This window comes from Streptomyces sp. NPDC107581 (assembly GCF_055657175.1).
In genome coordinates, this window is the sequence record NZ_JBVKBH010000014.1 from 113775 (window position 1) to 169528 (window position 55754).

At 72.4% G+C, this 55754-nt stretch carries 52 protein-coding genes and 1 tRNA gene (2 of these 53 cut by a window edge); 26 read left to right on the forward strand and 27 right to left on the reverse strand.

Translation table 11 applies throughout. The annotated features are described in order from the left end of the window. The 3 genes from ACZ7P3_RS30930 to ACZ7P3_RS30940 form a co-directional block, all read right to left on the reverse strand. A protein-coding gene (locus tag ACZ7P3_RS30930) for an SCO1664 family protein (protein ID WP_472086658.1) crosses the window boundary here: on the reverse strand, positions 1 to 103 show its beginning. It extends 743 nt beyond the left edge of the window; the window shows 103 of its 846 coding nt (coding positions 1–103); the start codon lies at positions 101 to 103; its stop codon lies beyond the left edge, outside the window. Next, positions 67 to 657: a DUF3090 domain-containing protein gene (locus ACZ7P3_RS30935; protein ID WP_472086660.1), complete on the reverse strand. Its 591-nt coding sequence runs from the start codon at positions 655 to 657 to the stop codon at positions 67 to 69. Before ACZ7P3_RS30935 ends, ACZ7P3_RS30930 begins: the two co-directional genes overlap by 37 nt. 91 nt (positions 658 to 748) lie before the next feature. Continuing rightward, positions 749 to 1435: a histidine phosphatase family protein gene (locus tag ACZ7P3_RS30940; RefSeq protein WP_472086662.1), complete on the reverse strand. Its 687-nt coding sequence runs from the start codon at positions 1433 to 1435 to the stop codon at positions 749 to 751. A gap of 62 nt (positions 1436 to 1497) precedes the next feature. On the opposite strand from ACZ7P3_RS30940, the gene corA reads away from it, so the two are divergent. Next, positions 1498 to 2493: a magnesium/cobalt transporter CorA gene (gene corA, locus ACZ7P3_RS30945; RefSeq protein WP_472086663.1), complete on the forward strand. Its 996-nt coding sequence runs from the start codon at positions 1498 to 1500 to the stop codon at positions 2491 to 2493. 29 nt (positions 2494 to 2522) lie between these two features. On the opposite strand, the gene ACZ7P3_RS30950 is transcribed toward corA, so the two are convergent. Together ACZ7P3_RS30950 and ACZ7P3_RS30955 are read right to left on the reverse strand one after the other, a co-directional pair. Next, positions 2523 to 3308 (reverse strand): ferritin-like domain-containing protein, encoded by a 786-nt coding sequence (locus ACZ7P3_RS30950; protein WP_472086665.1) that lies wholly within the window; start codon positions 3306 to 3308, stop codon positions 2523 to 2525. Positions 3309 to 3537: 229 nt separating this feature from the next. After that, positions 3538 to 4593: an LLM class F420-dependent oxidoreductase gene (locus ACZ7P3_RS30955; protein ID WP_472086666.1), complete on the reverse strand. Its 1056-nt coding sequence runs from the start codon at positions 4591 to 4593 to the stop codon at positions 3538 to 3540. 173 nt (positions 4594 to 4766) lie between these two features. Between ACZ7P3_RS30955 and ACZ7P3_RS30960 the strand changes: the two genes are divergently transcribed. Both ACZ7P3_RS30960 and ACZ7P3_RS30965 read left to right on the forward strand, forming a co-directional pair. Then, positions 4767 to 5750 carry an aldo/keto reductase gene (locus ACZ7P3_RS30960; protein ID WP_472086667.1) on the forward strand — a complete coding sequence of 328 codons (984 nt, stop codon included), beginning with the start codon at positions 4767 to 4769 and terminating at the stop codon, positions 5748 to 5750. Then, entirely contained in the window at positions 5747 to 8179 is a 2433-nt protein-coding gene (locus ACZ7P3_RS30965) for a helix-hairpin-helix domain-containing protein (RefSeq protein WP_472086668.1), read from the forward strand. The genes ACZ7P3_RS30960 and ACZ7P3_RS30965 overlap by 4 nt, the downstream gene beginning before the upstream one ends. 88 nt (positions 8180 to 8267) lie before the next feature. Here ACZ7P3_RS30965 and ACZ7P3_RS30970 read toward each other — a convergent pair whose 3' ends face one another. Beyond that, on the reverse strand, positions 8268 to 8984 hold the full coding sequence (locus ACZ7P3_RS30970; protein ID WP_472086670.1) for a hypothetical protein: 717 nt from the start codon (positions 8982 to 8984) through the stop codon (positions 8268 to 8270). 47 nt (positions 8985 to 9031) lie between these two features. Between ACZ7P3_RS30970 and ACZ7P3_RS30975 the strand changes: the two genes are divergently transcribed. Next, entirely contained in the window at positions 9032 to 9220 is a 189-nt protein-coding gene (locus tag ACZ7P3_RS30975) for a DUF5703 family protein (RefSeq protein WP_014671721.1), read from the forward strand. 72 nt (positions 9221 to 9292) lie between these two features. On the opposite strand, the gene ACZ7P3_RS30980 is transcribed toward ACZ7P3_RS30975, so the two are convergent. The 3 genes from ACZ7P3_RS30980 to ACZ7P3_RS30990 form a co-directional block, all read right to left on the reverse strand. After that, positions 9293 to 10165: a chaplin gene (locus ACZ7P3_RS30980; RefSeq protein WP_472086672.1), complete on the reverse strand. Its 873-nt coding sequence runs from the start codon at positions 10163 to 10165 to the stop codon at positions 9293 to 9295. 141 nt (positions 10166 to 10306) lie between these two features. Continuing rightward, positions 10307 to 10540 carry a chaplin ChpH gene (gene chpH, locus ACZ7P3_RS30985; RefSeq protein WP_472086673.1) on the reverse strand — a complete coding sequence of 78 codons (234 nt, stop codon included), beginning with the start codon at positions 10538 to 10540 and terminating at the stop codon, positions 10307 to 10309. Positions 10541 to 10685: 145 nt separating this feature from the next. After that, positions 10686 to 12011 (reverse strand): M20/M25/M40 family metallo-hydrolase, encoded by a 1326-nt coding sequence (locus ACZ7P3_RS30990; protein WP_472086675.1) that lies wholly within the window; start codon positions 12009 to 12011, stop codon positions 10686 to 10688. A 199-nt stretch (positions 12012 to 12210) separates the two neighbouring features. On the opposite strand from ACZ7P3_RS30990, the gene ACZ7P3_RS30995 reads away from it, so the two are divergent. From ACZ7P3_RS30995 to ACZ7P3_RS31005, 3 genes are all read left to right on the forward strand, one after another. Continuing rightward, positions 12211 to 12298 (forward strand) — tRNA-Leu (locus ACZ7P3_RS30995). 447 nt (positions 12299 to 12745) lie between these two features. Further along, the gene (locus tag ACZ7P3_RS31000; protein ID WP_472086677.1) at positions 12746 to 16714 is read left to right on the forward strand and encodes a Pls/PosA family non-ribosomal peptide synthetase; all 3969 of its coding nucleotides are present in this window, start codon (positions 12746 to 12748) and stop codon (positions 16712 to 16714) included. A 74-nt stretch (positions 16715 to 16788) separates the two neighbouring features. Continuing rightward, positions 16789 to 18126: a M1 family metallopeptidase gene (locus tag ACZ7P3_RS31005; protein ID WP_472086678.1), complete on the forward strand. Its 1338-nt coding sequence runs from the start codon at positions 16789 to 16791 to the stop codon at positions 18124 to 18126. A gap of 405 nt (positions 18127 to 18531) precedes the next feature. Here ACZ7P3_RS31005 and ACZ7P3_RS31010 read toward each other — a convergent pair whose 3' ends face one another. Then, positions 18532 to 19929, reverse strand: coding sequence for a GntT/GntP/DsdX family permease (locus ACZ7P3_RS31010; RefSeq protein WP_472086679.1), 1398 nt, complete (start codon positions 19927 to 19929; stop codon positions 18532 to 18534). A 24-nt stretch (positions 19930 to 19953) separates the two neighbouring features. Then, positions 19954 to 20487: a gluconokinase gene (locus tag ACZ7P3_RS31015; protein ID WP_472086681.1), complete on the reverse strand. Its 534-nt coding sequence runs from the start codon at positions 20485 to 20487 to the stop codon at positions 19954 to 19956. 143 nt (positions 20488 to 20630) lie between these two features. On the opposite strand from ACZ7P3_RS31015, the gene ACZ7P3_RS31020 reads away from it, so the two are divergent. Continuing rightward, positions 20631 to 21332: a FadR/GntR family transcriptional regulator gene (locus ACZ7P3_RS31020; protein WP_472086683.1), complete on the forward strand. Its 702-nt coding sequence runs from the start codon at positions 20631 to 20633 to the stop codon at positions 21330 to 21332. A 15-nt stretch (positions 21333 to 21347) separates the two neighbouring features. On the opposite strand, the gene ACZ7P3_RS31025 is transcribed toward ACZ7P3_RS31020, so the two are convergent. Continuing rightward, positions 21348 to 21719, reverse strand: coding sequence for a YchJ family protein (locus ACZ7P3_RS31025; protein ID WP_472086684.1), 372 nt, complete (start codon positions 21717 to 21719; stop codon positions 21348 to 21350). 114 nt (positions 21720 to 21833) lie between these two features. Between ACZ7P3_RS31025 and ACZ7P3_RS31030 the strand changes: the two genes are divergently transcribed. The 3 genes from ACZ7P3_RS31030 to ACZ7P3_RS31040 are packed head-to-tail and all read left to right on the forward strand — an operon-like array spanning position 21834 to position 24599. After that, on the forward strand, positions 21834 to 22145 hold the full coding sequence (locus ACZ7P3_RS31030) for a dsRBD fold-containing protein (protein WP_472086686.1): 312 nt from the start codon (positions 21834 to 21836) through the stop codon (positions 22143 to 22145). 12 nt (positions 22146 to 22157) lie between these two features. Further along, positions 22158 to 23459 (forward strand): phosphoribosyltransferase family protein, encoded by a 1302-nt coding sequence (locus tag ACZ7P3_RS31035; RefSeq protein ID WP_472086687.1) that lies wholly within the window; start codon positions 22158 to 22160, stop codon positions 23457 to 23459. A gap of 9 nt (positions 23460 to 23468) precedes the next feature. Further along, on the forward strand, positions 23469 to 24599 hold the full coding sequence (locus ACZ7P3_RS31040; RefSeq protein ID WP_472086688.1) for a CapA family protein: 1131 nt from the start codon (positions 23469 to 23471) through the stop codon (positions 24597 to 24599). A gap of 10 nt (positions 24600 to 24609) precedes the next feature. Here the strand turns inward: ACZ7P3_RS31040 and polX are convergent, their stop codons facing one another. From polX to ACZ7P3_RS31060, 4 genes are all read right to left on the reverse strand, one after another. Next, the gene (gene polX, locus ACZ7P3_RS31045; RefSeq protein WP_472086689.1) at positions 24610 to 26337 is read right to left on the reverse strand and encodes a DNA polymerase/3'-5' exonuclease PolX; all 1728 of its coding nucleotides are present in this window, start codon (positions 26335 to 26337) and stop codon (positions 24610 to 24612) included. 9 nt (positions 26338 to 26346) lie between these two features. Next, entirely contained in the window at positions 26347 to 26973 is a 627-nt protein-coding gene (locus tag ACZ7P3_RS31050; RefSeq protein WP_472086690.1) for a cytochrome b/b6 domain-containing protein, read from the reverse strand. Then, a complete protein-coding gene (locus ACZ7P3_RS31055; RefSeq protein ID WP_472086691.1) occupies positions 26957 to 27691 on the reverse strand; it encodes a molybdopterin-dependent oxidoreductase in 735 nt (244 codons plus the stop codon). Before ACZ7P3_RS31055 ends, ACZ7P3_RS31050 begins: the two co-directional genes overlap by 17 nt. 391 nt (positions 27692 to 28082) lie before the next feature. Next, on the reverse strand, positions 28083 to 29093 hold the full coding sequence (locus ACZ7P3_RS31060; RefSeq protein ID WP_472086866.1) for a hypothetical protein: 1011 nt from the start codon (positions 29091 to 29093) through the stop codon (positions 28083 to 28085). Between the two features lie 478 nt (positions 29094 to 29571). Here ACZ7P3_RS31060 and ACZ7P3_RS31065 point away from each other — a divergent pair, with 478 nt between their 5' ends. The 7 genes from ACZ7P3_RS31065 to ACZ7P3_RS31095 all read left to right on the forward strand — a co-directional run bounded on the left by ACZ7P3_RS31065 (position 29572) and on the right by ACZ7P3_RS31095 (position 34801). Next, positions 29572 to 30483 carry a DMT family transporter gene (locus ACZ7P3_RS31065; RefSeq protein WP_472086693.1) on the forward strand — a complete coding sequence of 304 codons (912 nt, stop codon included), beginning with the start codon at positions 29572 to 29574 and terminating at the stop codon, positions 30481 to 30483. 73 nt (positions 30484 to 30556) lie between these two features. Next, positions 30557 to 31072: an NUDIX domain-containing protein gene (locus ACZ7P3_RS31070; RefSeq protein WP_472086694.1), complete on the forward strand. Its 516-nt coding sequence runs from the start codon at positions 30557 to 30559 to the stop codon at positions 31070 to 31072. Positions 31073 to 31093: 21 nt separating this feature from the next. Then, positions 31094 to 31486, forward strand: a complete 393-nt coding sequence (locus ACZ7P3_RS31075) for a YidH family protein (protein ID WP_472086695.1) — start codon at positions 31094 to 31096, stop codon at positions 31484 to 31486. Next, the gene (locus ACZ7P3_RS31080) at positions 31483 to 31797 is read left to right on the forward strand and encodes a DUF202 domain-containing protein (protein ID WP_472086696.1); all 315 of its coding nucleotides are present in this window, start codon (positions 31483 to 31485) and stop codon (positions 31795 to 31797) included. Before ACZ7P3_RS31075 ends, ACZ7P3_RS31080 begins: the two co-directional genes overlap by 4 nt. Positions 31798 to 32071: 274 nt before the next feature. Then, complete coding sequence (locus ACZ7P3_RS31085; protein WP_472086697.1) at positions 32072 to 32371, forward strand: hypothetical protein; 300 nt, start codon at positions 32072 to 32074, stop codon at positions 32369 to 32371. A gap of 177 nt (positions 32372 to 32548) precedes the next feature. Further along, a complete protein-coding gene (locus ACZ7P3_RS31090; RefSeq protein WP_472086699.1) occupies positions 32549 to 33580 on the forward strand; it encodes a phosphotransferase family protein in 1032 nt (343 codons plus the stop codon). A gap of 6 nt (positions 33581 to 33586) precedes the next feature. Beyond that, a complete protein-coding gene (locus ACZ7P3_RS31095) occupies positions 33587 to 34801 on the forward strand; it encodes an acyl-CoA dehydrogenase family protein (protein WP_472086701.1) in 1215 nt (404 codons plus the stop codon). Positions 34802 to 34967: 166 nt separating this feature from the next. Here the strand turns inward: ACZ7P3_RS31095 and ACZ7P3_RS31100 are convergent, their stop codons facing one another. The 3 genes from ACZ7P3_RS31100 to ACZ7P3_RS31110 are packed head-to-tail and all read right to left on the reverse strand — an operon-like array spanning position 34968 to position 38036. Then, entirely contained in the window at positions 34968 to 35561 is a 594-nt protein-coding gene (locus ACZ7P3_RS31100) for a TetR/AcrR family transcriptional regulator (RefSeq protein WP_472086702.1), read from the reverse strand. 25 nt (positions 35562 to 35586) lie between these two features. Further along, a complete protein-coding gene (locus ACZ7P3_RS31105; protein ID WP_472086704.1) occupies positions 35587 to 37266 on the reverse strand; it encodes a class I adenylate-forming enzyme family protein in 1680 nt (559 codons plus the stop codon). Beyond that, positions 37263 to 38036, reverse strand: coding sequence for an SDR family oxidoreductase (locus tag ACZ7P3_RS31110; RefSeq protein ID WP_472086705.1), 774 nt, complete (start codon positions 38034 to 38036; stop codon positions 37263 to 37265). Before ACZ7P3_RS31110 ends, ACZ7P3_RS31105 begins: the two co-directional genes overlap by 4 nt. A gap of 183 nt (positions 38037 to 38219) precedes the next feature. Here ACZ7P3_RS31110 and ACZ7P3_RS31115 point away from each other — a divergent pair, with 183 nt between their 5' ends. Both ACZ7P3_RS31115 and ACZ7P3_RS31120 read left to right on the forward strand, forming a co-directional pair. Then, positions 38220 to 39449, forward strand: a complete 1230-nt coding sequence (locus tag ACZ7P3_RS31115; RefSeq protein WP_472086706.1) for an exo-beta-N-acetylmuramidase NamZ family protein — start codon at positions 38220 to 38222, stop codon at positions 39447 to 39449. An 82-nt stretch (positions 39450 to 39531) separates the two neighbouring features. Then, positions 39532 to 40824: a serine-threonine protein kinase gene (locus ACZ7P3_RS31120; protein WP_472086707.1), complete on the forward strand. Its 1293-nt coding sequence runs from the start codon at positions 39532 to 39534 to the stop codon at positions 40822 to 40824. 154 nt (positions 40825 to 40978) lie between these two features. Here the strand turns inward: ACZ7P3_RS31120 and ACZ7P3_RS31125 are convergent, their stop codons facing one another. Next, on the reverse strand, positions 40979 to 43768 hold the full coding sequence (locus ACZ7P3_RS31125) for a penicillin acylase family protein (protein WP_472086709.1): 2790 nt from the start codon (positions 43766 to 43768) through the stop codon (positions 40979 to 40981). A 256-nt stretch (positions 43769 to 44024) separates the two neighbouring features. Here ACZ7P3_RS31125 and ACZ7P3_RS31130 point away from each other — a divergent pair, with 256 nt between their 5' ends. Together ACZ7P3_RS31130 and ACZ7P3_RS31135 are read left to right on the forward strand one after the other, a co-directional pair. Continuing rightward, positions 44025 to 44627, forward strand: coding sequence for a hypothetical protein (locus ACZ7P3_RS31130; RefSeq protein WP_472086710.1), 603 nt, complete (start codon positions 44025 to 44027; stop codon positions 44625 to 44627). 486 nt (positions 44628 to 45113) lie between these two features. Further along, positions 45114 to 46181 (forward strand): RNA ligase (ATP), encoded by a 1068-nt coding sequence (locus tag ACZ7P3_RS31135; protein WP_472086712.1) that lies wholly within the window; start codon positions 45114 to 45116, stop codon positions 46179 to 46181. A 148-nt stretch (positions 46182 to 46329) separates the two neighbouring features. On the opposite strand, the gene soxR is transcribed toward ACZ7P3_RS31135, so the two are convergent. Further along, a complete protein-coding gene (gene soxR, locus ACZ7P3_RS31140) occupies positions 46330 to 46788 on the reverse strand; it encodes a redox-sensitive transcriptional activator SoxR (protein WP_472086714.1) in 459 nt (152 codons plus the stop codon). A gap of 105 nt (positions 46789 to 46893) precedes the next feature. On the opposite strand from soxR, the gene ACZ7P3_RS31145 reads away from it, so the two are divergent. Beyond that, positions 46894 to 47355, forward strand: a complete 462-nt coding sequence (locus ACZ7P3_RS31145; RefSeq protein ID WP_472086715.1) for a MaoC family dehydratase — start codon at positions 46894 to 46896, stop codon at positions 47353 to 47355. Here the strand turns inward: ACZ7P3_RS31145 and ACZ7P3_RS31150 are convergent. The 3 genes from ACZ7P3_RS31150 to ACZ7P3_RS31160 all read right to left on the reverse strand — a co-directional run bounded on the left by ACZ7P3_RS31150 (position 47346) and on the right by ACZ7P3_RS31160 (position 49751). Further along, positions 47346 to 47996: a TetR/AcrR family transcriptional regulator gene (locus tag ACZ7P3_RS31150; protein WP_472086716.1), complete on the reverse strand. Its 651-nt coding sequence runs from the start codon at positions 47994 to 47996 to the stop codon at positions 47346 to 47348. The two genes, ACZ7P3_RS31145 and ACZ7P3_RS31150, sit on opposite strands and share 10 nt — an antisense overlap. 255 nt (positions 47997 to 48251) lie before the next feature. Next, positions 48252 to 48539 carry a YiaA/YiaB family inner membrane protein gene (locus ACZ7P3_RS31155; RefSeq protein WP_472086718.1) on the reverse strand — a complete coding sequence of 96 codons (288 nt, stop codon included), beginning with the start codon at positions 48537 to 48539 and terminating at the stop codon, positions 48252 to 48254. 60 nt (positions 48540 to 48599) lie between these two features. Further along, entirely contained in the window at positions 48600 to 49751 is a 1152-nt protein-coding gene (locus ACZ7P3_RS31160) for an acyl-CoA dehydrogenase family protein (RefSeq protein ID WP_472086868.1), read from the reverse strand. A gap of 90 nt (positions 49752 to 49841) precedes the next feature. On the opposite strand from ACZ7P3_RS31160, the gene ACZ7P3_RS31165 reads away from it, so the two are divergent. From ACZ7P3_RS31165 to ACZ7P3_RS31175, 3 genes are all read left to right on the forward strand, one after another. Then, complete coding sequence (locus tag ACZ7P3_RS31165) at positions 49842 to 50483, forward strand: TetR/AcrR family transcriptional regulator (protein ID WP_472086720.1); 642 nt, start codon at positions 49842 to 49844, stop codon at positions 50481 to 50483. A gap of 46 nt (positions 50484 to 50529) precedes the next feature. Continuing rightward, positions 50530 to 51348, forward strand: a complete 819-nt coding sequence (locus tag ACZ7P3_RS31170) for an ArsR/SmtB family transcription factor (RefSeq protein ID WP_472086722.1) — start codon at positions 50530 to 50532, stop codon at positions 51346 to 51348. Between the two features lie 540 nt (positions 51349 to 51888). Further along, positions 51889 to 52821, forward strand: coding sequence for a DMT family transporter (locus tag ACZ7P3_RS31175; RefSeq protein WP_472086723.1), 933 nt, complete (start codon positions 51889 to 51891; stop codon positions 52819 to 52821). Positions 52822 to 52824: 3 nt separating this feature from the next. Here ACZ7P3_RS31175 and ACZ7P3_RS31180 read toward each other — a convergent pair whose 3' ends face one another. The 3 genes from ACZ7P3_RS31180 to ACZ7P3_RS31190 form a co-directional block, all read right to left on the reverse strand. Continuing rightward, complete coding sequence (locus tag ACZ7P3_RS31180) at positions 52825 to 53907, reverse strand: Zn-dependent alcohol dehydrogenase (protein ID WP_472086724.1); 1083 nt, start codon at positions 53905 to 53907, stop codon at positions 52825 to 52827. A 15-nt stretch (positions 53908 to 53922) separates the two neighbouring features. Beyond that, positions 53923 to 55311, reverse strand: coding sequence for an aldehyde dehydrogenase family protein (locus ACZ7P3_RS31185; RefSeq protein WP_472086725.1), 1389 nt, complete (start codon positions 55309 to 55311; stop codon positions 53923 to 53925). Positions 55312 to 55406: 95 nt separating this feature from the next. Beyond that, positions 55407 to 55754 carry the 3' portion of a DUF3574 domain-containing protein gene (locus ACZ7P3_RS31190; protein ID WP_472086726.1) on the reverse strand. It continues 105 nt past the right edge of the window, so the window shows 348 of its 453 coding nt (coding positions 106–453); its start codon lies off the right edge, out of view; its stop codon occupies positions 55407 to 55409.

A 55754-nucleotide genomic window follows, 5' to 3' on the forward strand; every position in this document is an offset into this window, starting at 1 on the left:
GCACGGCCAGCTCACCGTGCGCGAGCAGTTCCACGGCGGCGGGACCGGCCGCCGCCTCGGCGGCCGTCACGCTCCGCGGCGGTATCCGTTCTGGCGCGGACATACGTGTCCTTCCGGATCGAGCGGGAGGCTGCACAGCGGGCACGGCGGCCGCCCGGCGTTGACGACGTCCAGGGCACGCTTGGCGAAGGCCCTGGCCTGCGCGCCGGTCAGCCGGACCCGCAGCATCGGCGGTCCGTTCTCCTCGTCCTGGAGCAGCCGCTCCTCGGCCTCGGCGAGGTCCTCGTCGGTGTCGGCCTCCAGCTCCACGAGGGCCTGGGCCTCCACGATCATGCGCTGTTCCTCGCCGTCCCAGGCCAGGGCCATGGTGCCGACCCGGAACTCCTCCTCGACAGGGGTGTCCAGCGGGGCCGTGTCGGAGATCTCGGAAGGGGCCACGGCGGGGACGGCCGCGCTGCCGCCACTGCGCCGTACGACCTCGTCCAGCAGTTCGTCCATGCGCTCGGCCAATGCGGCGACCTGGGTCTTCTCCAGAGCCACGCTGGTCACCCGGGCGCCGGCGATGGCCTGGAGGAAGAACGTACGGCGTCCGGGCAGCCCGACCGTGCCGGCCACGAAGCGGTCCGGCGGGTCGTAGAGGAACACCTGACGGGACACGTCCTGTCTCCATTGGATTCGAGAGTTACTGCGGTGCGGGCCGTGCGGGAAGGCGAGCGTGCGGATCGCTTCACCCTACTGCGCCCGACGATCACGGTGCGCCCGCACCGCCCCCGACCGGTGCGTCTTCCCCCGGAGGCTCCTCGCGCGGGGCAAGGGAGGCGAAATCGCCGGTGTCGCCGAGGCGAACGAGGAACGGCCTGAGACGGGTGTAGCGGATCACGGTGACGGAACACGGTTCCACGGAGATCCGCTGGAAGAGGTCGAGATGGAGTCCGAGGGCGTCCGCGACGAGCGACTTGATGATGTCGCCGTGCGAGCACATGAGGTAGACGGCGTCGGCGCCGTGGTCGCGCTCCACGCGCGCGTTCCACTCGCGTACGGCCTCGGCGGCGCGGGTCTGCATGGCCCGCATGGACTCGCCGCCCGGGAAGGCGGCGGCCGACGGGTGCGCCTGGACGACCTCCATCAGCGGCTCGTCCTTCAGCTCGGCGAGCTTGCGGCCGGACCAGTCGCCGTAGTGGCACTCCCCGATCCGTTCCTCGGTGTGGACGCTCAGCCCCGGCCGGGCGTCGAGCAGCGGCCGTACCGTCTCCTGACAGCGCTGCAGCGGGCTGACGACGACCTCGGAGAGGGGCAGCCCCTGGAGCCGTCCGGGCAGCGCGGCGGCCTGCGCGGCCCCGCGTTCGTCCAGGGCGACGCCTGGGGTCCATCCGGCGAGCACACCCGAGGTGTTGGCGGTCGACCGTCCGTGCCTGAGGAGGATCAGCGTGGGCATGCCGCCCAGGGTAAGGGCATCGCGACATGCACAGGCGGCCGGGCGAGGGGAGAATGCGCTCCGTGATCGTGGACTGCGCCATCTACACCCACGGGCAGCGCAGCGAGGGCCCGGAGGACCTGTCCGACGCGCTGGACGAGGCGCGGGCGGCGGGCGGTTTCGTGTGGATCGGGCTGTACGAGCCGTCGGAGCGGGAGTTCGACCTGGTCACCGAGGAGTTCCGGCTGCATCCGCTGGCGGTCGAGGACGCCCTCAAGGCTCATCAGCGGCCCAAGCTGGACGTGTACGACGACTCGCTGTTCATGGTCCTCAAGCCGGTGGTGTACGAGCCCCGGAGCGACGCCGTCACGGCGGGCGAGGTCATGGTCTTCATCGGCGACGGCTTCGTGGTGACGGTCCGGCACGGTGAGGGCTCGCCGCTCGCCGTCGTCCGGCACCGTCTGGAGGAGGACCCGGAGATGCTGGCCAAGGGTCCCACCTCGGTGCTGTACGCGATCTCCGACGCCGTCGTCGACCACTACCTGGACGTGGCGACCGAGCTGCAGACGGACCTGGAGGAGCTGGAGGCGGCGGTGTTCGAGCCGGGTGCCGGCGGCTCGCGTCACACGGCGTCCCGGATCTACAACTTCAAGCGGCAGATCCTGGAGTTCCGCCGGGCCACCGTGCCCCTGGCGGTGCCGCTGACCCGGCTGGCCGGTACCGGCGCGCTCGGCGTCGGGGTGCCGTTCGTGCACGAGAAGGCGCGGCCCTTCTTCCGGGACGTGAACGACCACCTCTCGCGCGTGAACGAGTCCGTGGAGGGCCTGGACCGGCTGGTGTCGGACATCCTGTCGGCGCATCTGGCGCAGATGAGCGTGCGGCAGAACGACGACATGCGGAAGATCTCGGCGTGGGCGGCGATGGCCGCGGTACCCACCATGATCGCGGGCGTCTACGGCATGAACTTCGACCACATGCCCGAGCTGCACTGGCTGTGGTCCTATCCGACGGTGATCGTGCTGATGGCCGCCCTGGAGGTGCTGCTGTACCGCACGTTCAAGCGGCGCGGCTGGCTGTAGCGCGTGCCGCGGCCCGCCGTGAGCGCCGCTCAGGCGAACTCGGGGGCGGGGGCGGGCCCGCCGAGGGGGTTGCGGCGCTCGGGCATGCGCAGGGTCACCATGCGGCGCCAGCCGCCGAGGCGCTCGTAGGCGTACACGGCGTGGATGCCGGCCGCGAGTGCGGCGGACTTCGCCCTGGGCCAGCCGAGGATGCGGCCCATGCGGGCCATGACGGCGAGGCTGACGTCCCGGTGGACGCGGATCTCGGCGAGGGCGCAGGTGCGCAGGGTGTGCTGGATCAGCCGGCCGTGCCCGGCGGCGGCGAAGCGCAGCAGCTCCTCGTGGGTGTAGGCGAGGTGGTTGTCCTCGTCGTGGGAGATCATGCGGACGGCCTTGCCGACCTCGGCGTGGCCGGCGAAGTACGCGCGGAGCATCGCCATCTGGTCGGCGGCGCGCTGTTCGGTGACCCGGCTGTGCGAGAGGTAGACGATGATGTCGCGCACGGTGAGCGGCTCGTTCCGCCTGAGCGTGTCGTGGGCGAGACCGATGCCGCGGCGTTCCAGGAGCATCGTGTAGTCGGTCTCGGGCGGAACGGGTACGGGTGCGAGGCCGCGCTTCTTCATGAGGGCGTCGAAGATGCGCCCGTGCTTGTCCTCGTCGGCACCGTGGCGGGCGATCTTGGGGGCGAGCGCGCGTTCGCTCTGCGGTACGAGCGCGGCGATCCGCCCGTTCTCCCACCCGCCCTGGGACTCCCCGCCGGCGGCGATGGAGCAGAACAGCCGGAAGGACTCGTCGTCCTCGAGGATCTCCTGGAACAGACTCCTGGCCGACAGCATGGAAGACCCCTCTCTGCATATTCCGCAGGGTTCCGCAAAGAACGAGTCAAATGCGGACAGAGGGGAGTCGCAACAGCAGTGCGGATCGGCTCGGCCGACAGGAGGACACCGCGGTCGTAACCGAGCGGCGCCCGGCGCGTTGTTCCCCGTGACGGCCGTGGCGGGGAAGACCCCCGAGCCCCCACCACGGCCGCTGAAAAGTCCCGGTGCCGGCGTGCGCCTGACGGCCCTAGGCGAGCCCGGCGCGCTCCATGGCCTCGCTGCCCGCCCGCAGGGAGGCGAGCCGCTCGTCCAGGGTGAAGCCGGCCGGGGCCAGGCTGAGGGTGGTGACGCCGGCGGCGGCGTAGGCCTTCATCCGGTCGGCGATGCGCTCCACCGAGCCGAGCAGCGTGGTCTTGTCGATGAGGTCCTGCGGGACGGCGGCCGCGGCGCCCTGCTTGTCCCCGGAGAGGTACTTCTCCTGGATCTCGGCGGCCTCCTTCTCGTATCCCATGCGCCGGGCGAGCTGGTTGTAGAAGTTCTGCTTGAAGCTGCCCATGCCGCCCACGTACAGCGCGGTGTAGGGGCGGAAGGTGTCCGCGAGCCGGGACACGTCCTTGTCGTCGCCGACGGCGAGCGGCAGGGTCGGGCAGATGTCGAACCCGTCGAGGGTCTTGCCGGCCTTCTCCCGCCCGGCACGCAGAGGGGCGACGGTGGTCTCCTCGAGGTGCTCGGCGGACGGGAAGATCACCAGCGCCCCGTCGGCGATCTCACCGGTCTGCTCCAGGTTCTTCGGCCCGATGGCGGCGATGTAGAGCGGAATGTGCTCGCGCTGCGGGTGCACGGTCAGCTTGATCGGCTTGCCCGGGCCGCCGGGCAGCGGCAGCGTCCAGTGCTCGCCCTCGTACGACAGCCGCTCGCGCGTCATCGCCCTGCGCACGATCTCCACGTACTCGCGCGTGCGCGCCAGCGGCTTGTCGAACTTGACGCCGTACCAGCCCTCGGAGACCTGCGGGCCGGAGACGCCGAGCCCGAGCCGGAAACGGCCCTTGGACAGCGAGTCCAGCGTCGCCGCGGTCATCGCCGTCATCGCCGGCTGCCGGGCGGGGATCTGGAAGATGGCCGAGCCGACGTCGATCCGCTCGGTCTGCGCGGCGACCCAGCTCAGCACCGTGGCCGCGTCGGAGCCGTACGCCTCGGCGGCCCAGCACACGGAGTAGCCCAGCCGCTCGGCCTCCTGTGCCACGGCCAGATTGTCCGCGTCCATCCCGGCGCCCCAGTAGCCGAGGTTGATCCCGAGCTGCATGGCCGATCCCCTTACTCATGAGTAACGTCCCTTGGGCGGAGACCTTAGCGCGGCGTCGGGTCCCGCGGGCAGTGCGCGCCCGGGATCAGGGGCCGTTCGACGGGCCGATCACCGCGAACGGAGTTATCCACAGGCAACCCACGGCACCAGTTCTGGCCAGTAATCTCGCGCACATGGAGCAGAGGCATCTCGGCCGCACAGGCCTGCGCGTGTCCCGGATCGGACTCGGCACCCTCACCTGGGGCCGGGACACCGACGAGCACGACGCCGCGGACATGCTGAAGGCGTTCTGGGAGGCCGGCGGGAACCTCGTCGACACCGCGGACGTGTACGGCGACGGAGAAGCGGAGTACCTGCTCGGACAGCTCATGGAGGGCCTGGTGCCGCGCCGGGATCTGGTCATCTCCACCAAGGCGGGCAGCGTCCCCGACCCCGACCGCCGTTTCGACGGCTCGCGCGGCCATCTGCTCGCCGCCCTCGACGCCTCCCTGGCCCGCCTCGGCACGGACCACGTCGACGTGTGGCACATCCACGCCTTCGACCCCGACACCCCGCTGGAGGAGACGCTCCAGGCCCTGGACCTGGCCGTGAGCAGCGGGCGCGCACGCTACGCCGGGGTCTCCAACTTCTGCGGCTGGCAGCTGGCCAAGGCGGCCACCTGGCAGCTCGCCGCGCCGGGCACCCGTACCCGGCTGGCCAGCACGCAGCTGGAGTACTCCCTGCTGCAGCGCGGCGTGGAGCGGGAGGTGCTGCCCGCCGCGCTCGACCTGGGCGTCGGCCTGCTGCCCTCCTCGCCGCTGGGCCGCGGGGTGCTGACCGGCAAGTACCGGCACAGCACTCCCGCGGACTCGCGCGGCGCCTCCGAGCACCTCGCGCCGTTCGTCGAGCCGTATCTGGACGACACGGCGACCCACATCGTCGACGCCGTGACGACGGCGGCGGACGGACTCGCGGTCACCCCGCTCCAGGTGGCCCTCGCCTGGGTCCGGGACCGGCCCGGCGTGACCGCCCCGATCATCGGCGCGCGCAACGCGCAGCAGCTCACGGCGGCTTTGTCAGTGGAGGCCCTTAGTCTTCCTGACGAGATCTGCCGGGCGCTGGACGATGTGTCGGCGCCCGTGCACCGCTATCCCGATCACGACTGGAGCACGCTGTGAGCACGGAGCCGGAGACCACGGAGGAAGCCGGGCCGCAGACCCCGCACGCCCCGGAGGCCCTGGAGACCCAGGGGCAGGAGACGGCACCCGAGGACAGCCGTGCGGCCGGGGGCGGGGCGGCGGAGCGTGCCGGGCACGCCGGCGACACCGGACCCGCCGACAGCGCTCAGGATCCTGATGGAGCCGAGGGCGAAGGCCCGTCGCACGGCACCCGAGACGCCGACAGCGCCCAAGGCGCCGGAGGAGTCCAAGGCACCGGAGAAGTCCAAGGCGAAAGCCCCGCCCAGGACGCCGAAGGTTCCGGCAGTGCCCGGGACGCGGAAGAAGCCCCGGACGAAAGCCCCGCCCCCGGCGCCCGGGCCGCCGACGGCGCTCAGAGCCCTCAAGGAGCCGAGGGCGAAGGCTCGTCGCAGGTGTCCGGGGCTGCGGCCGAGCTGGCCGCGCAGCGGATCGAGCGGGAGCGGATCGAGCGGCGCAAGGCCGAGAAGCAGGTGCCGATCGAGAGCGGGACCAAGCTGAGCGGCAAGGCGGCCGACCTGCTGGCCGCGGTCCGGGCGGTGGAGAGCGGCCAGAAGCCGACCGCCGAGGTCTTCGGCGAGCCCGAGCCCGCCCCGCGCCGCCCCGCCGTCCCCGAGCCGGTACGCCGGCCGCAGCCCGTCCCGGCCGCAGCCGCGCCCGGCGCCCCCGCCGCGGAGGCCGTGGAGGCCGTGCGCCGGGTGCTGGGCGAGGGCGGTGCACCCGAGGCCCTGGCGCCTCAGGTGGCCGCGGCCCTCGGCGAGGGCGCCGACGCCGCGCTGCGCGAGGACCCCTGGCAGCTGCTGCGTATCACCGGCGTACGGCCGGAGCAGGCCGACGGCTTCGCGCGGGCGCTGCTCGGCGCGGCGTGCGGCCCGGACGACGAGCGGCGCGGCCGCGCGGTGACCGGCTGGCTGCTGGAACAGGCGGCGCTCGCCGGGCACACCGCGCTGGAGCTGCCGACGCTCACCGAGGCGCTGGCCCAGCGGGGCGTGCCGGATCCGGACGCGGCCGTGCAGAGCACGCTGGCGGAGGGCGATGCGCTGGCCTTCCAGGACGCGCTGGAGGAGCCGGGTGGACCGGCGCCCCGGGACAGCGGCGGCGAGGAGGACGGGGACGAGGAGCGGCCGGTCCGCGTCCTGGTCGGCCTGGAGCGGTACGCGCTCGCCGAGGAGAGCCTCGCCGACGGCCTGGCCCGCCTGGTCAACTCCGTGTCCAAGGAGCCCGCCGAGCCGTGGGAGACGGCCGCGGCGGGGGTGTCCGGCGGAGCCGCCGAGCCGGCTCGCGCGATCGCGCGGCACGGCCTGGTGCTGCACACCGGCGGCGAGGCGGCCCGCGCCGAACCGGCCGCGCTGCTCGGCGCCGCCCGTGCCGCGGGCCTGCGCGCGTTCGCCGTCTGCCACACCCCCGACGGGCGCCACCGGCTCACCGCACTGCTGGGCGAGCAGGCCGAAGAGGGGGCCGTGGCCACGGTCGCCGGCCTGCTCTCCGGCGCCGAGGGCCCCGGCCGGGACCCGGACGGTGCCCTGGACCTCGATCTGCTGATCGTGCTGGACGCGCCCCAACTCGACGTGGAGACCGCCGCAATGGTGGTGGAGTCGCTGCCCGACGGGGCACGGCTGGTCCTGAGCGGCGACCCGGCGGTGCTGTGGTCGGCCGGCCCCGGGCGGGTCTTCGCCGACCTGCTCGCCGCCCGCGCCTGCCCGCAGACCGCCTCCCGTGTCCCCGACCCGGGCCCGCTCGGCGAGCTGGTCTCGGGCATCGGCATCGGTGAGCTGAGCCAGGTGGAGGCGCCCGGCAAGGAGATCGTCATCGTGCCGGTACGGGACGCGCGCGAGGCGGTGCACCGGACCGTGCAGCTGGTCGCGGACTCGGTGCCGCGGGCGATCGGGGTGCCGCCCGAGCAGACCGTGGTGATCACCCCGGGACACGGCGGTGCCGCGGGCACCCGCGCGCTGAACACCGCCCTGAAGGAACGCCTCAACCCGGGCCCCGGCCGCTTCGGCGGCTTCGATCCCGGTGACCGGATCGCCTACGCCCCCGCGCCGGGCCGTACGGTGCCGGGCCGGGTGGTGAACGCCGACGGCGACGGGCTGCACCTGGAGTGCGCGGGCGCCCCCGTCGTCGTACCGCGGGAGCGGGTGGAGCAGTGCGTACGGCACGGCTGGGCGCTGACCGCGCACCAGGCGCTGGGCAGCCGGTGGCCGGCCGCGGTGGTGGTGCTTCCCGGCGACGCCGCACCGACGCTCAGCAGACCGTGGGTGTACACGGCGTTCGGGCGCGCCGAGCGCCACCTCTCCGTGGTGCACGGCGTGGAACAGGCGCTCCCGAAGGCGGTGGCCGAGGTGCAGGCCAAGCCCCGTACGACGCGGCTGCAGACGCTGCTGCGCACTCAGGTCCCGGCCACGGACTGACTCTTCCGTCCCGGTGGATTCCCGCCGGATCTCCGGCGGATCTCCGGCGGTGCCGTGCCGGCCTCGGCCTCACGGCACCGCCGCGTCCTCACCGCTCCGCGTCCAGCGGCTCCAGGTCCCCGTCGCCGTCGCCGTCGAACTCGAGATCGTCGTCCTCGTCTGTTTCGTCGGCGTCGTCGGCGTCATCGGAGGTGTCCTCGTCGAACACCGCGCTGACGTCGAACCGGCAGACCACCAGCTGCGGGTCGGCCTGCTCGAACGGGGCCTCCAGCCACTCACCGGGGTCGGCCGGCTCGTCCGCGGCGGTCACCCAGAGCGTGGAGTCGCCCTCCTCCAGGCCGAACTCCTTGTGCCGGGAGGCGATCTCGTCCGGTTCGAACTCGCCGAAGAGGATGCCCAGCGCGCCATGGACCGTGCCCGCGGCCTCCTCGCCCGCACCCGCGCCGTCCTCGTACTCCACCGCCTCGACCCGCTGGGCCTGGGCCAGCAGCCGCTGGGGTTCCGCCACGGCGTAGTCGCGGCGGATCAGCACGCTGATCGCGTTGGGCTCCTCGGGGCCCGCGTAGGGCGGAAGCGAGTCGTCCGTACCGGGAATCTCGAAGGGAGTGACCTCGTCGTAGCGGTCGTAGAGCAGCTCGTCATACACCTCGGCGGCCGCGGCCAGCTGGTTGAAGGCCTCATAGACGGCCGGGTCGTCCTCCCCCGACCTGCGTTCGACCGCGGCCAGATGGCGATCGAGCGCGGTCTTGATCGCCTCGGCGGCGGCGCGTACCTCGGCAGCGGTGGGCTGCACAGCATCAGACATAGTGCAGACGCTATCCGTACCGGGCACCAGCCCGCACAATAGATGCGATGCCGGAATACGAATTTGTCGACGTGTACGTACCTCGCGGGGTGTCCCGCAAGGAGGCCACACGTCTGCTGACGGACCATGCCGAGTACGGACACTGGGAGTTGGACCGACTGAGCCTGCTGCGCGACGGCAGCCGCAGGGTGCGGTTGCGCCGACGGATCATCCGCCAGGTGCGGGCCACATGGTGAGGCAGGACACATGAACGGAGCGGGCCCCGCCGCCTTGGCAGGGGCCCGCTCCGTTTCCTGTGATCCGTCGCGCTAGGCCGAGGCCCGGGCCTTGCGGTACAGCACCGCGCCCGCGAGCAGCGTGCCCGCCCCCGCCGGCAGCGTGAGGCCCAGCGGCAGGTCACTGCCGGTGTGAGCGAGCTGGGCGCCGGTCAGCGGCTGGCCGGAGGGGCCGCCCGGCTGCTTGACCTGGGACGAGCCGGAGGGCGTGTGGCCCCCGCCGGTGGGCGGAGTACCCGGGTGGCCCGGCGTTCCGGGCTTGCCAGGCGTACCCGGGTGACCTGGCGTTCCGGGCTTGCCCGGCGTTCCCGGGTGACCGGGGTGGCCCGGCTGACCCGGGTGACCAGGCTGACCCGGGTGACCGGGGTGGCCCGGATGACCGGGATGCCCCGGCTCGCCCGGGTGTCCGGGGTGCCCGGGCGGGTTCCCGTGCCCGCCTCCCGGCGGCTGGGCGTGGTGACCGCCGCCGTTGGCGCAGTCGTTGCCCTTGACCGCGTTGCCGATGCCGATCACGTTGACGCTGTTGCCGCACACGTTGACCGGAACGTCGATCGGCGCCTGGACGGTGTTGCCGGAGCCGACCCCGGGCGAGCCGCTCGTGCGGCCGCCCGCGTGCGAACCGCCGGAGCCGCCGCTGCCCGTGTGACCCCCCGGGCTCTTCCCGTCGTCATTGGCGCACGTGTTGCCCACCGACGGGTTGAGGATCCCGACGACGTTCACGGTGTTGCCGCAGACGTTCACCGGCACGTGCACCGGCGCCTGCACCGTGTTGCCGGACAGTACGCCGGGCGAACCGGCCGCGAAGCCAGCCGCGCCCGAGGCGGCCTGGGCGTAGCCGCTCGCGGCGGCGATCACACCGGTGGCCGCCGCCACCGTCATCAGGCCCTTGCGGGTGCCCTGTCGCATTTCTGGATTTCCCCTGCCTTCGGTTCTCTGTGCGTTCCACGGAAAGGAGTTCCGTGGAAAAAGACCGGTCGGCCTCGGAGCGCATGGCGCGCGCTCCTGGGCCGACGGTTCGAAAAGGACGCCCCCCTCAGGGAGTCGACGTCACTTGTTGACGCAGGAGTTGCCGAAGGCGGGGTTCAGGAGCCCGATCACGCTGACCGTGTTACCACAGACGTTCACCGGGACGTGCACGGGCACCTGGATGACGTTGCCGGAGACGACGCCCGGGGAGTGCAGGGCGGCACCCTGGGCACCGGCGTCGGCGGCGGCCATGCCCGCGCCGGCGAGAACCAGACCACCGGTGGCAACCGCGGCAGCGACGATCTTCTTGATCATTATTCCTCCTTGTAGACAATGCGATCTCGCGTTGCAGATCGCATTACCTGTAACGAGGAGGAAGTAATGGAGCTACGAGCTTATGGTCGCATTCACTCTTCTCAGTAGATCTCGTACGGGCGCCCGAATACCTGGGCCCAGAACGTCACGACGCGTCGATGAACCGGTCGAGGACCCGCACACCGAACTTCAGCCCGTCCACCGGCACCCGCTCGTCCACGCCGTGGAACATGCCGGCGAAGTCCAGCTCCGGCGGGAGCTTGAGCGGTGCGAAGCCGAAGCCACGGATGCCGAGGTCGTCGAAGGACTTGGCGTCGGTGCCGCCGGACAGCATGTAGGGGATCGCCTTGGCGGTCGGGTCCTCGGCGAGCAGCGAGGACTGCATGGCCTCGACGAGCGCTCCGTCGAAGCCGGTCTCCAGTGCCTTGTCGGAGTGCACGTCCGTGCGCCGGACGTTCGGTCCGAGCAGTCGGTCGAGGTCGCTCAGGAACTCTTCCTCATGACCGGGCAGGAACCGTCCGTCGATGTGCGCGGTGGCCTCGCCCGGGATGACGTTGACCTTGTAGCCGGCGTTCAGCTGGGTGGGGTTGGCGGTGTTGCTCAGGGTCGCGCCGATGAGCTTGGCGATGCCGCCGAGCCGGGCGAGGGTCGACTCCATGTCCTCCGGGTCCAGCTCGGTGCCGAGCGCGTCGCCCAGTTCGTCGAGGAAGGCGCGGGTGGTCTTGGTGACCCGTACCGGGAACCGGTGCCTGCCGACCCGGGCCACGGCCTCGGACAGCTCGGTGATCGCGTTGTCCCGGTGGATCATCGACCCGTGCCCGGCGGTGCCGGCCACGGTCAGCTTCATCCAGTGCATGCCCTTCTCGGCCGTCTGGATCAGGTAGAGCCGCCGCTGCTCGTTCACCGTGAACGAGAACCCGCCCACCTCGCTGATCGCCTCGGTGACGCCCTCGAACAGGTCGGGGTGGCGGTCGACCAGGTGCCGGGCGCCGTAGGTGCCGCCCGCCTCCTCGTCGGCGAGGAAGGCGACGACGATGTCCCGCGGCGGCCGCCGTCCGCTGCGCAGCCGGTCCCGCACGACCGCGAGGGTCATGGCGTCCATGTCCTTCATGTCGACGGCCCCGCGGCCCCAGACGCACCCGTCGGCGACCTCGCCGGAGAACGGGTGGTGGGTCCAGTCGTCCGCGTTGGCCGGTACGACGTCCAGGTGGCCGTGGATGAGCAGAGCGGGCCGCGACGGGTCCTCGCCCTCGATCCGGGCCACGGTGGAGGCGCGCCCCGGGTGCGACTCGAAGATCTTCGGCTCCAGCCCGACCTCGGCGAGCTTCTCCGCGACGTACTCGGCGGCCTTGCGCTCACCCGGGCCGGAGTGGTCGCCGTAGTTGCTGGTGTCGAACCTGATCAGCTCGCGGCAGAGGTCCACGACCTCGTCCTCGCCGGTGACGCCCCTGGCGGTGTCCGTCTCGCTCACGCTGCTTCCTCCCGCTGTCGCTGCTGGTGGTCGCCCTCATCCTCCCTCCGTCCGGGGGCCGGGCCCAAGGCCGGTCCCGGCCCGTCACACGCCGTTCACGCGGACCGGGCCACGGGGACGGGGTGTGATCAGCCACCCCCGAAAGCCTGGTAATGTTTCCTTCGTCGCCGCGGGGGAAACCCCGCACGACAGACACCTTGTCCGGGTGGCGGAATGGCAGACGCGCTAGCTTGAGGTGCTAGTGCCCTTTATCGGGCGTGGGGGTTCAAGTCCCCCCTCGGACACCACTGAAGGCCCCTGTTCATCAGGGGCCTTCTGCTGTGAGGCCATGCGTTTCCTGCACGGCGCGTCCTCGCCGAAGCCGCTGCGCCACGACACCTGGAAGATCACCCCCGGACAGGGACCCGCCCCTGCTCGACGAGGGACCACGCCGGAGCTGTCGGCAGGCAGCAGGCAGCAGGCAGGGACAACCGCACTAATTGCCCTGAGTGTGCGCTCCCTTGCGGTGCGTGTGGGGCATCTCTCGTCCTTCCCGCAAAACAGCAGGTCAGCATCGTTGGACCGACCCTCCGGGAGTAGCCCGGACGGCCCTCCCGAGTGGCTGGACGAAGAGGCGGCGCCTAGCGTCGTACTAAAATATCCGGCTTGTTACCGAGCTGGAGCCGGACAACCCCAGGCAGACCTGCGGGCCCGCCAGCGCCCCGGAGGCTTCCGGGATCGAGACGCGAGGACCGATGGCAGCCATAGACGAGAGCAGTGCTCTCGGCCTGCTCGACGAAGAGATCCGCACGCAGTTCGGCGACAGGGCACGTCTCTCCGCGGGGCCCGCCGCCTCGCCGCGCACGCTGGTCGACATCTTCGACGCGTCCGTGCGGTCGTATCCGGACGAGCTCGCCCTGGACGACGGTACCCGCCGCCTCACCTACCGTGCGCTCGCCGTGGAAGTGGAGCGGTTGCGGCGACGGCTGGCCGGCCAGGGGGTCGGGCTCGGGGACCGGGTCGGTGTGCGGGTTCCCTCCGGGACCAATGAGCTGTACGTCGCGATCCTCGCCGTGCTCGCCGCCGGTGCCGCCTATGTGCCCGTCGACGCCGAGGACCCGGACGAGCGGGCCGAGCTGGTGTTCGGGGAGGCGGCGGTGCGGGCCGTGATCGGGGCAGGGCACACCATCACCGCCCAGCCCGTTTCCGGCTCCCCCACGGACCAGGACGGTTCCGGTTCTTCCACGGACCAGGGCGGTTCCGGCGCTCCCATGGGCCAGGGCGGTCCCGGTACTCCCACGGAGCGGGGCGGTTCCGGCTCCCCCGCCGCGCGCCCCGGTGCCGGGCACGACGCCTGGATCATCTTCACCTCCGGGTCCACCGGAAAGCCCAAGGGCGTCGCCGTCACGCACCGCAGTGCCGCCGCGTTCGTGGACGCGGAGGCGGCCCTCTTCCTCGCCGAGGAGCCGATCGGGCCCGGCGACCGGGTCATGGCCGGGCTGTCCGTCGCCTTCGACGCGTCCTGCGAGGAGATGTGGCTGGCCTGGCGCTACGGCGCCTGTCTGGTGCCGGTCCCCCGGTCGCAGGTCAGGAGCGGTGCCGATCTCGGTCCCTGGCTGGTCGAGCAGGAGATCACCGTCGTGTCGACCGTGCCGACGCTGGCCGCGCTGTGGGAGCCCGAGACCCTCAACGACGTACGGCTGCTGATCTTCGGCGGCGAGGCCTGCCCGCCCGAGCTGGCGCAGCGGCTGGTCACGGAGGGGCGCGAGGTATGGAACACCTACGGGCCGACCGAGGCGACCGTCGTGGCCTGCGCGGCGCTGCTGACCGGTGAGGAGCCGGTACGGATCGGCCTGCCGCTGAACGGGTGGGAGCTGGCCGTCGTCGACGAGGCCGGTGAGCCCGTGCCCATGGGCGGCACCGGGCAGCTCGTCATCGGCGGGGTCGGGCTCGCGCGGTACCTCGACGCCGAGAAGGACGCGGAGAAGTACGCGCCGCTTCAGGCGCTGGGCTGGGAGCGGGCCTATCGCAGCGGTGACCTGGTCAAGGCCGAGCCCGAAGGGCTGATCTTCCTGGGGCGGGCCGACGAGCAGATCAAGCTCGGCGGGCGGCGGATCGAACTCGGCGAGGTGGATGCCGCGCTGCAGGCGCTGCCCGGTGTGGCGGGGGCCGCCGCCGCCGTGCGCACCGCCCGCAGCGGCAATCAGCTCCTCGTCGGTTATGTGGTCACCCAGGACGGCTGGGATCACGCTGCCGCCGTCGAGAAGCTGCGCGCCGCGCTGCCCGCCGCGCTCGTGCCGCTGCTCGCGCCCGTCTCCGAACTGCCGACCCGCACGTCCGGGAAGGTGGACCGCAACGCGCTGCCCTGGCCGCTGGAGGGTGTCCAGGCCCCCAAGGCCGATCTCTACGGCACCGAGGCCTGGCTCGCCGAGCAGTGGGCGGAGGTGCTGGGCACCGCGGTGACCGGTGCCGGCGACGACTTCTTCGCGATCGGCGGCAGCAGTCTGGCAGCCGCCCAGCTCACCACCCGGCTGCGCACCCGTTACCCGAGCGCCGCCGTCCTCGACATCTACCAGCAGCCCACCCTGCGCAAGCTGGCCCGCCGGCTGGAGGCCTCGGCGCAGGACGACGGCGCCCGGCGGACGGTCGCCCCGGTCCCGCTGCGGGCCCAGGCCGTCCAGCTCCTTGTGCTCGTCCCGCTGGTGACGCTGCTCGGGCTGCGCTGGACGCTGCTCCTGGCCGCCGTCGGGAACCTGCTGCCCTCCTACTCCTGGCTGCCGACCGCCCCGTGGTGGCTGCTGGCGGCCGGCGCCCTGCTGTTCTTCAGCCCGCCCGGCCGGATCGCACTCGCGGCGGGCGGGGCGCGGCTGCTGCTGCGGGGCCTCGAGCCCGGGCGGTATCCGCGCGGCGGAAGCGTGCATCTGCGGCTGTGGACCGCCGAGCGGCTGGCCGAGTTCAGCGGGGCCACCTCGCTGACCGGATCGTGGCTGGAGCGGTACGCGCGGGCGCTGGGCGCCAAGGTCGGTCCCGAGGTGGACCTGCACTCGCTGCCGCCGGTCACCGGCATGCTCCGGCTGGGACGCGGGGCCGCCGTGGAGTCCGAGGTGGACCTGTGCGGGTACTGGCTGGACGGGGACCGGCTGAAGGTCGGAGCGGTGAAGGTGGGCGCGCACGCCGTCGTCGGGACGCGCAGTGTGCTGTTCCCGGGCGCGCGGGTCGGCAAGCGGGCCGAGGTGGCGCCGGGTTCCGCGGTCACCGGGCAGGTGCCCACCGGTCAGCGGTGGGCGGGCGCGCCCGCGGTCAAGCTCGGCAAGGCCAAGCGCAACTGGCCGAAGGAGCGGCCGCAGCGGGGCACGTACTGGCGGGTGATGTACGGCGCGGCGGGGATCGCGCTCGGCGCCCTGCCGCTGCTCGCCGGGGTGGCCGCGCTGCTGGTCGCGGGGGTCTTCGTGGCGCCCGGCGCCTCGCTCGTGCAGGCCCTGCGCGGCATCGCGCTCGGGCTGGTCCCGGCCACGCTGGCCTACGGGCTGGCGTACGCGCTGCTGATCCTCATCGGCGTACGCGTGCTCAGCCTGGGTCTGCGCGAGGGCACGCATCCGACGCACAGCCGGATCGGCTGGCAGGCGTGGACCGTGACGCAGCTGATGGACCGGTCCCGTCAGACGCTGTTCCCGCTCTACGCCGGGCTGGTCACGCCGGTGTGGCTGCGGCTGCTGGGGATGCGGATCGGGCGGGGCGCCGAGGTGTCGACCGTGCTCGCGCTGCCGAGCCTGACCACGGTCGGCGACGGTGCCTTCCTGGCGGACGACACGCTGACGGCCCCGTACGAGCTGGGCGGCGGCTGGGTGCGGATCGGGCGTGCGGAGATCGGCCGGCGGGCCTTCCTCGGGAACTCCGGGATGACGGCGCCGGGGCGGAGCGTGCCGGACGGCGGCCTGGTCGGCGTGCTGTCGGCGACGCCCAAGAAGGCGAAGAAGGGCACCTCGTATCTGGGGCTGCCGCCGGTGAAGCTGCCGCGCAGCGCCTCCGGCGGGGACCAGAGCCGTACCTATGAGCCGCCCGCCCGGCTGCTGTGGGCGCGCGCTCTGGTGGAGCTGTGCAGGATCGTGCCGGTCCTGTGCTCGGCGGCGCTGGCGGTGCTGACGGTGGCTGCGCTGTGTGCGCTGGGCTCGTGGGCCTGGGCCCTCTCGGGTCCGGTGTTGCTGGTGGCGGGTGCCGCCGCGGCGGTCGTCTCCGTCGTCGCGAAGTGGTTGCTCGTGGGGCGGCACCGGGCCGGGGAGCATCCGCTGTGGAGCTCCTTCGTGTGGCGCAACGAGCTGGCGGACACCTTCGTCGAGGTGCTGGCGGTGCCGTGGCTGGCCGGAGCCGTGCCGGGAACACCGGTGATGACGGCGTGGCTGCGCGGGCTCGGTGCGCACATCGGCAGGGGCGCGTGGGTGGAGAGTTACTGGCTGCCGGAGACGGACCTGGTGACCCTGGAGGACGCTGCCACCGTCAACCGTGGCTGCGTGCTGCAGACGCACCTCTTCCACGACCGGATCTTGCGGACGGATACTGTGGTCCTCCGTGAGGGTGCCACCCTGGGCCCTGGCGGGATCGTGCTGCCCGGCAGCACGGTCGGGGCCCGTACGACCCTGGGTCCCGCGTCGCTCGTCATGGCCGCAGAGTCCGTCCCGGACGACACCCGCTGGCTCGGCAACCCGATCGAGGCATGGCGTCCCTGAGCGCGGGTCCCTCGGGTCTGGTGAGGGGTGCACCGGCACGCAGTGGTGGGACAGCGCAGGGAGCAGACACAGCAGTGGCAGTTCAGCAGTCGGTCGGCCCGGACCCGTACTTCCCGGACAACGGTGACTCCCGCTACCGGGTGCACCGCTACGAGCTCACGCTGGACTACCGCCCGGGCCCGAACCGGCTGGCCGGCACCGCCCGGATCAACGCCATCGCGGGCCGGGCGCCGCTCGGCGAGTTCCAGCTCAACCTGGCCGACTTCAAGATCGGCCGGGTGCGGGTGGACGGCCGGCAGCCGCACTACGCGCACCGGGGCGGACGGCTGCGCATCCGCCCGGCCAAGCCCATTCGGGCCGGGGCCGCCTTCACCGTCGAGGTCCACTGGTCCGGCAACCCGAAGCCGGTGGCCAGCCCTTGGGGCGGGCTGGGCTGGGAGGAGCTGGCGGACGGGGCGCTGGTGGCGAGCCAGCCGATCGGGGCGTCGTCCTGGTACCCGTGCAACGACCGGCCCGCCGACAAGGCGTCCTATCTGCTCTCGGTCACCACGCCGTCGGCGTACGCAGTGGTCTCGGGCGGGCGCCTGCTGACCCGTACGACGAAGGCCTCGACGACGACCTGGGTGTACGAGCAGTCCGCGCCCACGTCCAGCTATCTCGTCGGGATGGCGATCGGCAAGTTCCAGACGGTGCTGCTGGGCGATCCGGGGCCGGGCGGTGTGCCGCAGCACGGGCACATCCCTGCGCATCTGCTTCCCGAGTTCTCCCGGGACTTCGCGCGCCAGCCCGCGATGATGGAGCTGTTCCAGGAGCTGTTCGGGCCGTACCCGTTCGACGAGTACGCGGTCGCCGTGACGGAGGAGGAGCTCGATGTGCCGGTCGAGGCACAGGGGTTGTCGCTGTTCGGCTCCAACCATGTGGACGGCGCCCGGGGTTCGGAGCGGCTGGTGGCGCACGAGCTGGCGCACCAGTGGTTCGGCAATTGCGTGTCCATCGCCGACTGGCGGCAGATCTGGCTGAACGAGGGCTTCGCCAAGTATGCGGAGTGGCTGTGGTCCGAGCGTTCGGGCGGCCGCAGCGCCCAGCAACTGGCCGCGGTGGCGCACCGGTTGCTGTCGACGCTGCCGCAGGACCTCCGGCTGGCCGATCCGGGCCGCCGCTCGATGTTCGACGACCGGCTCTACGAGCGGGGCGGCCTGACCCTGCACGCGGTGCGGTGCGCGCTGGGCGACGACGCGTTCTTCCTCATGCTGCGCAGCTGGGTGCGGCTGCACCGGAACGGGTCGGTGACGACGGCGGTGTTCGCCGAGCACGTGGCCCGGTTCGCGGACGAGCCGCTGGACGGGCTGTTCGAGGCGTGGGTGCACGGGGCGGCGCTGCCGCCGCTGCCGACGGCCCCGGTCCGGACGTGAGGCCACCCGGGCCGACACCGCCGCCCGGCCCGACACGGCCACCCACGGCAGCCCGCTCGGCCCGGACGACGCCTTGCACGGCTGCACGCTCGGCCGTACAACGCCTTGCACGGCTGCACGCCCGGCCGGTGCGGCGTGGTGCGCACCGCACTCGGCCCGCACCACGCCACCCGCAGCAACACGCCCGGCCCGTACGACGCCGCCCGTGACGCGCCCGGCTCATGCGACCCCGTACGGCATCAGTGGCCGCGCGGCCACTGATGCCGAGGAAGAAGGGGACAGGGGACGGGCCGTCGTCGCCGTGGCGCTCCTTGATCTGCCCTGGACGATCTGCCCTGGACGATCTGCCTTGGACGATCCGTCCTGGACGATCTGCCTTGGACGATCCGTCCTGGACGATCCGTCCTAGACCACGAGGGACAGCAGCAGGACCAGGGCGCCCCCGACGACCGAGAGGATCGTCTCCATGATCGACCAGGTCTTCACGGTCTGCCCGACGCTCAGCCCGAAGTACTCCTTCACCAGCCAGAAGCCGGCGTCGTTGACGAAGCTGAAGAAGAGCGAGCCGGTGCCGATCGCCAGGACGAGCAGGGCGGTGTGGGTGGTGGACAGGTCCGCCGCGAGGGGCGCGACCAGGCCGGCCGCGGAGACCGTCGCCACCGTCGCCGAGCCGGTCGCCAGCCGGATCACCACCGCGATCAGCCAGGCCAGCAGCAGCGTCGGGATCGACCAGCTCTTGGAGATGTCCAGGATCATCTGGCCCACCCCGCAGTCGATCAGCGTCTGCTTGAAGCCGCCGCCCGCGCCGACGATCAGCAGGATGCCCGCGATGGGCATCAGGCCCTTGTCGACCGTCCGCTGGAGCCGCTCCTTGCTGAATCCTGCGGGCCGGCCCAGCGTGAAGAAGCCGACGATCACGGCGGTGAGCAGTGCGATCAGCGGGGAGCCGATGATGTCGAAGACGCGCTGGGTCCGGTCCGCCGGGTCGTCGACGACGATGTCCACGAGCGCCTTGGCCAGCATCAGCACCACCGGCAGCAGCACGGTGGCGAGCGTCGCCGCGAAGCCCGGACGGCGCTCCAGCTCCTCGGAGGGGCGCTGCGGCAGCATCCGGTCGGGCGCCGGGACGTCCACCCAGCGGGCGGCGACCTTGGAGAACAGCGGACCGCCGATGATCACGGTCGGTATGGCGACCAGGATGCCGAACGCCAGCGTCACACCGAGGTTGGCGTGCAGCGCGTCGATCGCGACCAGCGGGCCGGGGTGCGGCGGGATCAGGCCGTGCATCACGGACAGACCGGCCAGCGCCGGGATGCCGATGCGCATCAGGGAGTAGTTGCCGCGCTTGGCGACCATCAGCACGACCGGGATCAGCAGCACGATGCCGACCTCGAAGAACAGCGGCAGCCCGATCACGGACGCGATGAGCACCATCGCCCACGGCATCGCGCGCCCTCCGGCCTTGGCCAGGATCGTGTCCACGATCTGGTCCGCGCCGCCGGAGTCGGCGAGCAGCTTGCCCAGGATCGCCCCGAGCGCGATCAGGACGCCCACGCCGGCCACCGTGCTGCCGAGGCCGGTGGTGAAACTGGTGATCGCCTTGTCGAGCGGTGCTCCGGCGACCGCCCCCAGCGCCAGTGACCCGATGGTCAGCGCCAGGAAGGCATGCAGCTTGAACTTGGTGATGAGCAGGACGATCACGGCCATGCCCACCAGGACGGCGATGCCCAGCTGGGCGTGTCCGGCGGAGGTGATCGGCGGAGGCGCGTCCGCTGCCAGCATCTCGACGCTGAGTCTGGTCACGGGGGTTCCCTTGCAGGTACGGGGTCAGGGGGCGGGGTGCTGCACGGAGGTGTCGGGAAGCGCGTCCAGTGCCCTCACGGCGCGGTCGGCGATCTCCTCGGGGCTGCCGATGACGTCCACGGCGACCCCGGCCTCATCGGGCTGGAGCGGTTGCAGCGTGGCGAACTGGGAGTCCAGCAGCGCGGTCGGCATGAAGTGACCCTGCCGCTGGGACATCCGGTCCTCGATGAGCTTCCGGTCGCCCGTGAGGTGCACGAAGACGATCCCGGGTGCCTCGGCCCTGAGCCGGTCGCGGTACGACCGCTTCAGCGCCGAGCTGCTGACCACCCCGCCCAGCCCGGCCCGCCCGTGCGCCCAGTGGCCGATGGCGTCGAGCCACGGCCACCGGTCGGCGTCGTCGAGCGGGATCCCGGCCGACATCTTGGCGATGTTGGCCTCGGGGTGGAAGTCGTCGCCCTCGGCGTAGGGGACGCCCAGCCGGGCGGCGAGCAGCGGACCGATCGTGGTCTTGCCCGTCCCGGCGACGCCCATCACCACGACGACGTGGGGGGTATGCATCACTGCCTCGCTGTCTTCCTCGACATGCGACGCCGACATCTGGCGTCGGCCACACTGAAACCCATTAGGTACGACGAATTCAAGAGCCTGTGACATATAAGTCTGACTTTTTGCGTCTGTAACCCAGGCCGTACGCTGAGTGCATGAGCACACCGGGCCGAGGGCTGCACGGCCGCGTACTGGACACCCTCGGCCCAGCGATCACGGCGGGCGAGTACCCGCCGGGCAGCGTTCTGCGCACGGACGAACTCGCCCAGCACTTCGAGGTGTCACGCTCCGTGATGCGCGAGGCGGTGCGGGTGCTGGAGTCCATGCACCTGGTCGAGTCCCGCCGCCGGGTGGGCGTGACGGTCCTCCCCCGGTCCGCGTGGAACGTCTACGACCCGCAGGTCATCCGCTGGCGCCTGGCGGGCGCCGACCGCCCGCACCAGCTGCGTTCGCTGACCGTGCTGCGCTCGGCGATCGAGCCGGTGGCGGCGGGCCTGGCCGCCGAGCAGGCCACCGCCGAGCAGTGCGCCGAACTCACCGAGTGCGCGCTCGGCATGGTGGCCACCTCACGCGGCCAGCGGCTGGACGAGTACCTGATCCACGACATCGCCTTCCACCGGGTCGTCCTCACGGCCTCGGGCAACGAGATGTTCGCGCGCCTCGGCGATGTCGTCGCGGAGGTGCTGGCCGGCCGTACCCATCACGAGGTGATGTTCGCGGACCCCGACCCGGCTGCCGTCACCCTGCACGTCCGGGTCGCCGAGGCGGTCCGCTCCGGTGACGGCGCCCGCGCCGAGGAGCTGACCCGGCAGATCACCACGGGCGCCCTCCACGAACTGGACATCCTGGCGCCGTAGCCGGGCCGCCCGGCGCTAGGCGAGGAAGTCCCCGTCGACGTACACCCACGCTCCGTCCACCCGCTCGAACCGGCTGCGCTCGTGCAGCGAGCCGCCGCGGTAGGAGGCGCGGAAGGTCACGGTGCCGGTGGTGTGGAAGGCGGACCCGTCGGTGGTGTCCAGGACCTCCAGGCCCGTCCACTTCGTCCGCGCGTCCAGGTCCAGCCGTTCGGGCCGGGTCCGCGGATGCCATGTGCGCAGCAGATACCCCGCGTCCCCCGTCACGAACGCGCTGTACCGCGACCGCATGAGCGCCTCGGCGGTCGGGGCGGCGGCACCCGCGAGGTAGCGGCCGCAGCAGCGGTCGTAGGACTCGGGACGGCCGCAGGGGCAGGTGCGCGTGGTCATGCCCACATTCTGCCCGGGTCCGGGGAGGCGCCCGTCGCCGGTGCGGTGCACAGTGGAAGAGGTGACGCGTCGGTGCGTCCCGTGGCCTCGCGACGCAGTGAGGAGGGGCGGACGATGACCCGACCGGTGAGCAGCCGTCCTCCGTCCGTCAAAGAATGGCGGCTGAACCTCTACCTGTCCGAACACGACCCGGACACCACGGCCCGGATCATCCTGGACACCGGTGAAAACGTCCTGGAGAGCCACGCGGAGGCCCGCCGGAACCCGTACGACCGCGCGGTGCCGGAGATCGGCGACGAACTCGCCGCCGGGCGCGCGCTGATCACGATGGGCCGCCGGCTGCTGCGCGCGGCGGCGGGCGACATGAAGGCGGTCGGAGCGGACGAGACGGAGACTCCCGCGCCGCTGTGGCTGCCCCGGGAATGACGGAGCCGCACCGTGCTCTTCTCCGACCGACTCGAAGCGGGACGCCGGCTGGGCGTGCGCCTGGAGTATCTGCGGGGCCAGGACGTCGTGGTGCTCGGGCTGCCCCGGGGCGGGGTGCCGGTCGCCGCGGCGGTCGCCGATGCGCTCGACGCTCCCCTGGACGTCTGCCTGGTGCGCAAGCTGGGCGTGCCGGTCCAGCCTGAGCTGGGGATGGGCGCGATCGGCGAGGACGGCGTGCGGGTGATCAACCAGGAGGTGCTGCGCCACACCGGCGTGGGCCGGGCGGACCTGGACCGGGTCGAGGCACACGAGCGCGAGGTGCTCGCGGGGCGGGCCGCCCGCTACCGGCGCGAGCACGCTCCCGTCGGCATCGCGGGCCGCACGGTCGTGGTGGTCGACGACGGCGTGGCCACCGGCTCGACCGCGCGGGCGGCCTGCCGGATCGCCCGGGCCCGGGGCGCGGCACGCATCGTGCTGGCGGTCCCCGTGGCGCCCCGGGACTTCGCTCGGCGACTCGGCGGGGACGCGGACGAGCTGGTCTGCCTCGACACCCCGCTCGACTTCTTCGCGATCGGCCAGTTCTACGACGACTTCACCCAGGTCGGCGACGAGGAGGTGACGGCCTGTCTGCGGCACGCGGCCAGACAGCACGAGCGCTTCGCCACCGGCTCCGAGGACCGCACGGTGGAGCTGGTCGCCGGTGGCGTACGGCTGCGCGGGCGGCTCACCCTGCCCGCGGGCGCCAGCGGCGTCATCGCCTTCGCCCACGGCAGCGGCAGCAGCCGGCACAGCCCGCGCAACCGGTTCGTGGCCGAAGGGCTGAACCGGGCCGGCCTCGGCACCCTGCTGTTCGACCTGCTGACCGAGGCCGAGGAGCACGACCGGCGCAATGTGTTCGACATCGCGCTGCTGGCCGAGCGGCTGGCCGGTGCCACCGGCTGGCTGCGCGAGGAACCCGACGCCGAGGGGCTCGCCATCGGCTACTTCGGCGCCAGCACCGGGGCGGCCGCCGCCCTGTGGGCCGCCGCCGAACCGTCGGCACGACCCGCCGCGGTCGTCTCCCGCGGTGGCCGGCCCGACCTCGCGGGGGCGCGGCTGTCCGCGGTGACGGCGCCCACGCTGCTCATCGTGGGCGGCGCCGACTCCCAGGTGCTCGACCTCAACCGGGAGGCACAGGCCCGGCTGCACTGCGAGAGCCGGCTGGAGGTCGTCCCCGGCGCCACGCACCTGTTCGCGGAGCCCGGCACGCTGGAACGGGTGACCGAGCTGGCCCGTGACTGGTTCGCGGACCACATGGCGCCCGCGCACGTGTAGGCGGGGGTCATGCGCGAGGGGGCCGTCGTCCTGTTCCTCGCCGGTGACGTCATGCTCGGCCGGGGCGTCGACCAGATCCTCCCGCATCCCGGCGATCCCGCCCTGCGCGAGGACTATGTGCGGGACGCCCGTGACTACGTCGCCCTGGCCGAGTCGGCGCACGGACCGGTTCCACGGCCGGCCGACCGCGCCTGGCCCTGGGGCGAGGCGCTGCCGGCGCTGGAGCGGGCCGCGCCCGACGTGCGGGTGATCAATCTGGAGACCGCCGTCACCCGGGACGGCGACTTCGCGCCGGGCAAGGGCGTCCACTACCGGATGAGCCCTGACAATCTGCCCTCTCTCGTCGTGGCGCACCCCGACGTCTGCGTCCTCGCCAACAACCATGTGCTCGACTTCGGGCCGCCGGGCCTGGCGGAGACGCTGGACCGCCTGGCGGCGGCCGGGCTGCGCACCGCGGGGGCGGGCCGGGACGCGGTCGCGGCCTGGCGGCCGGCGGCCGTCCCGCTGCGGGCCGGCGGACGCGTGCTGGTCTTCTCCTTCGGCATGCCCTCCAGCGGTATCCCGCGCGGCTGGGCCGCCACCGCGGAGGAGTCCGGGGTGGCCCTGCTCACCGCGCCGACCGCACGGGCCGCGGCCGCCTTCGCCGAACGCCTGCGGCAGGCCGGCCGCCCGGACGACATCGTGGTCGCCTCCGTCCACTGGGGCTCGAACTGGGGGTACGCCGTCTCCCGTGCCGAGGTCCGCTTCGCCCATGCGCTGGTCGACGCCGGCGTGGACGTCGTCCACGGCCACTCCTCGCACCACCCGCGTCCGCTGGAGGTGTACCGGGACCGGCTCGTTCTGTACGGCTGCGGCGACCTCGTCGACGACTACGAGGGCATACGCGGCTACGAGCGCTACCGCGACGACCTGCGGCTGCTGTACCTGGCCTCGCTGGAGCCCGGCACCGGCCGGCTGACCGGCCTGCGGATGCTGCCCCTGCAGGTGCGCCGGATGCGCCTGGAGCACGCCTCGGCCGAGGACACCGCGTGGCTGTGCGACGCCCTGGACCGCTGCAGCCGTGGCCTCGGCACCCGGATCGAGCACGGGCACGACGGCACCCTCACGGTACGGCCCCTGCGCGCGGGCCCGGCACGGTGAGCCCGGCGCCTCAGGCCCGTCCGCTCTTGCGCAGGAACCGGCGCAGGCGGGTCAGCGGCCAGGCGTTGATCACATCCTCCTTGGTGAGCCAGCCGCGCTGGGCGGTGCCGACGCCGTAGCGCAGGTGGGCGAGGTGGAGGACGGAGTGGGCGTCGGTGTTCACCGCGAACTTCGCCCCGTGCCGCCGGGCCCGCAGGATGTCCTCGTCGCGCAGGTCGAGGCGGTCGGGCTGGGCGTTGACCTCCAGCGCGGTGCCGGTGCGGGCGCACGCGGCGAACACCTCGTCCCAGTCGGCGTCGACGCCCGGCCGCCTGCCGATCAGCCGGGTGGTGGGATGGCCGATGACGTTCACGTAGGGGTTCTCGCAGGCCCGCAGGAGGCGCCGGGTCATCGACCGGCGGTCCTGGTCGAAGTGCGAGTGCAGGGAGGCCACGCAGAGGTCGAAGCCGGCCAGGAACTCACCGGGCCAGTCCACCCCGCCGTCGGGACCGATGTTGAGTTCCGTGCCGTGCAGCAGCCGCATCCGGTGCCGGGTGCCGTCCAGTTCCCTCACCTGTTCGCGCTGAGCGAGGATCTTCTCGTCGGTCATGCGCTGCATGTACAGGTCGGGCGCGTGGTCGGTGACCGCGTAGTAGGCGTAGCCGCGTGCGGCGGCGGCCTCCACCATCGTCTCCAGCGGCGCGAGGCCGTCGGTGAGGTCCGTGTGGGTGTGCAGGTCGCCGCGGACGTCCCGCTCGGTCAGCACCTCGGGCAGCTCGCCGTGCAGTGCGGCCTCGATCTCCCCGCGGTCCTCCCTGAGCGCGGGCGGGATCCACGGCAGGCCGAGCCGGTCGTACACCTCCTCCTCCGTGCGAGAGGCGAGCGACTGTCCGCTCTCCGCGTCGAACAGGCCGTACTCGGAGAGCTTGAGCCCCTGGTGGACGGCGATGGTGCGGGTGCGGATGTTGTGGCCCTTGGACCCGGTGAAGTACTGCAGCCCCGCGCCCCACGACAGGGGCGGCAGCACCCGCAGGTCCACCTGGACGCCCTGGCGGGTGCGGACCGACGTCTTCTTCCCGCCGTGGGCGATCACCTCCGCGGTCGACGGCAGTGAGACGAGCGCGTCCATGAAGGGGGCCGACCGGTTCGCCGCGACGAGGACGTCGATGTCGCCGATGGTCTCCCTCATGCGCCGCAGCGATCCGGCGTACGTGCAGCGCTTGCAGCCGGTCACCGCGGACAGCTCGGCGACGATCTCCTCGGCGGCGTCGAGGGCCAGGTGGACCGGGATGCGGTCGCCCGACTGCCGCAGCAGCCGGATCCCGTGCAGGATGTTCTCCTGCGTCTTCTCGCCGAACCCCTTCAGATCGGCCAGCGCGTCCGCCTCGATGGCCGCGGCCAGCTCGTCGACCGAGGAGATGTGCAGGTCCTCGTAGAGCCGCAGGGCCTTCTTCGGGCCGAGCGTGGGGATGGTGATCAGTTCCCGCACCCCGGCGGGGATCTTCGCCCGGCGCTCCTCGACCGCCGCGATGGTGCCGGTGCGCAGGTACTCGGTCACCTTCTCGGCGATCGACCGGCCCACGTTCGGGATCTCCCTGAGGCCGTCCGCGTCGAGCTTGGTGATGTCGACCGGATGACCGCCTACGGCACGCGCGGCCTTCTCGTAGGCGCGCGCCTTGAAGGCGTCGCCTCCCGTGATCGCGACGAGGTCCGCGTACTCCCGCAGGAGCGCCTCGACCTCTTCATTGGGCCGGGCCACCCCTCAAGTCTAGGGACGCCACAACGGGTGTTCCCGTTTCGCCCACTCCCTGCTCACCGACCCCGTCCGGAGTCCCCGCCGCGCCTCCGGGTCCCCGAGGGCCATGCCGATGTGACCGGCCAGGACCACGCCGATCGTCAGGGCCAGCCAGTCGTGGACGAAGGTCGCCGAGGTGCGCCACATCAGCGGGGTGACGTGGGTGAACCACATCATCAGACCGGTGCCGAGCATGACCAGGGTGGCACCGGCGATCCAGGCCGCGTAGATCTTCTGGCCGGCGTTGAACTTGGCCGCCGGACGCGAGGAGGGGCGTTTGTCCCGGACCAGCGCGGCCCGCAGCCAGGTGCGGTCGTGCGGTCCGAAGCGGTTGAGGAAGCGCAGGTCGGCGCGGAAGGCGCGGGAGGCCAGGCCCAGCAGGACCGGGACGGGCAGGGCGAGCCCGGCGCACTCGTGGATGCGGACGACGAGGGCGCGGCGGCCGACGAGGACGGCCAGCTCCGGGATGTAGAGGCAGGCCGCGGTGACCACGCACACGCCCATCAGCGCGGCCGTCGTGCGGTGCACCCACCGTTCGGCGTGGCTGAAGCGGCGGATCCGGGAGCTCGGCGGCGCCGGGGTCTCAGCTCGTAGGGTCATCGGTCCGTCCGTTCGAGCGGCCCACCCACGCGTCGACGTCGTAGCCGAGGTGCTCCCAGTACCCGGGCCGGACGTGGTCGGTGACGGTGATGCCGGAGAGCCACTTGGCCGATTTGTAGAAGTACATGGGGGCGACGTAGAGACGGACGGGGCCGCCGTGGTTGTGGCCGATGTCCTGGTCCTGCATGCGCAGGGCGACCAGGATGTCCGGGCGGCGGGCCTGGTCGAGGGTGAGGCTCTCGGAGTAGGTGCCGTCGAAGCAGGTGAAGCGCAGGGCCTTGGCGGACGGCCGCACCCCGGCCGCGTCCAGCAGGTGGGAGAGCCGCACGCCCTCGAAGGGGGTGCCCGGGACCCGCCAGCCGGTGACACACTGCACGTCCTTGACCAGCCGGGTCTGCGGCTGGGCGCGCAGGTCGGCGAGGGTGTAGGTGCGCGGGTGGTCGACCAGGCCGTCGATGGTCAGCCGGTAGTCCTTGGGCCCCTTGTGCGGGACGGACGCGGCGACCGAGTAGTAGCGGAAGCCGCCGCCGTTGGGCAGGAGGCCGGTCAGGCCCGTCGGGTCCTTGCCTGCGAGGGCGCCGAGGATGCCGTCCAGACTGCGCTGCAGCACGGGTGCGGTGGCCACGCCGAGAGCGCCCAGGCCGAGGGTGCCGAGGAAGACACGGCGTCCAATCGGCCTGCCCTGCGCCTCGGGTCCCTCGGATGGTTCAGAGTTCACGCATTCATTCGAGCACTCCGGGCCCCGTGAGGCCAGGGAGTACGGCCTGCGGTCAGACTTCCGTAATCACTTCTCACCCAGGGCTTCTCACCCGAGGCTTCTCACCCAGGGACCGGGCAGGGGAAGCGCCGCCCTCGCGGCTACGGCTCGCGTACGGCCCCCGGACAGGGACCCGGCTATGGCTCGCGCCCACGGACCGGACCTCACCGCCGCTGCGACTTGCGCCCACGGACCGGACCTCACCGCCGCTGCGACTTGCGCCCACGGACCGGACCTCACCGCCGCTGCGACTTGCGCCCACGGACCGGACCTCACGGCCGCTGCGACTTGCGCCCACGGACCGGACCTCACGGCCGCTGCGACTTGCGCCCACGGTCCGGACCGGAGGCCGCTACGGCTCGCGTCGGGGGATGTCGGGAAGCCTCCCGCCGAGTGCGCGGTGCCGGGCCGTGCGGAAGGCCTGCCACGCGTCGCGGTGCGGGTAGGACCAGGGGGCCCTGGTGGCATGGCGGCCGATGCGCTGGAACAGGACCGCCGCCTCGGCCGGGCGGCCGGCGCAGGACATGGCGAAGGCCAGGTGGTTGAGGTCGACGTGACGGCGGGGGTGGTCGTCGTGCTCCCACTCCAGCCACCAGTCGAAGGACGCCCGCAGGAGCCGCCGGGCCCGGGGGCCCGACCAGTGCCCGCAGGCCGCCGGGTCCGCGGGGGCGAGGCCGGTGGCGGCCAGGACCCGGTAGCGCTCGGCGTACGCGACCACCGGCAGAACGGCGAGCGGGGAGTCGGCGGGGGCCTCGGCGGCGGCCTGCTCGGCGAGGTCGTACACGTCGTGGGACTCGGCCCGGCCGCCCTGGGGCCGCTCGGCGAGCCGGGCGACCAGCAGATGGTGGGCGTGGTGGTGTTCGGGGTGGCGCTCGCGCAGGTCACCGAAGGTGCGCAGCAGCTCCCGTTCCGGTCCCATGGTGCGCGCCAGCAGGAGCAGGCCGAGCAAGGGGGTGGGATCGGCCGGGGCGAGCCCGGCGGCGGCGTCGCAGGCCTCACGGGCCCGTCCGGGTTCCTCCATGCCGAGCAGGGCGCGGTGGACCAGGGCCAGGGCGAACAGGGTGGCGGCGTCGGCGGAGGCCGGCTCGGCGAACTGCCACTGCCGGGCCCCGGCGGCGGCGTACGGCTCCGCGGCGAGCACGGTGACCCGGTGGCCGCGGCGGTCCCAGTCGTCGCCGGTGTGCAGCAGCAGCGAGCGGGCGGCCCGCCAGCGGCCCTGGGCCAACGCGGCGCGGGCGGTGCGGAGTTCTGAGTCGTCGAGAGCGTCGTCGAGGGCGCGGGCCGGGTCGAGCGCGCGGGCCGGGTCGGCGCCGCGGGGTAAGGCGTCGGCGCGGGGTAAGGCGCCGGAGTCGGCCGCGGCCAAGGCGACAGCGTCGGCGTCGGCGTCGGGTAAGGCGACGGCGTCGTCCGGGGCGGTCGCGCCGGACTGGTCCGTCAGGGCGCGGCGAGCGCCGAGCAGAGGCAGGGGTGGGGGCACCGCAGGACTTCCTGATTCTCGGGCTGCCATCGACCGATCACGCACAGCAAACCCCCAGCCAAGGTTTGCGTCAAGCGGAACCCTGAGTGCTGTCGACTTCAACCACCTTTCCGGGAGCGGCACTTGAGACTCGAGCGCCCTGGTCGCCGTACTACAGGGGCAAGGTGAGGGCGGGGTCTGTGGCGTACGCCATGGCGCCGGGCGCCGGCACGGCACACCATGGCCGCACGGTCCCCCGTCGGCGGTCGCCCCTGCGTCCGGCCGGGCGGCGGGACCGGCCAACTGCCCGGTTCCGGGCTCTCTCCGGGGCAACGCGGCCCCGGGAGCGCTAGAGTCGGCCCTCACGCGTCCGTGGTCCGGCCGGATGATCGAGGTACGCAGCGTGTCCGTTCTGGTTCTCCTTCTCGCCGTGAGTGCGGCCTGTTGCGTCGGCTTCGGGTTCGTGCTCCAGCAGAACGCCGCCCAGAAGGCACCGCTCGGCGACTTCCTGTCGTTCCGGCTGCTGCTCGACCTGATGCGGGTGCCGCGCTGGCTGGGCGGCATCGCCCTGATGGTGGCCGGCATGGCGCTGGGCGCGATCGCCCTCGGCAAGGGGGAGATCTCCCTGGTCGAGCCGCTGCTCGCGACGAACCTGCTGTTCGCGCTCGCCCTCTCCCGTCACCAGACCAGACAGCCCCTGGGCCGCCAGGGCTGGACCGGCCTCGCACTGCTCGCCGGCGGCGTGAGCGCGTTCATCCTGGCGGGCCGGCCGCGCGGCGGCAGCGCGGTCTCCGACCCGGTGCGGCACTGGCTGATCATCGGCGCGATGATCGGCGCGGCCATGGTGCTCACGACGTACGGCAAGCGGTCCCGGCTGAGCTGGGGCCCGGTACTGCTGGCCACCGCCGCCGGGCTGCTGTACGGCGTGCAGGACGCGCTGACCCGGGTGAGCAGCACCCGCTTCTCCGCCGACGGCCTCACCGGGCTGCTGACCAGCTGGCAGCCGTACGGCGTGCTGGCGCTCGGCATCAGCGGCCTCGTCCTGGTGCAGAGCGCCTTCGAGACCGCCCCCCTGCGCATGTCGCTGCCCGCGCTCACCGCGGCCCAGCCGCTCGCCGGGATCCTGTGCGGGGTGGGCTTCCTCGGTGACCGGCTGCACACCGACACCGGCGCGCTGGCCTGGGAGGCGGCCGGACTCGCGGCGATCGTCACGGGCATCGTGCTGCTCGGACTGCACCCGGCGATGCCGCGCGGCACGGGGCGGACGGAGCCCGCCCTGGACCTCCAGCCGCGCTGAGCGGGCCGGCGGAGACCTGGCGGGACCTCCTGCCGCGCAGAGTGGGCAGCCGGGGACCTGCTTGGATACCGGCATGAACCCTGCTGACGAGATCCTCGACATCGTCGACGAGCACGACCGGGTCGTCGCCCGGGCCCCGCGCGGCGAGGCGTACGCCAGGGGCCTGCGGCACCGGTGCGTCTTCATCCAGGCACGGGACGCGGCCGGACGCCTCTTCGTCCACCGCCGCACCCCCATCAAGCTGGTGTTCCCCTCCCTGTACGACATGTTCGTCGGCGGAGTCGTGGGAGCGGGCGAGACCTACGACGAGGCGGCGCTGCGGGAGGCGGAGGAGGAGCTGGGGGTGACCGGTCTGCCCCGGCCGGAGTTCCTCTTCAAGTTCCTGTACGACGACGGTGCCGGGAAGAGCTGGTGGTCGGCGGTGTACGAGGTGCGCTGCGAGCTTGCCGTGCGGCCCCAGGTGGAGGAGGTCCAGTGGTACGACTTCCTGCCCGAGGACGAGGTGGAGCGCCGGCTCGGGACGTGGGAGTGGGTGCCCGACGGGCTCGCGGCGTACGAGCGGCTGAGGGCGTTCCGCTCCGCCCGCTGATGCCCCGGTAGGGTCCTGCGCGTGATCGAATTCGTGCGGAACGCCCGGCTCTGGTTCGCTCCGGAGCAGGTACGGGAAGAGGGCAGCACCCCCGACTACCGGTTCTCGCTGGCCAACGAGCGCACGTTTCTGGCCTGGCTGCGGACCGCGCTCGCGCTGATCGGCGGGGGGTTCGCGGTGGACCAGTTCCTGCCGGACCTGCGCTGGGCCTGGCGGGTCGGCCTTGCGCTCGCGCTGCTCGCCGCCGGTGTGCTGTGCTCGCTGCGCGCGGTGAACCACTGGGTGCGCTGCGAGCGGGCGATGCGGCGGGGCGAGGACCTGCCGGTCTCCCGGTTCCCGGCGGTGCTGAGCCTGGTGGTCGCGGTGGTGGCCGTCGCGATGGTCGTGGTGGTGCTGGTCGGGTGGGCGGGGTGAGCACGGGCGCCCGGGATCCGGGGCTGCAGCCGGAGCGGACCCGGCTGGCCTGGCGGCGTACGACGCTCTCGAGCACCGTGGCGGCCGTACTCGCCGTGAAGACCGCACTGCACGGCGGCGCCTCGGCCGCCGGGCTCTTGGTGGGCGCGCTGTGCTGTGCGCTCTGGCTGGGCTTCCTCTGGGTGGCCCACGACCGCATCAGCGCCCTGGAGAAGGGTCCCCGTCCGGCCACGCTGGCACCCCGCCACGCGACGGCGGCGGTGCTGTGCACGGTGGCGATGGCACTGTGCGCCGCCGCACTCGTGGTCTAGCGCGCGGTCTAGCGCACGGTCCGGCGCGCGGTCCGGCGCACGGCGCGATGACGGCCGGCTCGCGAACAGGCTCGCGATCCCGCTCGCGCGCCCGCTCGCGGTCAGGCTCGCGCGCCGGCTCATGGTCCGGGATGCGTCGGCCGCCGCCGTCGTCGTTGATGCTCTCGCCCCCTCCGCGGTACTCAGACGCCACGCGACCGGAATGCCCAGATATACACCTTCCGCGTGGCAGCCTTTCCGGCGTCATGCCCCCGTACCACCGAAGGTGAGCACCATGACCACCCTCCACCAGGAACACTCCGCGCACGGCACCCACCGCCACGGCCCGGACTGCGGGCACACGGCCGTGCTCCACGGCGACCACCTCGACTACGTGCACGACGGTCATCTGCACCGCGAGCACGGCGACCACTGGGACGAGTGCGAGCCGGCCGGCCACACCCCGCACGAGGACCACGAGCACGTGCACCACGAGGAGTGCGGGCACGCGCGCGTACAGCACGGCGACCACGTCGACTACCTCCACGACGGACACCGGCACGCCGAGCACGAGGGCCACTGGGACGACCACTGACCCTGCCGGCGAGCAGTCAGGCGCCGACGGCTCCCCGGAACGAGCACACCGGGGAGCCGTCGGCCTATCGTGGCTCCGGTCACGTTTCTCGCCACCTTCGGCGGATTCACTGGACGGCATACCGACCGGTCGGCATCATGTGTCGGGATCCTGTTCATCCGTTCGTAGGAGTGATGCATGAGCGCCGACCACCCACCCGGACTCGATCTCGACCGGCTGCGCGGCCTGCTCGAACGTGAGCGGCCCGGTCTGGTGGCCGGCCCGCTGAGCGGCCGGCTGATCGAGGGCGGACGGTCGAACCTCACCTACGCCCTGACGGACGGCGTCTCGAAGTGGGTCGTGCGGCGTCCGCCGCTCGGCCATGTGCTGGCCACCGCACACGACATGAAGCGCGAGCACCGGGTGATCAGCGCACTGCACCCGACCGAGGTGCCGGTCCCCCGCCCGGTGCTGCTGTGCGAGGACCAGGAGGTGCTCGGGGCGCCGTTCTACGTCATGGAGTTCGTCGAGGGCACCCCTTACCGCACGGCCGGCCAGCTCGCCGCGCTCGGCCCGGAGCGCACCCGGAACGCCGTGCTGTCCCTCGTGGACACGCTGGTCGGGCTGCACGCGGTGAACCCCGCCGAGGTGGGCCTCGCGGACTTCGGCCGGCCGGAGGGTTTCCTGGACCGGCAGCTGCGCCGCTGGGGCAAGCAGCTGGACGCCTCCCGCAACCGCGAGCTGGCCGGCATCGACGAGCTGCACGCGGCCCTCGGACGCGCCCTGCCCACCTCGCCCGCCCCGGCCGTCGTCCACGGCGACTACCGCCTCGACAACGTCCTGATCGAGCCGAGCGAGGGCGCTGACAGGATCAACGCGATCCTCGACTGGGAGATGTCGACCCTCGGCGACCCGCTGACCGACCTGGGTCTGCTGGTGATGTACTCCCAGCCGCTCGGGATGGCCGGGTCCCCCGTGTCGACGACCGCCGAGGCCCCGGGACACCCGTCCCCGCAGGAGCTGATCGAGCGGTACGCCGCGCGCTCGGGCCGCGATGTCTCCGCCGTCTCCTGGTACACGGCGTTCGCCTGGTTCAAGCTCGCCGTGATCCTGGAGGGCATCCACTACCGGTACACGCTGGGCCAGACCGTCGGGCGCGGCTTCGACCGGATCGGCGAGCTCGTGCCCGTCTTCATCGACCACGGACTGACCACTCTTCAGGAAGGCTGACCGGACATGGACTTCGCGTTCGACGCGCGTACGGAGGAGCTGCGCGGCAGGCTGCTCGCCTTCATGGACGAGCACGTGTACCCGGCGGAGGCGGTGGCGGAGGAGCAGCGGGCCGCGCTGGCCTCCCCCTGGGACACCCCGGCCGTGGTCGAGGAGCTGAAGGCCGAGGCGCGCAGGCAGGGCCTGTGGAACCTCTTCCTGCCGGACGCCGAGTACGGCGCCGGGCTGACGAACCTCCAGTACGCCCCGCTCGCCGAGATCACCGGCCGCTCCCCGCAGCTCGCGCCGACGGCGCTCAACTGCGCGGCGCCGGACACCGGCAACATGGAGGTGCTCGCCCAGTTCGGCGACGAGCGGCAGAAGAAGCAGTGGCTGGAGCCGCTGCTGGCCGGTGAGATCCGCTCGGCGTTCGCCATGACCGAGCCGGAGGTCGCGTCCTCCGACGCCAGCAACATCACCACGCACATCGAGCGTGACGGCGACGAGTACGTCGTCACCGGCCGCAAGTGGTACATCTCCGGGGCGATGAACCCGGACTGCAAGATCTTCATCGTGATGGGCAAGACGGACCCGGACAGCGCGGACATCCGCCGTCAGCAGTCCATGGTGCTGGTCCCGCGGGACACCCCGGGCGTCACGGTCGAGCGGGCCATGCAGGTGTTCGGCTACGAGGACCACTCGCACGGCGGCCACGCCGAGGTGATCTTCGACCACGCGCGCGTGCCGGTGTCCCACCTGATCGGCGAGGAGGGCGGCGGCTTCGCCATCGCCCAGGCCCGGCTCGGCCCCGGCCGCATCCACCACTGCATGCGGCTGATCGGCATGGCGGAGCGGGCGATCGAGCTGATGTGCCGGCGGGCGGTGTCCCGTACCGCGTTCGGCAAGGCGCTGGCCCAGCAGGGCGTGGTCCACAACTGGATCGCGGACGCCCGGGTGACGGTCGAGCAGCTGCGGCTGCTGGTGCTGAAGACGGCCTGGCTGATGGACACCGTCGGCAACAGGGGCGCGCACACGGAGATCCAGTCCATCAAGATCGCCACGCCCCGCGCGGTGGTCGACATCATCGACCGTGCGATCCAGCTGCACGGCGCGGGCGGCGTGAGCCAGGACTTCCCGCTGGCCGAGCTGTACGCGGGGGCGCGCACCCTGATGATCGCCGACGGCCCGGACGAGGTGCACCAGCGGTCGCTGGCGCGGCGGGAGTTGAAGAAGTACCTCTGAACCACCCCTGCGGGCGCGAAGCATCTCCGGGGACGCGACGTATCTCGGGGATGCGAAGACCTCGGGGAACGCGGAGTGCCCCTGGGGACGCGCAGTACCTCTGGGCAAGCGCGCGTGAGGGGCGGTCGCCTTTGGGCGGCCGCCCCTCACGGGTGCGTCGGCGAGGCTACGGGCGCAGCGCCCGCAGCAGCAGGTCGGCCAGGTGGTCGGCGACCTGCTGGGGGGTGAGGGGGCCGTCGGGGCGGTACCAGGTCGACAGGTGGTGGACCGAGCCGAAGTGGTAGTCCACGACCAGGTCGGCCGGGGTCGCCGTGGAGAAGACGCCCTCGCGCTGGCCCTCCTCGATGAGCGCGCGGAAGCGTTCGTGGTAGCGCCGGCGCTCGGCGCGCACCTGCTTGTTCTTCTCCGGGCTCAGATGGTGCATCGAGCGGAAGAAGATCATCGCGTCGTCGAGGTTCTCGATCGTCGTGACGACGACGTCCGCCGCCGCGTCCCTCACCCGCTTCTCGACCGGCTCCTGCGCGTCCGCGAACGCGTCCAGCCGCTCCTGCTGGACGCGCAGCACGCGCGCGTACACCTCGTGCAGAAGGTCGTCCTTGGAGCCGAAGTAGTGGTACAGCGCCCCCTTGGTGACGCCGGCCGCCTCCACGATCTCCTGGACCGAGGTGCGGTCGTACCCCTGCTCGGCAAAGAGGCGGGTGGCGGCGTTCAGCAGCCGCTGCGGAACGGGCGTCCCGTCCCCGTCCGTCGTCCTGGGCACTTCCGCCACCTGCCTTTCCGTCGTCCTACTGGCTGTCGTTGCTGCTGTCACGCGCGTGGGAACGCAGTTCCCGACGGAGGATCTTTCCACTAGCCGTCTTGGGCAGGTCGGGCAGGATCTCCACCTGACGCGGGTATTTGTAGGCGGCCAGTCTCTCCTTGCAGTACATCGCGAGTTCACCCGGGTCCGCCTCCGCGCCCGGACGGAGGCTGATGTAGGCCCGCACGGTCTCCCCGCGGTAGCCGTCGGGGACGCCGACGACGGCCGCCTCGCGCACCGCCGGATGGGTGTAGAGGACGTCCTCGACCTCGCGCGGCCACACCTTGAACCCGGACGCGTTGATCATGTCCTTCTTGCGGTCCACGACGTACAGCCAGCCCTGTGCGTCCATGAAGCCGATGTCACCGGTGCGCAGCTCCCCGTCCGGGAAGGTCTCGGCGGTGGCCTCGGGGCGCCGCCGGTAGCCGGGGACCACCTGGGGCCCGCGTACGACGATCTCGCCCTGCTCGCCGAAGGGGACCTCCCGGCCCTCTTCGTCCACGATGCGCACGAGCGTGTCCGCGCCGGGCACGCCGACCGCCAGCGTTCCGGAGACCGGGTCGACCGGTGCCTCCAGGCCGGGCGGGACGGCGGCGCACGGGCCGGTGCACTCGGTGAGGCCGTAGCCGACGCGGATGTACGGCCCGAAGCGCTCGCGGAACCTCTCCACCAGGGCGGGCGGCACGGGGGCGCCGCCCGAGGAGATGTTCACGAAGGAGGTGAAGTGCTCGCGGGTGACCTCGGGGTGGGCGGCGAGGGCCAGGTAGGCGGTGGAGGGCCCGACCGTGTAGTGCGGCCGGTGCTCGGCGAACGCCTCCAGGACGACACCCGGCTCGAAGCGGTAGCCGAGCACCAGGGTGCCCGCACTGTTCAGACAGGCGCCGAACTGGCAGACCATCCCGGTGATGTGGAACAGCGGGGCGAGCGCGTAGTAGATCGGCGCCTCGGGCAGCCTGAGCCCGGTCCGCTGGCGCTCGGCGTTGTGCATGATGTTGCCGTGCGTGTTGGTGGCGCCCTTCGGGGTGCCGCTGGTGCCCGAGGTGTAGCTGACCAGGGCGATGTCGTCGGGGAGCGGGTCGCGGCCCTCGGGCGCCTTGCCGCCCTGCCGGGCGACGGTGACCAGGTCGTCGGCGTCGGGGGCCTGGGGCAGCCGCTCGAAGGTGAACACGCGCGCGTCGTCGCGCGTCTGGAAGTCCCGCTCGCACCCGGTGAGCACGATCCGCACCGGCGAGCCGGCTGCCGTGTCCCGCAGGTACGCCTCCCAGGCGCGGTCCGAGCAGATCAGCGCGGCGACCTCGCCGTCCCGCAGGACGTGGCCGACCTCGGCCGACTTGTACATGGGGTTGACGGGCACGACGGTCGCGCCCGCCTTCCAGGCACCGAGGACGGCCAGCACGAAGTGCGGCGAGTTCTGCAGCAGGACGGCGACCCGGTCGCCGCGCTCCAGACCGCGCCCGGTGAGGTGGGCGGCGACCGAGTCGGTCAGCTCGTCGACCTCGCGGTAGCTCAGCCGAGCGTCGAAGTAGGCGAGGAAGGTGCGGTCGGGGGCCTCGGCGACCGAGCGGCGCAGGGCGTGCACGAGGGAGTCCGCGGGGTGCACCGGCCCGCGCTGGGCCTCGTCGAGCAGGGCCAGCCAGGGCCGGGCCGCGTAGTGGGAGGCGCTCACCGGGCGGCCTCCCACTTCTGCTGGAGGTGGCTCATACCGGCCAGCCAGCGGTCGGGGGTGGCGGCCCGCGCCTGGTAGTACTCGGCGACCTCGGGGTGCGGCAGGATCAGGAAGCGGTCCTCCTCGATGCCCCGGAACAGGGCATCGGCGACCGCCTCCGGCTCGATCGCGGTCGGCTGCAGCACCAGGTCCCCCACGCTGCCGGTGGCGGCCAGCATGTCGGTGCGGACGCCCTGCGGGCAGATGGCGTGGACCTTGACGCCCCGGTGGCGGTAGGTGAGGGACAGCCACTCGGCAAAGGCCAGCGCGCCGTGCTTGGTGACGCTGTAGGAGGGGGCGCCGATCATGGTGAGCAGTCCCGCGGCCGAGACCGTGGAGACGAACCTGCCGCCCCCGTGCTCCAGCCAGTCCGGCAGGAGCGCGTGGGCCGCGCGGACGTGCGCCATCACATTGACGTCCCAGGACAGCGCCCAGGACCGCTCGTCGAGGGGCTCGCCGGCCGCCGCGCCCTCGAAGGCGACGCCGGCGTTGGCGCAGTAGACGTCCACGGTGCCGCCGAGCGCGTCACGGGCGTCGCCGACGATCGCGGAGGCGTCACCCGGTACGGCGATCCCGCCGATCTCCTCCGCCACCGCCTTGGCCTTGTCGGCGTCCAGGTCGTTCACCACCACCCGGGCGCCCTCGGCCGCGAACCTGCGGGCCAGCGCGGCCCCGATCCCACCGCCCGCTCCCGTGACGACCACTCCCGCATCCTGCACGGCTTCCACCATCGGTCTCCTTCGACACGACGCGACTCGGCTCAGCGAGAGCCAGACTAACCAGTCGGTATGTGTAAAGGAAAGGGTGACTGCGCCAACCTGAAAGGCGCGGGGCCGTGCCGATGAGCGGCTCCGCCGCGCGTGCTCGACCAGCCGCACGAAGCCTGCACCTTCCCCACGCACGGAGGTCACCCCATGCACCTCTCCAGACGGAACCTGCTCGTATCGGCCACCATGGCGGCTGCTCCCTCGGCTCCCGCCGAGCCAGGACCCCGCGAGCGCCTGCAGACCGGTTTCGAGCGACTCGCAGGCGCCGGGTACGCCCAGCTCGGCGGCGAGCGCGTCGGCATCGTCACCAACCCCACCGGCATCACCCGGGACACCCGCCACATCGTCGACGTCATGCACGAAGACCCGCGCGTCGAACTGACCGCCGTCTTCGGCCCCGAACACGGCTTCCGCGGCACCGCCCAGGCAGGCGGCTCGGAGGGCCGCTACGACGACCCGGCGACCGGCCTGCCGGTCTACGACACCTATCTGAAGAGCGGCAAGCCGCTGGCGGACGTCTTCACCACCGCCGGCGTCGACACGGTCGTCTTCGACATCCAGGACGCCGGCGCCCGCTTCTACACGTACATCTGGACCCTCTACGACTGCATGGAGGCGGCCCAGCTCGCGGGGAAACGATTCGTCGTCCTCGACCGTCCGAACCCCGTCACCGGCCGCTCGGCCCAGGGACCCGTCCTGCACAAGGAGTTCGCCACCTTCGTCGGCCGGCAGCCGATCGCGCAGGCACACGGCATGACGGTGGCCGAACTGGCCCGGCTGTTCAACGGGGAGTTCCTCGGCACGCCCGTCCCGCTGGAGACCGTCCTGATGACGGGCTGGAAGCGCGACCGCTTCTTCGACGACTCCGGCCTGCCCTGGGTGCCGCCGAGCCCGAACATGCCGACCCCGGACACCGCGCTGGTGTACTCGGGCACCTGCATGTTCGAGGGCACCAACCTCTCCGAGGGGCGCGGCACGACCCGGCCCTTCGAGCTCCTCGGCGCCGACGGCATCGACGGGCGGTGGGCCGTGGCGGCCAACGGACTCGGACTGCCGGGCGTGCGGTTCCGGGAGGCGTACTTCGCGCCCACCTTCTCCAAGTTCGAGGGCAGGACCGTGGGGGGCGTGCAGATCCATGTGCACGACCGGGGCGCCTACGACCCCGTGCGCACCGGGATCGCGCTGCTGGTGACCGCCAGGAAGGTCTGGGACGGCTTCGCCTGGCGCACGGACAACTGGATCGACAAGCTCACCGGATCCGCCCGGGTGCGGACGATGATCGACGCGGGTGCGGGGACCGACGAGGTGGTGGGCGCCTGGCAGGAGGAACTGGCGGCGTTCCGGAGCGTCCGGAGGAAATATCTGCTCTACAAGTGACCCGCGGTGTATGGCCAACTCCGGTCCCCCGCAGGACGATGCGCCCATATCGCATCGTTTCGGGGGGACGAGGGAGCCTGGCATGGCGGATCCTGGGATGAGCGTGACTCCCTACTGGGAGCTGACCTTCGACGCGGACGGGGACGTGGACGGCCCCGAACGCGACCGGCTGCTGGCGCAGGTCACGGACCGCGGTGTCCGTGACCTGATCGTCTTCGCACACGGCTGGAACAACGACCGCTCGGGCGCGACCGCGCTGTACCGGCGCTTCTTCGCCCCGGTCCCGAAGCTCGCTCCGAAGGCCCGGATCGGGTACGTGGGCGTGATCTGGCCGTCGATGCGCTTCTGCGACGAGCCGATCCCGGACTTCCCGCACAGCGCGGCGGCCGCGGAGGCGGTACCGGGCCCGGCACTGGACGAAGGCACCCGGCGCGCGCTGCTGGCGGCCTTCCCGGACCAGGCAGCCGCGATCGGCCGGCTGGCCCGGCTGCTGGACGAACGGCCGGACGGCGAGGAGGGGCTGGCGGAGTTCGGGCGGCTGGCCCTGCAGATGGCCGGAGTCCCGCACCCCGCCGCGGCGGACACCTCGCAGCCGGGCGAACCCTCCGTGTTCGGCGGGGACACCGCGGCCGTCTGCGCGGAGTTCGCCGCGGCCCTGGCCGGGCTCGGCCCGTCCGGGGCACCCGCGCAGTTCGCCCTGCCGAACCCCTGGGAAGGCGCCAAGGAGCTGCTGCGGCAGGCGACGTACTACACGATGAAACGGCGGGCCGGGACGGTCGGGGAGCACGGACTGGGGCCCGTCGTCGGGCAGTTGGCCCACCGGGCGTCCGGTGTGCGGGTGCACCTGGTGGGGCACAGCTTCGGCGGGCGGCTGGTGTCGTTCGCGCTGCGCGGTCTGCCCGAGGGGGTGCGCGCGGTGAAGTCGCTGACGCTGCTCCAAGGCGCCTTCTCGCACTATGCGTTCGCGGCCAGGCTCCCCCGGGACCGGGACACCGCGGGTTCGCTCAAGGACCTCCAGCACCGGATCGACGGCCCGTTGGTGTGCTGCTACTCCCACTTCGACGCGGCGCTCGGCACCTTCTACCCGCTCGCCTCGCGTGTCGCGGGGGACGACAACTCGCTGCTGGGCGTCGACATCGCGGCCGTACTGGGCCCCGAGTGGGGAGCCATGGGCCATGACGGGGTGCAGGCGGTGGCGGGCACCGCCGCGCTGGACCTCGCCGCGGCACTGGACGGGGCACTGCCCGCCTCGGGCTGTGTGAACGTCGACGCGGCCGCGGTCGTCCGGCGCGGCGGCCCGCCGACCGGGGCGCACAGCGACATCGTGCACCCCGAACTGGCGCGGGTGGTGCTGGCGGCGGGCCGAATCGCCTGACCCGCCGCCGGCTGAGGCCGAGGCTCTGCAGTGCCTCTGCAGAGCCTCAGCGGTGCCTCCAGGGGTGTCTCCAGGGGTGCCTCGGCACTGCTTCGGCACTGCTTCAGCGGTGCCAACAGCGCCGGCGGTGCCTCTGCAGAGCCTCGGGGACGCCTCAGCGGTGCGAGGTGTACTCCACGACCTGCTGGAAGGTCGGCCGGTTCTGCCAGCTGATCTTGCCGTGCTTGATGCCGCCCAGGGTGCGCTGGTTGATCGAGTCGGCACACCACTGGTCGCCGGCCGAGCACAGGTCGTCGCCCGGGTAGACCTGGGCGGCGGTCAGGCCCGAGGCCTGCTTCAGGGTGCTGATCAGGGCGTCCCGGCAGGCGCTGAGGCTGCCGCCGCCGCAGTACTTCTGCGTGAGACCGCCCTGCACGGACTCGCCGAGCACCGCCCGGATGTCCTTGTCGACATAGCTCCACCAGCCGTACTGGAAGGAGCTGCCGGCGTGCGAGCCGGTCGGGCCGTGTCCGGCGGACGGGGCCTCGTCCACGGGCAGGTTGTTCGTGAACGCGGTGTACAGGTCACTGCCCAGGCCGGGTTCGAACTCGGCCTTCACCAGCAGCGGCCACCAGGCGTCCAGGATGCGGATCGCGTCGGCGTCGGCATAGGTCTTCGAACCGGCCGAGGTCTCCGTGCGCCTGGCGCCCGCCGACACCCACGCCTGCAGCTTGCTCACCGCCGCGGCGGCCGTGGGGTCGGTCACCGGGGAGGAGCCGATCACCTTCAGCAGCTTCGGCAGCACGTCCTCGGCGCGCAGGTCGGCGAGGGCCGCGTCCGCCATGGCCTGCACCAGCTTCGTGCGGGTCACCCCGCCGGCCCCGACCAGCTTCTTCACCCGGTCGTCGAGGAGGTTGCCGCGGTGCACGGACCCGTCGCCCCAGGACGCGGTCGTGTAGTCCTTGGCCTGCTTGTTGTTCCAGGAGATGTAGTAGTCCTGGTCGACCGAGTTGGGGTGGGCGGAGGCCGGGGTGTAGTCGGCCGTGTTGGTGGCCGGGTTCCAGTTCCGCCACTCGTACGCGGGCTGCGCCCACACCGGGAACTCGGCGTCGACGCCGGCGGCCCGGACCGGGTTGTCACCGCTGTTGTAGTACGCGGTGTGCTGGGAGTCGGCGTAGAACCAGTTGAAGGTGTAGTTGATGTGCTGGGCCGCGCTCTGGAAGTCCTTCGGGCCCTTGACGTAGTCGGGGTCGTTCAGCATCTGGAAGCCGATGATCGAGTCGGCCTCGTGCAGATAGGAGGAGCGCAGGGTGGCGTAGGCGACCTTCTTGCCGCCGACGGTCGCGCGGTACTCCACCGGCCCGTACTTCGTGCGCCAGACGCGCATCGTGTACGACCCCGCCGCCGTGCCGTCGGCCAGGGTCGGTTTCCAGGCGTTCTTCTGCTCGACCTCGTCCATCGCGGTGCAGGTGCCGTGGTACAGGTAGTGGTAGTCGTCCTGGCACAGCTCGACGGCGTAGGTGTCGATGATGTCCTGGCCGGAGGTGGTCGCGCTCCAGGAGTAGTCCTGGCCGCGGCCGAGCTCGACGTACATGCCCAGGCCGGCGAAGGAGGCGCCGCGGGCGCTGATGCCGGGGCCCTGGATCTCCTGGAGCATGAGCAGCTGCGGGGCGAAGTAGCCGGTCTGCGGTCCGAAGACGGCGACGGGGTGCCCGCTGGCGGTGTACTTCCCGCTGACCACGAGCGCGTTGGACATGCCCCGCCGGGCGGAGCCCAGGGTGGACTTGGCCGCCGTGGCGGAGGCGCTCTTGGCGCTCACGGAGGCGGCGCTGCCGGTGCGGTCGTAGACGAGCGGCTCCTGGGTCACCGAGCCCGCGTCGGGCATGGCCGCGCCCTTGGGGTCGTCGGGCTTGGCGGCATACGGGAAGCTCTCGCCGTTGTGCACCGTGAGGGCGGCCTCGGCGTCGTTGCGCTCGCGGAAGGACTCCCAGACCTTGGTGCCCTGCTCCACGCCGTACTTGGACTGGGCGGCGATCAGGGAGAGGGCGTTGCTGACCTCGCCGCCCCCGCCGGAGCCGAACAGCGAGCCGATGACGGAGGCCAGCGCCACGAGGTCGGTGACCTTGAAGTGGTCGATGGTGCCGGCGTTGGTGATCGCGTCCTTGTGGCCGGTCAGGTCGTACTCGCCGGGGAAGTAGCGGCCGCTGTCGGAGGCGTCTATGTAGGAGTTGATGCCGTCGAGGTAGGCGTTGACGTCGGCGAGGGCCTGCTGGCCGCGGGCGCCGTTGTTCGCCACGGCGCTGTCGATCTGCGCCTGCAGGTCGGCCTCGGTGTACGGCGCGTTGCGGTAGAACTGCTGCTCCAGGCCCTGGTTGGCGGCCGCGCCGCCGGCGAAGCCGGTCAGCTGGCCGCGGCCCACGTGCCTGAAGACGTCCATCAGCCACAGCCGGTCCTCGGCGGCCGCGTACCCTGCGCCGAACTCGGTGCCGTACCGGGTGGTGCCCGTGATGTGCGGCACACCGGTCTTCTTGTCCCGGACGATGTTCACGTCACTGCGGCCGGCCGGCTTCTCGGTGGAGGCCACCTGGTCGGAGGGGACCCCGAACGACGCGTCGTTGAAAAAGGTGTTGATCTTCGCGTCGGTGAGGCCGGAGTAGCCGGTGGCCAGGTTGGCATAGGGGCCGAGCTGGTCCTCGGCGTGTGCGGGCTGGGTGCCGAAGGCCTGGTTCAGCAGGATCTGGGCAAGTGTCGCGTTGCCGTTCTCACCGGGCGGCAGGATGTCCGAACACTGGCCGCCACAGTAGTCGTTCGAGGCCGTGGCGTTCTGCGCCGCCACCGCCTGGGTGAGCGGGGAGAGCAGGCCGGCGATCAGGACACAGACAGATGCGGCTTTCAGGAACCCGGTGCGCTTGCGGGGAGTTCTCAGTTTGTCGAACAACACGTTGCGTGGGGTGCGCCGTGGCATGGCAGCTCCTCCCGACGGGGGTGGGCCGGACGTTACCGCCGGTATCCCCGGGATTGAAGATGAACATGCGTCAACTTTCGGAGTCATTGGAGTCGATGCCCGGCGGTCAACCCGGGGCGCCTTATGGGAGGGCATCGGAAATCGGATGGAGCCGAATCCCGTGTCGATACGTCTACTCGGCGGCATCGCGCGGAAGACGTACGGCGAAGCCGAAGTGACCGAAGTACGGACGCAGGTGTGACGGAGGTGCAAGGCGATGGCCGGATTCCGAAGTCTGGCGAGACAGGTGCGCGATCCACGGTGTGATCTGGCACTGCGACGCTACTCACTGCGCAAGTGCCTGGAGCGGTTCGCTCCTTACGGGCACCGGGCGACCTGGGACCATCTGTGCTCCCGGGCCGGATTCGGTCCGGAGGACCGGTCCCCCGACCCGGTGCGGCTCGTGGCCGCACTGGAGGAGCTGGAGGCGGCGCGGGCGGTGTGGCTCGGCTATGAGACCGAGTTCGCCGAGCGCCGCAAGAAGGAGAAGCACGACGGGCTGCGCCGGCCGGGCAGCGTGGACGACTGGCACCGGCTGACCTGGGGCGGGTTCGGGGTCGCCTGGTGCGACGACCCACGGGTGCACCCCGATGAGCCCCTGGCCGAGGTGCTGCGCCTGCTCATAGCCGCACTGAACCGTGAACCGGGCTCGGCCTGCCCGGTGTGCGGCGGCGAGCGCCTCGTGTGGAAGTACGGCCTGGACCACGAGCCGTCGTCCGGTCCGGTCTGCACGGACTGCGGGATCCTCGTGCCCCGGCCCGTGCTCACGCCCCAGGCGCTGGCCCATGCCAGGCGGGGGCAGCTGCTGATGTCGGCCTGACCGGCCAGGGGGTGGAACCGGGGGGTGCGCTGGGGGATGCCGCACCCCTTGCCGCGACGTGCGGTGGGCCGTTGACCGTGAGCCATGGGCTGTTGGCCATGGGCCGCCGACGCCGGCTTGCTGACCGCTGACCGCTGACCGCTGACCGCTGACCGCTGACCGCCGCGGAACTGGCGCGGGGCCGTTGTCGGTGCCGGCCGGCACCATCGAGTCCCCTTCCAACGCCGGCCTGGTGGCTGAGGGGCTGGTCCAGTACGGGTCGTTCCGGCGCTCCTCGTAGGGCAGGCCGACGAGGCGGGCGACGGGTCGCGGCGGCAAGGGCGGGCGTGAGCATGGGAGTTCGGCCCCCGTCCGGCACTCCGTTCCGGGCGGTGCCGCCGACCGAAGCCCGCGACGCTACCAGGATCTAATCCGGTCGCTCCACCCCTTTCCCGTACGGAAAGTGGATGCCGGTGAAACCGAACTGACCAACCGAGGAGTCCCGCGATGTCGACGCTGCGCGTCACCGCCGAAGTGCTGACCGTCCACGACCACCCGAACGCCGACGCGCTCGAACTGGCCCAGGTGGGCCTGTACCGGGCCGTCGTCGCCAAGGGCGCCTACCGCACCGGCGAGGCCGCCGTCTACATCCCCGAGCAGTCCGTGCTTCCGTCCGGGCTGATCGAGGAGCTGGGCCTGACCGGGCGGCTGGCGGGAGGCGAGGCCAACCGGGTCAGGGCCGTCCGGCTGCGGGGCGAGCTGTCGCAGGGCATCGTGTGCCGGCCGAAGGCGCTCACGGACGTCGATCTGGCGCGGGCCGCGGCCGACGGCACCGACTTCGCCGAACGGCTGGGCATCACCAAGTGGGTGCCGCCGATCCCGCCGACCATGAACGGGGAGGTGGAGTCCGCTCCCGACCTGATGCCATGGGTCGACATCGAGAACATCCAGCGCTACCCGGACATCTTCGCCCCGGGCGAGCCGGTCGTCCTGACCGAGAAGCTGCACGGTTCGGCGTGTCTGCTGACGTATGTCGCCGGCGAGGACCGGGTGCACGTGTCCTCGAAGGGGTTCGGGTCGAAATCCCTGGCCCTGCGGGAGGACCCGCGGAACCTCTACTGGCGGGCGGTGCGGGGGCACGGGGTCGCCGAGGCCGCGGCACGGCTCTGCGAGCGGCTGGGCGCGCGCCGGGTCGGCATCTTCGGGGAGGTCTACGGCGCCGGAGTGCAGGACCTGACGTACGGGGCCGACGGGCGGCGCGAGACGCTCGGATACGCGGCGTTCGACGTGTCGGCCGAGGTGGACGGAGCGGTGCGCTGGCTGGACCCGGCCGAGGTGCTGGACGGGGAGCTGCCGCTCGTGCCGCGGCTGTACTCGGGGCCGTACGACATCGCGCGGGTGCTGGAGATCGCGAGCGGACGGGAGACCGTGTCCGGGCGGGAGCTGCACCTGCGGGAGGGCGTGGTCATAAGGCCTGCGGCGGAGCGGTACAGCGCGGTGACCGGCGGCCGGGCGATCGCGAAGGCGGTGAGCCCGGCGTACCTGACCCGCAAGGGCGGCACCGAGTACGAATGAGCCGCGGGACCCCTGCCACACCCAAACAACACGACGGCCCCATGGAAGCACCGCCCGCCACAACCCCCCAGGGGCGCGGGGAACTGCGCGACCAGCCACAAACCGACCCGCACACGACGGTAGGGCTTCAGTGAACGGCGCAGAAGCCCTACCGCCCCTCGGCCATGAGACGCGACCCGACCCGTCGCTCACCGAACACATCGTCCGGATTGGACAGCACACACGTGTCCAGGGACAGACACCCGCAGCCGATGCAATCGGTGAGGTGGTCCCGCAGACGGTTCAGCTGCTTGATGCGCTCGTCCAGTTCGGATCGCCACGCCTCCGACAGCCGGGCCCAGTCGTCACGCGTCGGCGTGCGCTCCTCGGGGAGTTCCGCCAGGGCCTCGCGGATCGTGGCCAGCGGGATGCCGACCCGCTGGGCCGCCCGGACGAAGGCGACCCGGCGCAGCGTGTCACGGGTGTAGCGGCGCTGGTTGCCGGAGGTGCGGCGGCTGGTGATCAGACCCTTGGACTCGTAGAAGTGCAGGGCGGAGACGGCGGCACCGCTGCGCGCGGACAACTGGCCGACGGTCAGCTCGTGGATCTTCTCGGGAATCTGGGGCACTCCTCAGAGATTACCGACCTGGCGTCGGTCGCGGTCCGTTGACAGGGGCCCCGCACCCGACCATGCTAAGCAGTTGCTTAGACATGCGAGCGAGAGGCCGGGAACATGGCAGAACCGAGGACCTTCACCTCCCCCGACGAGCTGAAGGCCGCCGTGGGAGAGCAACTGGGCCACACGGACTGGCTGGAGATCGACCAGAAGCGGATCGACCTGTTCGCCGAGGCCACCGGTGACCACCAGTGGATCCACGTGGATCCGGAGAAGGCCGCCACGGGGCCGTTCAAGACGACCATCGCCCACGGCTATCTGACCCTCTCGCTGCTCCCGCTCTTCGGGCCGCAGCTCATCAGGGTCGAGGGGGTGACGATGGGCGTCAACTACGGGACGAACAAGGTCCGCTTCCCCTCCCCCGTGCCGGTCGGCTCCCGGCTGCGCGCCACCGCGACGATCACCTCCGTCGAGGACGTCAAGGGCGGCGTCCAGGTCGCCCTCGCCTTCACCGTGGAGCGCGAGGGCGGCACCAAGCCGGTCTGCGTCGCGGAGTCGGTCTCCCGCTACTACCTCTGATCCCCGCGCGAGGCGCCCTGGCGGGCGCCCACCATCCGCAGCACGAGGTCGGCGTAGAGCGCGCCGACCTCCTCGGGGGTGCGCGGTCCGTCCACGGTGAACCAGCGGGCCACGTCGATGCACAGCGACAGCACGGCGAGCGTGGTGCCCTGTACGTCCAGCACCTCGAACTCGCCCGAGGCCACGCCGTCCTCGACGATCCCGCGCACCTCGGCGTCGACCTGGCGGCGCAGCGCGACGATCTCGGCACGGGCCTCGGGACCCAGCGCATCGAGTTCGTACTGCACCACACGCGCGGTGGTGCGCCGCCCGGCGTGCCAGCGGACGAAGGAGCTGACCGCGTCGGCCAGCCGCTCCGCGGCGCTGCCCTCGCGACGGGCCGCCGTCCGCAGGATGTCCAGGGCCCTGTCGTGACCGATCCGGCTGATCCGGTGGAGCAGCTCTTCCTTGGTCTTGTAGTGGATGTAGAGCGCGGCCGGGCTCATACCCGCGCGGCCCGCGATGTCACGCGTCGTCGTCGCGTGGTAGCCGCGCTCGGCGAACGCCTCCACGGCGGCGATGAGGAGCCGCCGGGCCGCATCGGGCGTGACCTCTTCCCACGGCTCGACCTCGCCGCCGGCCGTCTCCTGCGCCGTACTCATCGCTCGCCCCCTTCGGTGACAGGAGCTCCACCATACCGCCGATAGTGAGCGCTCGCTTAGCGTGCCGCTCACGCTGCCCAGAGCTTCTCGGGCTCTTCAGTGCTCACCGGAACTCCTCGCAGCCGCCCTTGCGAGCCTCTCAGGGCCCCTCGGGGCCTTTTCGGGGCTTTTTCGGGGCCGCTCAAAGCCACTCGGGAGCCGCTCGTAGCCGCTTCCTAAGCCACCCGGGGCCACCCGCATCCGCTCGGATGCTGCTCAGAGTTTTTCGAAGGGGTCGTGATCGGCGAGCAGCTTGTCCAGGCGGGCCTGGTCGACCCGGCTGACGATCTGCCCGGCCTCCTGGCGGTCGCGGATCACCTTGGCGAGGGTGAAGGAGGAGGTGACGAGATACAGGACGGCGATCGCCAGGAAGCCCCGCACCCAGGCGTCGGCGTCCAGCCGGAAGATACCGACGGCGGTGGCCGCCATGGCGACCGCGAAGGAGGCGACGGCCTGGCCGTAGAAGGCGGCCGTACTCTGCTGCTTGACCGGTGTGTCACTCATGGCAGCCAGCATCGTCGGAGGCGGCCCGCGCCACATCCGCCGGGATACTCAGACGCATACTCAGAAGGCGGAGACCCCGGTCAGCGCCCGCCCGATGAGCAGCTTCTGGATCTGGCTGGTGCCCTCGTAGAGGGTCATCACGCGGGCGTCGCGCAGGAGTTTGCCGACCGGGTACTCGTCGATGTAGCCGTAACCGCCGAAGACCTGCAGGGCGTTGTTGGCGGCGCGCACGGCGGCCTCGGAGGCGAACAGCTTGGCCTTGGAGGACTCGACGGCGAACGGCCGGCCGCGGTCGACCAGGTCGGCCACCCGCCAGGTGAGCAGCCGGGCCGCGTCCACGTCGACGGCGATGTCGCTGATCAGCTCCTGCACCAGCTGATGGCGGGCGATGGACTTGCCGAACTGCTCGCGTTCTCCCGCGTAGCGCACGGCGGCGTCCAGCGCGGCCTGGGCTATGCCGACGCAGCCCGCGGCCACCGACATCCGCCCCTTGGCCAGGGCCGACATGGCGACGGAGAACCCTTTGCCCTCCTCCCCGATCATCGCCGAGGCGGGCACCCGGACGTCCTCGAGGACCAGTTCGGCGGTGGCCTGGCCGCGCAGGCCGAGCTTGCCGTGGATGGTGCGGCGGGTCAGCCCGGGCGCGTTGGTGGGCACCAGGAAGGCCGAGACGCCCTTGTGGCCGGGGGCGTCCGTGGAACGGGCGAAGAGGAGAACGACGTCGGCCCAGGTGCCGTTCGTGATGAACATCTTGGTGCCGTTGAGGACGTAGTCGCCGCCCTCGCGCACCGCGCGGGTGGTGAGGCTGCCCGCGTCGGAACCGGTGCCGGGTTCGGTCAGGCCGAAGCAGCCGACGTACTCGCCGGAGGTCAGCCCCGGCAGCCAGCGCCGCTTCTGCTCCTCGCTCCCCCACGCGGCGACCGACTTGGCGACCAGGCCCAGCGAGACGGAGACGATCCCGCGGACCGAGGAGTCGCCGCGGCCCAGCTCCTCGGTGACCAGGCAGTACGCGAGGTGGTCGCCGCCCGAGCCGCCGTACTCCTCGTCCACGGTCAGCCCGAGGAATCCCACCTCGCCGAGCTTCTTCACGATCGCCCGGTCGACCTCCTCGGCCCGGTCCCAGGCGACCACGTGCGGGGCGATCTCGCGCTCCACGAAGTCCCGCGCGAGCTGCCGTACGGCGGCCTGCTCCTCGCTCAGCTCCAGGTTCACCACGCGATCACCCCACACCAGACGGATCTTGAAAATCGTACATTTAAATTAGCACTGCTAGTTTCAAGGGACAGCCCTACTATGTGCGCCATGGCCCGACCGCGCAAGCCCCTCCTCAGCACCGACCGGATCGTCGAGACGGCCCGGGAACTCGTGGACGCGGAGGGCCTGGCGGCCGTCTCCACCCGGCGGCTCGCCGCCGAACTGGGGGTGAGCGGGCCCTCGCTGTACAACCACTTCCGCACCAAGGACGAGATCCTGGAGGCGGTCGCGGACTCGGTGAGCGCGCTGGTGGACCTGTCGATGTTCGAGGGCGGGCGGGACTGGCGGACCGCGCTGCACGACTGGGCCGTCTCCTACCGGTCGGCCCTGCGCGACCACCCGAACATCGTGCCGGTCCTCGCCCGGGGCCCCGGGCGCCGCCCTGCCGCGCTCCGCCTCGCCGACGCGGTCTACGGCGCCATGGTCGACGCGGGCTGGCCGCCGGCCCAGGCGACCTCCATCGGCGCGCTGATGCGGTACTTCATCATGGGCTCCGCGCTCGGGTCGTTCGCCGGGGGCTTCGTGGACGACGAGAGCGCGTACGACCCCGCCGACTATCCCCACCTGGGCCAGGCCCACCTGCTCGCCGAGCAGCAGGAGAAGATCGACGAGCGGGCCTTCGAGGCGGGGCTCGCGGCGCTGCTGGACGGGCTGGCGCAGCAGTACGAGCAGGCGCGGCAGAGCGTGTGAGGACACTTCGGCCGGGGCCGAAGTATCGGTGTCGCATGCTGGGGGCATGACCACCAAGGACCACCGGGCCGCCGGCCGTTCCCGGTCCACCGACCGCTCCCGGGCCGCCGACCGCGCTTGTGCCGAGGGCCACCGGGCCGCCGGGCGCGTCCGGGCCGTGAAGGACTCCCGGGCCGTCGGACTCGCCTCGCTCGCCTCGCTGGTCGCCGACGAGACCCGGGCCGCGTGTCTGCTGGCCCTGCTGGACGGGCGGGCCTGGACGGCGGGGGAACTGGCCCGGCACGCCGGGGTCGCCGCGTCCACGCTGAGCGAGCATCTGGGCAAGCTGGTGGCCGGTGGCCTGCTCGCGGAGGAACGGCAGGGCAGACACCGGTACGTGCGGCTCGCCGACGCGCGTGTGGCGCAGTTCGTCGAGGACCTGGCGGCGCAGGTGCCTGCGGCGGCGGTGCGGCAGCCCGTGCGGACCCTGCGGGAGGCGAGCGCCGGGTCCGCCATGGCCCGGGGACGTACCTGTTACGACCATCTCGCCGGCCGGCTCGGGATCGTGCTCACGGATGCGCTGACCGAGCAGGGGCTGCTGCGCCAGGACACCGGGTTCGCGCTGACGGACGCGGGGCTGGACTGGTTCGGCACGACGGCTATCGCCCTGGACCGCTCGACCCGGCGTCCGCTGGCCCGTGCCTGCCTCGACTGGACCGAGCGGCGTCCTCATCTCGCGGGGGCGGCGGGGGCCGCGCTGTGCCGGCATGCGCTGGACGCGGGCTGGTGTGTGCGGATCGGCTCCGAGCGGGCGGTCAAAGTGACTTCGTCGGGATCGCGGGCGCTGTCCGAGTTGCTCGGCGTCGATCCTGGTGCGCTGCGGTGAACTGTGCGGCGGGGGTGGGGGGCCGTGGTCTGCCGAGTGCGGGTCGTATGTGGCCGGGCGCGCAGTTCCCCGCGCCCCCTTCGGGGCGCGCCTCGCCCCCGGCAGCCCCTTCGGGGCTCGGTCGGGCCCGGGCGGCCGTCAGCCACAGCATCCGGCAAGCCGTCACTCACTCTGCGGGCCGTCCGTGGCCGGGCGCGCAGTTCCCCGCGCCCCTGGCGGGACGCGACCCGGCCCCCGGCAGCCGCCGGCCCGGCATCCCCCTCGGGGCTCGGTCGGCTTCGAGCGGCCCTCAGCCACAGCACCCGGCAAGCGATCACTCCCTTCCGCGGGCCGTCCGTCCTGCGGGCCGTCCGTGGCCGGGCGCGCAGTTCCCCGCGCCCCTGGCGGGACGCGACCCGGCGGCCGGGGGCCCGGCATCCCCCTCGGGGTCCAGTCGGCTCCCGGTCTGCCCGGCGTCCCGCCTCGGGGTGCCCCGGGGTGCCGGTCGCGGTGTCCGGATTCCGCCAGTCCGTTTCCGCTTCGCTGCCTAGCCTCAGGAGCATGATGAATGCCACTCGACGAACCCAGCTGCTCCCGGCCGCGGCGGCCGGCGTGACCGTCGTGCTGTGGGCATCCGCCTTCGTGGCGGTGCGCAGTGCGGGGGCCCACTACTCGCCCGGCGCGCTGGCGCTCGGGCGGCTGCTCTCGGGGGCCGTGGTGCTGGGGGTCCTGTGCGCCGTACGGCGCGAGGGGTGGCCGCCGAGGTCCGCCTGGCGGGGCATCGGGCTGTCCGGAGTGCTGTGGTTCGGGTTCTACATGGTCGCCCTCAACTGGGGCGAGCAGCAGGTGGACGCCGGCACCGCGGCCCTCGTCGTGAACGTCGGCCCGCTCCTGATAGCCCTGCTGGGCGCACGGCTGCTCGGCGACCCGATGCCGCCCCGGCTGCTGGCGGGCATGGCCGTCTCGTTCGCCGGTGCCGTGACCGTGGGGCTGTCGATGTCCGCCGGGGGCGGCTCCTCGGTGCTCGGCGTGGCGCTGTGCCTGCTCGCGGCCGTCGCGTACGCCTCCGGGGTCGTCGCGCAGAAGCCCGCGCTCGGGCGGGCGAGCGCGCTGCAGGTGACGACGTTCGGATGTCTCATCGGCGCGGTGGCGTGTCTGCCGTTCGCCGGTCAGCTGGTGCGCGAGGCGGCCCGCGCGCCGCTCCCGGACACCCTCGACATGGTGTACCTCGGTGTCTTTCCGACCGCGCTCGCCTTCACCACCTGGGCCTACGCCCTGGCCCGGACCACCGCCAGCCGGATGGGCGCGACCACGTACGCGGTTCCCGCCCTGGTCGTGCTGATGTCGTGGCTGGCGCTCGGAGAGGTGCCGGGCCCGCTCACGCTGGCGGGCGGGGTGCTCTGCCTCGCGGGCGTGGCGGTGTCGCGGTCCCGGGTGCGCGGGCGGTCGTCCCGGGTCGCGGCCGGGCAGCCGCGACCCGAGAAGGTCGGCTGAGCGTCAGAACACCACCAGCGCGCGCCCGCCCTTGCCCGCGAGCATGTTGTCGAAGGCCGCCGGGATGCCCTCCAGGCCGATGCGTTCGGTGACCAGCGCCGAGAGATCCAGCCGGCCCGCCCGTACGTGCTCGGCGAGCACCGGCAGATCGCGGGCCGGGTCGGTGTTGCCGTAGACGCAGCCGGACAGGGTGCGGCCCCAATGGAAGATCTCCAGGGCGTTGAAGGTGACCTCCTGGTCCTTGCCGCCGATGCCGACGACGGTCGTACGGCCGCCGCGGCGGGTGGAGTCCCAGGCGGCGCGGATGCTGACCGCACGGCCCACGCACTCCACGGAGACGTCGACGCCCTGCTTGCCGGTGAGGGCACGGATCTCGCGGGGGGTGGTGGCGGAGGCGAGGACGAAGTCGGTGGCGCCGGCCGCAAGGGCCAGCTCCTCCTTCGCGGGGGAGACGTCCACGGCGATGATCCGGGAGGCGCCCGCGATCCGGGCCGCCTGGAGGGCGGCGAGGCCGACTCCGCCGGCGCCGAACACCGCGACCGTCTCGCCGGGCTGGACCCGTGCCGAGTGGTGGACGGCGCCGTAGCCGGTGAGGACGGCGCAGCCGAGGAGGGCCGCGTCGGTGAGCGGGACGCCGTCCGGGAGGGGCAGCACGCAGGCGGCGGAGACCACCGTCTCCTCGGCGAACGCGGCGACGTTCAGGCCGGGGTGGAGGTCGGTGCCGTCGGCGGTGCGGGCGTAGACGTCGGCGGTGCCGGCGAGGGCGTTGGCGCACAGCCAGACCTCGCCGAGGGTGCAGGCGTGGCAGGTGCCGCAGGAGGGCGCCCAGTTGAGGACCACGGGGGCGCCGGGTGAGACATGGGTGACGCCCTCGCCCACGGCGACGACCGTGCCGGCGCCCTCGTGCCCGAGCACCGCCGGGACCGGGACGCGCATGGTGCCGTCGGACAGGGACAGGTCGGAGTGACAGACGCCGGCGGCGGCGAGGCGGACGCGGACCTGCCTGGGGCCCGGGTCCGGCAGCTCGATGCCGGTGATCTCCAGGGGTGCGCCGACGGCGGGCAGAACGGCGGCTCGTACGGTCATGGCTGGCGGACTTCCTCAGAACTGGAGGGACTTGGTCTGGAGGTACTCGGTGAGTCCGTGCCCGCCGAGCTCCCGGCCGACGCCGGACTGCTTGTAGCCGCCGAAGGGGGCGAGGGGGTTGAACCGGCCGCCGTTGATGTCGACCTGACCGGTGTCCATGCGGCGGGCGAAGGCGACGGCCTCCGCCTCGTCGGCGGCCCAGACGGCGCCCGCGAGGCCGTACACCGTGCCGTTGGCGATGCGCAGGGCGTCCTCCTCGTCCTCGTAGCGCAGGATCGTGAGGACCGGGCCGAAGATCTCCTCCTGGGCGATGGTCATCTCCGGGGTGACGTCGGCGAAGACGGTCGGGCTGACGAAACAGCCCTGCTCCCGGGGGGATTCGGGGCCGCCGGCGACCAGGCGGGCGCCCTCGGCGATGCCCTTCTCGATGTAGCCGCGCACCCGGCTCTGCTGCTTGGCGCTGACGACGGGACCGATGCGGTCGCCGTACTTGGCGGCGGCCGCGGCGGCCAGTTCGACGGCCTCGTCGTACCGGTCGCGGTGGACCAGCATGCGGGTCCAGGCGCTGCACGTCTGACCGGAGTTGGACATGACGTTGGCGACGCCGACGCCCACCGCCTTGGCGAGGTCGGCGCCGGGCAGGATGACGTTGGCGGACTTGCCGCCCAGCTCCAGCGCCACCTTCTTGACGGCGGATCCGGCCGCCGCGCCGATCCGGCGGCCGACCGCCGTGGAGCCGGTGAAGGAGACGAGGTCCACGCCCGGGTGTTCGGCCAGGGCCTGCCCGGCGACCGGGCCGAGGCCGGTGACCAGGTTGAACACACCGGCCGGGACGCCCGCCTCGTGCACCGCCTCGGCGAAGAGCTGGGCGGTGAGCGGGGTGTCCTCGGCGGGCTTGAGGACGATGGTGCAGCCGGCGGCGAGCGCCGGGGCGACCTTGGCGACGATCTGGTGGAGCGGGTAGTTCCAGGGGGTGATCGCGCCGACGACGCCGATCGGCTCGTGCAGGACGGTCGAGTTGCCGATCTTCTCCTCGAAGGAGTGCGTGGCGGCCAGCTCGGCGTACGAGCCGGCGACCAGGATCGGCACGCCCGCGTGCACGGTCTGCGAGAACTGCAGCGGCGCGCCCAGTTCGGCGGTGACCGTCTCGGCGATCTCGTCCTTGCGGGCCACCAGGATGTCCCGCAGGGCGGCGAGACGGGCGGCCCGCTCGGCCGGGGGTGTGGCGGCCCAGCCCGGGAGGGCGGTGCGCGCGGCGCGTACGGCGGTGTCGACGTCGAGGGCGCCGCCTGCCGGGACCCGGCCGATGACCTGCTCGTCGGCCGGGTTCACGACCTCGATCGTGTCCCTGCTCTCGGCGGGGCGCCAGGCGCCGTCGATGTACAGGCCGTCGTGTGCCTTCATACTGCTTCCTCCCGGGCAGGGCCGTGTCGTCGTCCGGTTCACAAACTAGCGGCGTTAGTTTTCGCGCACCAGCCACTCCACGGCATCACATGACATCAGAAGTCGACCCGCGCCCGTTCGTCCACCCTCCCCACGGCCTCCTGGCCGAAGGTCTTCTCGTACGCGGTGCGGATCTCCTCGATCCTCCGGTCGCTCTCGACGGCCTCCGTCACCGGGTACAGCAGGATCAGCTCGTACGACCGTTCCTTCTCGATCGCGCCGCTCGCGTCCCGCCACTGTCCGTGCCCGTTCTGCACGGTCAGACCGCTCGGGAAGGCGGGCGTGACCTCCTGGTCGACGAAGGCCGTGAACTGCTCGTCGGTGACGGCGGGGCCGCCGTCGGGGCGTTCGGTGCCGAAGAAGAGCTGGGTCTCGACGTACGGCGAACCGCGTTCGGGTACGAC

Coding starts and splice junctions, on each gene's coding strand:
- ACZ7P3_RS30940 (WP_472086662.1), bottom strand. CDS start 1,435: ATGCCCACGCTGATCCTCCTCAGGCACGGACGGTCGACCGCCAACACC.
- ACZ7P3_RS30950 (WP_472086665.1), bottom strand. CDS start 3,308: ATGCTGTCGGCCAGGAGTCTGTTCCAGGAGATCCTCGAGGACGACGAG.
- ACZ7P3_RS30955 (WP_472086666.1), bottom strand. CDS start 4,593: ATGCAGCTCGGGATCAACCTCGGCTACTGGGGCGCCGGGATGGACGCG.
- ACZ7P3_RS30960 (WP_472086667.1), top strand. CDS start 4,767: ATGGAGCAGAGGCATCTCGGCCGCACAGGCCTGCGCGTGTCCCGGATC.
- ACZ7P3_RS30970 (WP_472086670.1), bottom strand. CDS start 8,984: ATGTCTGATGCTGTGCAGCCCACCGCTGCCGAGGTACGCGCCGCCGCC.
- ACZ7P3_RS30975 (WP_014671721.1), top strand. CDS start 9,032: ATGCCGGAATACGAATTTGTCGACGTGTACGTACCTCGCGGGGTGTCC.
- ACZ7P3_RS30980 (WP_472086672.1), bottom strand. CDS start 10,165: ATGCGACAGGGCACCCGCAAGGGCCTGATGACGGTGGCGGCGGCCACC.
- chpH (WP_472086673.1), bottom strand. CDS start 10,540: ATGATCAAGAAGATCGTCGCTGCCGCGGTTGCCACCGGTGGTCTGGTT.
- ACZ7P3_RS31000 (WP_472086677.1), top strand. CDS start 12,746: ATGGCAGCCATAGACGAGAGCAGTGCTCTCGGCCTGCTCGACGAAGAG.
- ACZ7P3_RS31015 (WP_472086681.1), bottom strand. CDS start 20,487: ATGCATACCCCCCACGTCGTCGTGGTGATGGGCGTCGCCGGGACGGGC.
- ACZ7P3_RS31020 (WP_472086683.1), top strand. CDS start 20,631: ATGAGCACACCGGGCCGAGGGCTGCACGGCCGCGTACTGGACACCCTC.
- ACZ7P3_RS31025 (WP_472086684.1), bottom strand. CDS start 21,719: ATGACCACGCGCACCTGCCCCTGCGGCCGTCCCGAGTCCTACGACCGC.
- ACZ7P3_RS31030 (WP_472086686.1), top strand. CDS start 21,834: ATGACCCGACCGGTGAGCAGCCGTCCTCCGTCCGTCAAAGAATGGCGG.
- ACZ7P3_RS31040 (WP_472086688.1), top strand. CDS start 23,469: ATGCGCGAGGGGGCCGTCGTCCTGTTCCTCGCCGGTGACGTCATGCTC.
- ACZ7P3_RS31050 (WP_472086690.1), bottom strand. CDS start 26,973: ATGACCCTACGAGCTGAGACCCCGGCGCCGCCGAGCTCCCGGATCCGC.
- ACZ7P3_RS31065 (WP_472086693.1), top strand. CDS start 29,572: ATGATCGAGGTACGCAGCGTGTCCGTTCTGGTTCTCCTTCTCGCCGTG.
- ACZ7P3_RS31070 (WP_472086694.1), top strand. CDS start 30,557: ATGAACCCTGCTGACGAGATCCTCGACATCGTCGACGAGCACGACCGG.
- ACZ7P3_RS31085 (WP_472086697.1), top strand. CDS start 32,072: ATGACCACCCTCCACCAGGAACACTCCGCGCACGGCACCCACCGCCAC.
- ACZ7P3_RS31090 (WP_472086699.1), top strand. CDS start 32,549: ATGAGCGCCGACCACCCACCCGGACTCGATCTCGACCGGCTGCGCGGC.
- ACZ7P3_RS31095 (WP_472086701.1), top strand. CDS start 33,587: ATGGACTTCGCGTTCGACGCGCGTACGGAGGAGCTGCGCGGCAGGCTG.
- ACZ7P3_RS31110 (WP_472086705.1), bottom strand. CDS start 38,036: ATGGTGGAAGCCGTGCAGGATGCGGGAGTGGTCGTCACGGGAGCGGGC.
- ACZ7P3_RS31115 (WP_472086706.1), top strand. CDS start 38,220: ATGCACCTCTCCAGACGGAACCTGCTCGTATCGGCCACCATGGCGGCT.
- ACZ7P3_RS31120 (WP_472086707.1), top strand. CDS start 39,532: ATGGCGGATCCTGGGATGAGCGTGACTCCCTACTGGGAGCTGACCTTC.
- ACZ7P3_RS31125 (WP_472086709.1), bottom strand. CDS start 43,768: ATGCCACGGCGCACCCCACGCAACGTGTTGTTCGACAAACTGAGAACT.
- ACZ7P3_RS31130 (WP_472086710.1), top strand. CDS start 44,025: ATGGCCGGATTCCGAAGTCTGGCGAGACAGGTGCGCGATCCACGGTGT.
- ACZ7P3_RS31135 (WP_472086712.1), top strand. CDS start 45,114: ATGTCGACGCTGCGCGTCACCGCCGAAGTGCTGACCGTCCACGACCAC.
- ACZ7P3_RS31145 (WP_472086715.1), top strand. CDS start 46,894: ATGGCAGAACCGAGGACCTTCACCTCCCCCGACGAGCTGAAGGCCGCC.
- ACZ7P3_RS31150 (WP_472086716.1), bottom strand. CDS start 47,996: ATGAGTACGGCGCAGGAGACGGCCGGCGGCGAGGTCGAGCCGTGGGAA.
- ACZ7P3_RS31155 (WP_472086718.1), bottom strand. CDS start 48,539: ATGAGTGACACACCGGTCAAGCAGCAGAGTACGGCCGCCTTCTACGGC.
- ACZ7P3_RS31165 (WP_472086720.1), top strand. CDS start 49,842: ATGGCCCGACCGCGCAAGCCCCTCCTCAGCACCGACCGGATCGTCGAG.
- ACZ7P3_RS31170 (WP_472086722.1), top strand. CDS start 50,530: ATGACCACCAAGGACCACCGGGCCGCCGGCCGTTCCCGGTCCACCGAC.
- ACZ7P3_RS31175 (WP_472086723.1), top strand. CDS start 51,889: ATGATGAATGCCACTCGACGAACCCAGCTGCTCCCGGCCGCGGCGGCC.
- ACZ7P3_RS31180 (WP_472086724.1), bottom strand. CDS start 53,907: ATGACCGTACGAGCCGCCGTTCTGCCCGCCGTCGGCGCACCCCTGGAG.
- ACZ7P3_RS31185 (WP_472086725.1), bottom strand. CDS start 55,311: ATGAAGGCACACGACGGCCTGTACATCGACGGCGCCTGGCGCCCCGCC.